At 64.3% G+C, this 54,583-nt stretch carries 58 protein-coding genes and 2 pseudogenes (1 of these 60 running past the window's edge); 24 read left to right on the top strand and 36 right to left on the bottom strand.

Annotated features, from left to right (window positions below):
* Window positions 1-23 precede the first annotated feature (23 nt).
* A complete protein-coding gene (locus tag LB536_RS17010) occupies window positions 24-776 on the top strand; it encodes a sulfite exporter TauE/SafE family protein (protein WP_224594663.1) in 753 nt (250 codons plus the stop codon).
* Here LB536_RS17010 and trmD read toward each other — a convergent pair.
* Both trmD and rimM read right to left on the bottom strand, forming a co-directional pair.
* Window positions 758-1,456, bottom strand: coding sequence for a tRNA (guanosine(37)-N1)-methyltransferase TrmD (gene trmD / locus LB536_RS17005; RefSeq protein ID WP_224594661.1), 699 nt, complete (start codon window positions 1,454-1,456; stop codon window positions 758-760). The genes LB536_RS17010 and trmD overlap by 19 nt on opposite strands.
* Window positions 1,453-2,049, bottom strand: a complete 597-nt coding sequence (gene rimM, locus LB536_RS17000) for a ribosome maturation factor RimM (RefSeq protein WP_224594658.1) — start codon at window positions 2,047-2,049, stop codon at window positions 1,453-1,455. The genes trmD and rimM overlap by 4 nt, the downstream gene beginning before the upstream one ends.
* A gap of 116 nt (window positions 2,050-2,165) precedes the next feature.
* Here rimM and LB536_RS16995 point away from each other — a divergent pair, with 116 nt between their 5' ends.
* The gene (locus LB536_RS16995; RefSeq protein WP_140811225.1) at window positions 2,166-3,104 is read left to right on the top strand and encodes a tyrosine recombinase XerC; all 939 of its coding nucleotides are present in this window, start codon (window positions 2,166-2,168) and stop codon (window positions 3,102-3,104) included.
* A gap of 62 nt (window positions 3,105-3,166) precedes the next feature.
* Window positions 3,167-4,237 (top strand): TraB/GumN family protein, encoded by a 1,071-nt coding sequence (locus tag LB536_RS16990; RefSeq protein WP_224594645.1) that lies wholly within the window; start codon window positions 3,167-3,169, stop codon window positions 4,235-4,237.
* Between the two features lie 3 nt (window positions 4,238-4,240).
* Here the strand turns inward: LB536_RS16990 and LB536_RS31345 are convergent, their stop codons facing one another.
* Window positions 4,241-4,717, bottom strand: coding sequence for a DUF2867 domain-containing protein (locus LB536_RS31345; protein WP_140763213.1), 477 nt, complete (start codon window positions 4,715-4,717; stop codon window positions 4,241-4,243).
* A gap of 73 nt (window positions 4,718-4,790) precedes the next feature.
* On the opposite strand from LB536_RS31345, the pseudogene LB536_RS31340 reads away from it, so the two are divergent.
* A pseudogene (locus LB536_RS31340) lies at window positions 4,791-4,888 on the top strand (TraB/GumN family protein); the annotation flags it as partial.
* Window positions 4,889-5,497: 609 nt separating this feature from the next.
* Here LB536_RS31340 and lpdA read toward each other — a convergent pair.
* The 13 genes from lpdA to LB536_RS16920 form a co-directional block, all read right to left on the bottom strand.
* A complete protein-coding gene (lpdA, locus tag LB536_RS16980) occupies window positions 5,498-6,904 on the bottom strand; it encodes a dihydrolipoyl dehydrogenase (protein ID WP_224594641.1) in 1,407 nt (468 codons plus the stop codon).
* Window positions 6,905-6,928: 24 nt separating this feature from the next.
* Entirely contained in the window at window positions 6,929-7,684 is a 756-nt protein-coding gene (locus tag LB536_RS16975; protein ID WP_224594638.1) for an SDR family oxidoreductase, read from the bottom strand.
* Window positions 7,681-8,172 carry a hypothetical protein gene (locus LB536_RS16970; RefSeq protein WP_224594637.1) on the bottom strand — a complete coding sequence of 164 codons (492 nt, stop codon included), beginning with the start codon at window positions 8,170-8,172 and terminating at the stop codon, window positions 7,681-7,683. Before LB536_RS16970 ends, LB536_RS16975 begins: the two co-directional genes overlap by 4 nt.
* 40 nt (window positions 8,173-8,212) lie before the next feature.
* Complete coding sequence (gene odhB, locus LB536_RS16965) at window positions 8,213-9,490, bottom strand: 2-oxoglutarate dehydrogenase complex dihydrolipoyllysine-residue succinyltransferase (protein ID WP_224594632.1); 1,278 nt, start codon at window positions 9,488-9,490, stop codon at window positions 8,213-8,215.
* 36 nt (window positions 9,491-9,526) lie between these two features.
* Complete coding sequence (locus LB536_RS16960; RefSeq protein WP_140764061.1) at window positions 9,527-12,511, bottom strand: 2-oxoglutarate dehydrogenase E1 component; 2,985 nt, start codon at window positions 12,509-12,511, stop codon at window positions 9,527-9,529.
* Between the two features lie 150 nt (window positions 12,512-12,661).
* The gene (gene sucD, locus LB536_RS16955) at window positions 12,662-13,564 is read right to left on the bottom strand and encodes a succinate--CoA ligase subunit alpha (protein ID WP_224594629.1); all 903 of its coding nucleotides are present in this window, start codon (window positions 13,562-13,564) and stop codon (window positions 12,662-12,664) included.
* 12 nt (window positions 13,565-13,576) lie between these two features.
* On the bottom strand, window positions 13,577-14,074 hold the full coding sequence (locus tag LB536_RS16950) for a DUF1579 family protein (protein ID WP_140764055.1): 498 nt from the start codon (window positions 14,072-14,074) through the stop codon (window positions 13,577-13,579).
* 3 nt (window positions 14,075-14,077) lie between these two features.
* Entirely contained in the window at window positions 14,078-14,449 is a 372-nt protein-coding gene (locus LB536_RS16945; RefSeq protein WP_140764053.1) for a cupin domain-containing protein, read from the bottom strand.
* Window positions 14,450-14,453: 4 nt separating this feature from the next.
* Entirely contained in the window at window positions 14,454-15,647 is a 1,194-nt protein-coding gene (sucC, locus tag LB536_RS16940; RefSeq protein ID WP_140764050.1) for an ADP-forming succinate--CoA ligase subunit beta, read from the bottom strand.
* Window positions 15,648-15,695: 48 nt separating this feature from the next.
* Window positions 15,696-16,664, bottom strand: a complete 969-nt coding sequence (mdh, locus tag LB536_RS16935; protein WP_224594626.1) for a malate dehydrogenase — start codon at window positions 16,662-16,664, stop codon at window positions 15,696-15,698.
* A 394-nt stretch (window positions 16,665-17,058) separates the two neighbouring features.
* Window positions 17,059-18,255, bottom strand: coding sequence for a cell division protein ZapE (gene zapE / locus LB536_RS16930; protein ID WP_224594625.1), 1,197 nt, complete (start codon window positions 18,253-18,255; stop codon window positions 17,059-17,061).
* A gap of 98 nt (window positions 18,256-18,353) precedes the next feature.
* Window positions 18,354-18,893, bottom strand: coding sequence for a protease inhibitor Inh/omp19 family protein (locus LB536_RS16925; RefSeq protein ID WP_140764041.1), 540 nt, complete (start codon window positions 18,891-18,893; stop codon window positions 18,354-18,356).
* A 137-nt stretch (window positions 18,894-19,030) separates the two neighbouring features.
* On the bottom strand, window positions 19,031-19,474 hold the full coding sequence (locus tag LB536_RS16920) for a VOC family protein (protein WP_224594624.1): 444 nt from the start codon (window positions 19,472-19,474) through the stop codon (window positions 19,031-19,033).
* A 216-nt stretch (window positions 19,475-19,690) separates the two neighbouring features.
* Here LB536_RS16920 and LB536_RS16915 point away from each other — a divergent pair, with 216 nt between their 5' ends.
* From LB536_RS16915 to LB536_RS16880, 8 genes are all read left to right on the top strand, one after another.
* Window positions 19,691-20,701, top strand: a complete 1,011-nt coding sequence (locus LB536_RS16915; RefSeq protein ID WP_224594622.1) for an MBL fold metallo-hydrolase — start codon at window positions 19,691-19,693, stop codon at window positions 20,699-20,701.
* 74 nt (window positions 20,702-20,775) lie between these two features.
* Window positions 20,776-20,937: a DUF1328 family protein gene (locus tag LB536_RS16910; RefSeq protein ID WP_140811241.1), complete on the top strand. Its 162-nt coding sequence runs from the start codon at window positions 20,776-20,778 to the stop codon at window positions 20,935-20,937.
* A 132-nt stretch (window positions 20,938-21,069) separates the two neighbouring features.
* On the top strand, window positions 21,070-21,954 hold the full coding sequence (gene dapF, locus LB536_RS16905) for a diaminopimelate epimerase (RefSeq protein WP_140811242.1): 885 nt from the start codon (window positions 21,070-21,072) through the stop codon (window positions 21,952-21,954).
* Window positions 21,954-23,279 carry a tRNA (N(6)-L-threonylcarbamoyladenosine(37)-C(2))-methylthiotransferase MtaB gene (mtaB, locus tag LB536_RS16900; protein WP_224594620.1) on the top strand — a complete coding sequence of 442 codons (1,326 nt, stop codon included), beginning with the start codon at window positions 21,954-21,956 and terminating at the stop codon, window positions 23,277-23,279. The genes dapF and mtaB overlap by 1 nt, the downstream gene beginning before the upstream one ends.
* A 405-nt stretch (window positions 23,280-23,684) precedes the next feature.
* Window positions 23,685-25,226: a signal recognition particle-docking protein FtsY gene (gene ftsY / locus LB536_RS16895; protein WP_411966554.1), complete on the top strand. Its 1,542-nt coding sequence runs from the start codon at window positions 23,685-23,687 to the stop codon at window positions 25,224-25,226.
* A 54-nt stretch (window positions 25,227-25,280) separates the two neighbouring features.
* On the top strand, window positions 25,281-25,955 hold the full coding sequence (locus tag LB536_RS16890) for a septation protein A (RefSeq protein WP_224594610.1): 675 nt from the start codon (window positions 25,281-25,283) through the stop codon (window positions 25,953-25,955).
* Between the two features lie 70 nt (window positions 25,956-26,025).
* Entirely contained in the window at window positions 26,026-26,646 is a 621-nt protein-coding gene (locus tag LB536_RS16885; RefSeq protein ID WP_224594607.1) for a pyridoxamine 5'-phosphate oxidase family protein, read from the top strand.
* Window positions 26,647-26,680: 34 nt separating this feature from the next.
* Window positions 26,681-27,211 carry an NADPH-dependent FMN reductase gene (locus tag LB536_RS16880; protein WP_140811248.1) on the top strand — a complete coding sequence of 177 codons (531 nt, stop codon included), beginning with the start codon at window positions 26,681-26,683 and terminating at the stop codon, window positions 27,209-27,211.
* A 48-nt stretch (window positions 27,212-27,259) separates the two neighbouring features.
* On the opposite strand, the gene LB536_RS16875 is transcribed toward LB536_RS16880, so the two are convergent.
* Together LB536_RS16875 and LB536_RS16870 are read right to left on the bottom strand one after the other, a co-directional pair.
* Window positions 27,260-27,469 carry a tautomerase family protein gene (locus LB536_RS16875; protein ID WP_140618294.1) on the bottom strand — a complete coding sequence of 70 codons (210 nt, stop codon included), beginning with the start codon at window positions 27,467-27,469 and terminating at the stop codon, window positions 27,260-27,262.
* A gap of 23 nt (window positions 27,470-27,492) precedes the next feature.
* Window positions 27,493-28,413: an SMP-30/gluconolactonase/LRE family protein gene (locus tag LB536_RS16870; protein ID WP_224594604.1), complete on the bottom strand. Its 921-nt coding sequence runs from the start codon at window positions 28,411-28,413 to the stop codon at window positions 27,493-27,495.
* Between the two features lie 252 nt (window positions 28,414-28,665).
* Between LB536_RS16870 and LB536_RS16865 the strand changes: the two genes are divergently transcribed.
* Window positions 28,666-28,833, top strand: a complete 168-nt coding sequence (locus LB536_RS16865) for a hypothetical protein (RefSeq protein ID WP_023774506.1) — start codon at window positions 28,666-28,668, stop codon at window positions 28,831-28,833.
* Window positions 28,834-28,993: 160 nt separating this feature from the next.
* On the opposite strand, the gene LB536_RS16860 is transcribed toward LB536_RS16865, so the two are convergent.
* The 4 genes from LB536_RS16860 to ccmB form a co-directional block, all read right to left on the bottom strand.
* Entirely contained in the window at window positions 28,994-29,572 is a 579-nt protein-coding gene (locus LB536_RS16860) for a DsbE family thiol:disulfide interchange protein (protein ID WP_224594601.1), read from the bottom strand.
* A complete protein-coding gene (gene ccmD / locus LB536_RS16855; RefSeq protein WP_127280270.1) occupies window positions 29,569-29,742 on the bottom strand; it encodes a heme exporter protein CcmD in 174 nt (57 codons plus the stop codon). The genes LB536_RS16860 and ccmD overlap by 4 nt, the downstream gene beginning before the upstream one ends.
* 78 nt (window positions 29,743-29,820) lie before the next feature.
* On the bottom strand, window positions 29,821-30,204 hold the full coding sequence (locus tag LB536_RS16850; RefSeq protein ID WP_140764004.1) for an Imm50 family immunity protein: 384 nt from the start codon (window positions 30,202-30,204) through the stop codon (window positions 29,821-29,823).
* Window positions 30,204-30,869 carry a heme exporter protein CcmB gene (gene ccmB, locus LB536_RS16845; protein WP_140764002.1) on the bottom strand — a complete coding sequence of 222 codons (666 nt, stop codon included), beginning with the start codon at window positions 30,867-30,869 and terminating at the stop codon, window positions 30,204-30,206. The genes LB536_RS16850 and ccmB overlap by 1 nt, the downstream gene beginning before the upstream one ends.
* Before the next feature lie 36 nt (window positions 30,870-30,905).
* Between ccmB and LB536_RS31335 the strand changes: the two are divergent.
* Window positions 30,906-31,144, top strand: a pseudogene (locus LB536_RS31335) (hypothetical protein); the annotation flags it as partial.
* On the opposite strand, the gene ccmA reads toward LB536_RS31335, so the two are convergent.
* A complete protein-coding gene (gene ccmA / locus LB536_RS16840) occupies window positions 31,081-31,689 on the bottom strand; it encodes a heme ABC exporter ATP-binding protein CcmA (RefSeq protein WP_224594583.1) in 609 nt (202 codons plus the stop codon). The pseudogene LB536_RS31335 and the gene ccmA sit on opposite strands and share 64 nt — an antisense overlap.
* 281 nt (window positions 31,690-31,970) lie before the next feature.
* Here ccmA and acnA point away from each other — a divergent pair, with 281 nt between their 5' ends.
* Window positions 31,971-34,661 carry an aconitate hydratase AcnA gene (gene acnA, locus LB536_RS16835; RefSeq protein ID WP_224594581.1) on the top strand — a complete coding sequence of 897 codons (2,691 nt, stop codon included), beginning with the start codon at window positions 31,971-31,973 and terminating at the stop codon, window positions 34,659-34,661.
* Window positions 34,662-35,053: 392 nt separating this feature from the next.
* Entirely contained in the window at window positions 35,054-35,863 is an 810-nt protein-coding gene (locus LB536_RS16830) for a DUF1223 domain-containing protein (protein ID WP_224594579.1), read from the top strand.
* 58 nt (window positions 35,864-35,921) lie between these two features.
* Here the strand turns inward: LB536_RS16830 and LB536_RS16825 are convergent, their stop codons facing one another.
* The 6 genes from LB536_RS16825 to LB536_RS16800 form a co-directional block, all read right to left on the bottom strand.
* Window positions 35,922-37,307: an NAD(P)/FAD-dependent oxidoreductase gene (locus LB536_RS16825; protein ID WP_224594577.1), complete on the bottom strand. Its 1,386-nt coding sequence runs from the start codon at window positions 37,305-37,307 to the stop codon at window positions 35,922-35,924.
* Window positions 37,308-37,379: 72 nt separating this feature from the next.
* On the bottom strand, window positions 37,380-38,492 hold the full coding sequence (locus tag LB536_RS16820) for an ABC transporter ATP-binding protein (protein ID WP_224594574.1): 1,113 nt from the start codon (window positions 38,490-38,492) through the stop codon (window positions 37,380-37,382).
* Window positions 38,489-39,286 carry an ABC transporter permease gene (locus LB536_RS16815; RefSeq protein WP_224594569.1) on the bottom strand — a complete coding sequence of 266 codons (798 nt, stop codon included), beginning with the start codon at window positions 39,284-39,286 and terminating at the stop codon, window positions 38,489-38,491. Before LB536_RS16815 ends, LB536_RS16820 begins: the two co-directional genes overlap by 4 nt.
* Window positions 39,286-40,149 (bottom strand): ABC transporter permease, encoded by an 864-nt coding sequence (locus LB536_RS16810; RefSeq protein WP_224594567.1) that lies wholly within the window; start codon window positions 40,147-40,149, stop codon window positions 39,286-39,288. The genes LB536_RS16815 and LB536_RS16810 overlap by 1 nt, the downstream gene beginning before the upstream one ends.
* A 22-nt stretch (window positions 40,150-40,171) precedes the next feature.
* A complete protein-coding gene (locus LB536_RS16805; RefSeq protein ID WP_181183095.1) occupies window positions 40,172-41,242 on the bottom strand; it encodes an extracellular solute-binding protein in 1,071 nt (356 codons plus the stop codon).
* A gap of 35 nt (window positions 41,243-41,277) precedes the next feature.
* Window positions 41,278-41,937, bottom strand: a complete 660-nt coding sequence (locus LB536_RS16800) for a helix-turn-helix domain-containing protein (RefSeq protein ID WP_224594565.1) — start codon at window positions 41,935-41,937, stop codon at window positions 41,278-41,280.
* A gap of 631 nt (window positions 41,938-42,568) precedes the next feature.
* Between LB536_RS16800 and LB536_RS16795 the strand changes: the two genes are divergently transcribed.
* Window positions 42,569-42,949, top strand: a complete 381-nt coding sequence (locus tag LB536_RS16795) for a DUF2794 domain-containing protein (protein WP_140763972.1) — start codon at window positions 42,569-42,571, stop codon at window positions 42,947-42,949.
* Window positions 42,950-43,042: 93 nt separating this feature from the next.
* On the opposite strand, the gene LB536_RS16790 is transcribed toward LB536_RS16795, so the two are convergent.
* The 4 genes from LB536_RS16790 to LB536_RS16775 all read right to left on the bottom strand — a co-directional run bounded on the left by LB536_RS16790 (window position 43,043) and on the right by LB536_RS16775 (window position 47,994).
* The gene (locus LB536_RS16790; RefSeq protein ID WP_224594562.1) at window positions 43,043-43,639 is read right to left on the bottom strand and encodes a GNAT family N-acetyltransferase; all 597 of its coding nucleotides are present in this window, start codon (window positions 43,637-43,639) and stop codon (window positions 43,043-43,045) included.
* A 105-nt stretch (window positions 43,640-43,744) separates the two neighbouring features.
* The gene (locus tag LB536_RS16785; protein ID WP_140763966.1) at window positions 43,745-44,518 is read right to left on the bottom strand and encodes a Bax inhibitor-1/YccA family protein; all 774 of its coding nucleotides are present in this window, start codon (window positions 44,516-44,518) and stop codon (window positions 43,745-43,747) included.
* A gap of 231 nt (window positions 44,519-44,749) precedes the next feature.
* The gene (locus LB536_RS16780; RefSeq protein ID WP_224594561.1) at window positions 44,750-47,299 is read right to left on the bottom strand and encodes an ABC transporter permease; all 2,550 of its coding nucleotides are present in this window, start codon (window positions 47,297-47,299) and stop codon (window positions 44,750-44,752) included.
* Window positions 47,299-47,994 (bottom strand): ABC transporter ATP-binding protein, encoded by a 696-nt coding sequence (locus LB536_RS16775; protein WP_224594558.1) that lies wholly within the window; start codon window positions 47,992-47,994, stop codon window positions 47,299-47,301. Before LB536_RS16775 ends, LB536_RS16780 begins: the two co-directional genes overlap by 1 nt.
* 85 nt (window positions 47,995-48,079) lie before the next feature.
* Between LB536_RS16775 and LB536_RS16770 the strand changes: the two genes are divergently transcribed.
* Together LB536_RS16770 and thpR are read left to right on the top strand one after the other, a co-directional pair.
* Entirely contained in the window at window positions 48,080-48,724 is a 645-nt protein-coding gene (locus tag LB536_RS16770) for an arylesterase (protein ID WP_140763957.1), read from the top strand.
* Window positions 48,725-48,852: 128 nt separating this feature from the next.
* Window positions 48,853-49,449 (top strand): RNA 2',3'-cyclic phosphodiesterase, encoded by a 597-nt coding sequence (gene thpR, locus LB536_RS16765; RefSeq protein ID WP_140763954.1) that lies wholly within the window; start codon window positions 48,853-48,855, stop codon window positions 49,447-49,449.
* Here thpR and LB536_RS16760 read toward each other — a convergent pair.
* Window positions 49,353-49,871, bottom strand: a complete 519-nt coding sequence (locus tag LB536_RS16760) for a low molecular weight protein-tyrosine-phosphatase (protein ID WP_224594555.1) — start codon at window positions 49,869-49,871, stop codon at window positions 49,353-49,355. The genes thpR and LB536_RS16760 overlap by 97 nt on opposite strands.
* A 47-nt stretch (window positions 49,872-49,918) precedes the next feature.
* Here LB536_RS16760 and LB536_RS16755 point away from each other — a divergent pair, with 47 nt between their 5' ends.
* The 4 genes from LB536_RS16755 (at window position 49,919) to LB536_RS16740 (ending at window position 51,727) form a co-directional block, all read left to right on the top strand.
* A complete protein-coding gene (locus LB536_RS16755; protein WP_224594552.1) occupies window positions 49,919-50,215 on the top strand; it encodes a 4a-hydroxytetrahydrobiopterin dehydratase in 297 nt (98 codons plus the stop codon).
* A 138-nt stretch (window positions 50,216-50,353) separates the two neighbouring features.
* Entirely contained in the window at window positions 50,354-50,716 is a 363-nt protein-coding gene (locus LB536_RS16750; protein ID WP_224594549.1) for a YkvA family protein, read from the top strand.
* A gap of 255 nt (window positions 50,717-50,971) precedes the next feature.
* A complete protein-coding gene (locus LB536_RS16745; protein ID WP_224594546.1) occupies window positions 50,972-51,475 on the top strand; it encodes an invasion associated locus B family protein in 504 nt (167 codons plus the stop codon).
* An 18-nt stretch (window positions 51,476-51,493) separates the two neighbouring features.
* On the top strand, window positions 51,494-51,727 hold the full coding sequence (locus tag LB536_RS16740) for a DUF3658 domain-containing protein (protein ID WP_224594543.1): 234 nt from the start codon (window positions 51,494-51,496) through the stop codon (window positions 51,725-51,727).
* Between the two features lie 227 nt (window positions 51,728-51,954).
* Here the strand turns inward: LB536_RS16740 and LB536_RS16735 are convergent, their stop codons facing one another.
* Both LB536_RS16735 and LB536_RS16730 read right to left on the bottom strand, forming a co-directional pair.
* A complete protein-coding gene (locus LB536_RS16735) occupies window positions 51,955-53,310 on the bottom strand; it encodes a chloride channel protein (protein ID WP_224594540.1) in 1,356 nt (451 codons plus the stop codon).
* A gap of 206 nt (window positions 53,311-53,516) precedes the next feature.
* Window positions 53,517-53,816: a hypothetical protein gene (locus LB536_RS16730; protein ID WP_140764780.1), complete on the bottom strand. Its 300-nt coding sequence runs from the start codon at window positions 53,814-53,816 to the stop codon at window positions 53,517-53,519.
* Window positions 53,817-54,082: 266 nt separating this feature from the next.
* Between LB536_RS16730 and rlmN the strand changes: the two genes are divergently transcribed.
* A protein-coding gene (gene rlmN / locus LB536_RS16725) for a 23S rRNA (adenine(2503)-C(2))-methyltransferase RlmN (RefSeq protein ID WP_140764783.1) crosses the window boundary here: on the top strand, window positions 54,083-54,583 show its 5' portion. The gene runs 735 nt beyond the window's last position; 501 of the gene's 1,236 nt are visible here — the first part of the coding sequence; the start codon lies at window positions 54,083-54,085; its stop codon lies beyond the right edge, outside the window.

The raw sequence follows: 54,583 nt of genomic DNA, 5'->3' as shown, positions 1-54,583 counted from the left end.
ACACTTCTTCACGGCGGCCTTCCATGTCTGTTCTCGATGCTGTCCTGCTGCTCCTGGCGGGCTTTCTGTCAGGCGCCGCCAACGCGGTCGCCGGCGGCGGCACCTTCATCACCTTCGGCGCCATGACATTGGTCGGTGTGCCGCCGATCGTGGCCAACGCCACCTCTTCGGTGACGCAATTTCCCGGCTACATCACCTCGACGCTCGCCTACTGGGCAGACATCAGGCATTTCTGGCGCGGCGCGCTGCTGCTGTGCCTGATCTCGGCGGTTGGTGCGCTGGCCGGCGCGCTGATCTTGCTGGCGCTCGACAATCCGTCCTTTCGCGCCCTGGTGCCATGGCTGCTTTTGGGCGCGACGGCGCTGTTCGCCGCCGGGCCCTGGCTGAAGCCGGCACCCAAACCCGGACATGAAGCGGCCGTGGGCTCGCTCGCCGGTTCGCTCGCGCAATTCATCACCGCCATCTATGGCGGCTTCTTCGGCGCCGGCATGGGCGTGATGATGCTGGCGACGCTCGGCCTGACCCAGGCCGGCGACTACCACCGGCTAAACGCGCTCAAGAACATGCTGGCCGTGGTCATCGCCGCAATCGCGATCGTCGTCTTCGTCTCGGGCGGCGTCGTCGCCTGGCCGCAGGCGATCATCATGATCCCGGGAGGCGCGCTGGGCGGCTATGCCGGCGTCTGGATCGCCAAGCGCGTGCCGCAGAACGTGGTGCGCGGCTTCGTCATCGCCGTCGGCCTGTTTCTGGCTTTTTATTACTTCCGCAAAGGCTGAGCGCCCAGAAGATCGGGTCGCCGCTCTTGCGTCAGTCTTTCCGACTGCTCACGCCGCCAGGCGGCGATCTTCTTGTGGTTGCCGGAGATCAGAACTTCGGGAATCTCCCGGCCTTCGAATTCCTGCGGCCGTGTGTAGTGCGGATGTTCGAGCAGGCCGTTCTCGAAACTCTCTTCCTCGCCCGACACGGCATTGCCCATCACGCCGGGCAGCAGCCGCACCACCGCGTCGAGCAGCACAAGTGCCGCGGGCTCGCCGCCGGACAGAATGAAATCGCCGATCGAGACTTCCTCCAATCCCCGCGCGTCGATCACCCGCTGGTCGACACCTTCGAAGCGGCCACACAGGATAACGGCGCCCGGCCCGGCGGCCAGTTCGCGCACGCGGGCCTGCGTCAGTGGTTTGCCGCGCGGGCTCATCAGCAGGCGTGGGCGCACATCGCCCGCTGGCGAGGCATGGTCGATCGCCCTGGCCAGCACATCGGCGCGCATCACCATGCCGGCGCCGCCGCCGGCCGGCGTGTCGTCGACGGTGCGATGCTTGTCGGCGGCGAAGTCGCGGATCTGGATCGCATCCAGCGACCATGTGCCGGCCTCCAGCGCCCGCCCGGCCAACGATAGGCCGAGCGCCCCCGGAAACATCTCGGGATAGAGCGTCAGCACCGACGCGGCAAAACTCACCGGTTGCCCCCGGCGTCACGCGGTCCGCGCGGCCTGCCCTTGGGGTCGAAATCATCCTCGCGCGGCGCTTCGCCATCCTCCTCGACCAGCCCGGCCGCGACCGGGTCGACGCGGACGAAACCCTCGGCGATCGACACCTGCGGCACGGCGGCCTGCGTGAATGGGATCAGCACACCCTTGCGCCCCTCGAGCGTCACATCGAGAATGTCGCCGCCACCGAAATTGTGCACCGCGACGACCTTGCCGATGACAGCACCGGTGTCATCCCGGATTTCCAACCCGATCAGGTCGGCATGGTAGAATTCGTCTTCCTCGCCGTCGTCCGGCAGCATCGAGCGGTCGACGAACAGTTCCGTACCGGCGAGCGCCTCGGCCGCGTTGCGGTCGCTGACGCCCCTGAACCGCACCACGACGACGGTGTTGGCCGGCCTTATGTCCGTTATCTGGAAAGCCCGGCCGTCCCTGGCGTAGAGCGGGCCGTAGTCGGCCAGCGCCATTGGATCGCCGGTGAAGGTTTTCACCCTGAGCTCGCCCTTGATGCCGTGCGCTGCACCGATCACGGCCATCTGGACGGGGTTTTGCAGCTTGCTCATGGCGAAAAATCCTTTGCCCCTGCTCTAGCGCCGCCTCGCCGTCATTTCAATGACGGGCTCTTCACCGGTTCCTAACCCGGCTGCCGGAAAATGACGGCGAACCGGAAAAGACCCCCATGCAGGAATTCCTCATCCCGGCAAAGCCCGATCTCCAGTCGGCGCGTGAAAACTGGCTGAAGATGCTGGCGCGCGAACGCCGGCTGTCACCGGAGACCGTCGAGGCGTATGAGCGGGACACGCGTCAGTTCCTGCACTTCCTCACCGGCCATATCGGCGGACCGCCCGGCATTTCAGATATCGCCGACCTGCGCCCGGCCGACCTGCGCGGCTTCCTCGCCGCCCGCCGCAATGCCGGTGCCGGCGCACGCACGCTTGGCCGCGGATTGGCCGGCATCCGTTCACTGCTGCGCTTCCTCGAACGGCGAGGCCTGGCCAATGCGGCAGGTGCGGCTGCCTTGCGCGCGCCACGCCAGCCCAAATCGCTGCCCAAGCCGCTGACGGCGAGCGATGCCAGGCACGTGGTCTCCGTCGAGGGTCAGCTGGCGGAAGAACCCTGGATCGCCGCCCGCAACGCCGCCGTGCTGACGCTGCTCTATGGTTCGGGCCTGCGCATTTCGGAAGCGCTTGGCCTCAGCGCCGCCGATCTGGCATCGGAAGCCGACACCGTGTTGCGCGTCACCGGCAAAGGCGGCAAGACGCGGCTGGTGCCGGTGCTGCCGGTGGCGCTCCGGGCGATCGCCGAGTACCGCCGGCTGTGCCCCTACCATCTCGATCCGAAGGGGCTGCTGTTTCGCGGCGCGCGCGGCGGCCCGCTCAACCCGGCCATCATCCAGCGCGACATGGCCAAACTGCGCTCGGCGCTCAACCTGCCCGACACCGCGACGCCGCATGCCTTGCGCCATTCCTTCGCCACCCATCTGCTCGGCCGAGGCGGCGATTTGCGCACCATCCAGGAATTGCTCGGCCACGCCAGCCTGTCGACAACGCAGATCTACACCGGCGTCGACACCGCAAGACTGCTGGAAATCTACGAATCCGCGCATCCGAGGGCATGAACCCTTCAATTTTGCGGTTCCGATTAACGGTTTTGCCGCTTTTCGGTCCTAGTAATGGGATCATGAAACGCGTCATTGCCATCGCCGACCGTGCAGCTTCCGTCTCGCTGAAACTGCTTGTCGCGCTCAACGTGCTGTTTTTCCTGTCCTTCCTTGCCGTGCTGCTGTTCGCCGCCGGCAGGGCGCATGCGGAAATCCCGACCTGTACCGGCGCCGACATGCTGTCGGCCTTGCAGAAGGGCAGCCCTGCCACTTACGACAAGATCGAGGCGGAGGCGGCTGCCACGCTCAACGGCAAGGGCCTGCTGTGGAAGCTGGAAAAATCAGGCGAACAGCCATCCTACCTCTTCGGCACCATGCACATGACCGATCCGCGCGTCACCACGCTGCCGTCGTATGCACAGAAGGCCTTCGATGCAGCCGGCACCCTCATCATTGAAACCACCGACGTGCTCGACAAGCAGAAGATGATGACGGCGATGCTGAAGGAGCCGGACCTGATGATGTTCACCGACTCCACGACGCTGTCGTCATTGCTGTCGCCGGACGACGCGGCGGCGATGAACGCAGCGCTTGACGCGCGCGGCATCCCGCCGGCAACGGTCGCCAAGATGAAGCCGTGGATGCTGTCGGCCATGATGGCGCTTCCGGCTTGCGAACTCGCCCGCCAGTCCAGCGGCGCGCCGGTGCTCGACGTCAAGCTGGCCGAGAGCGCCAAGGCGGCCGGCAAGCCCGTGGAAGGATTGGAAACGGCCGAGAGCCAGCTGCGCGCCATGGCCTCGCTGCCACTCGCCTTTCACATGAAGGGTCTGGTCGACACGCTGAAGCTGGGCAACAAGGTCAACGACATCAACGAAACCATGATCGTGCTCTACCAGCGTGGCGACACCGGCATGTTCTGGCCGCTGTTCCGCGCCGCCATGCCCGACGAGCAGAACGACCCCGCGGGCTATGCCGCCTTCGAGGAGACCATGATCACCAGCCGCAACAAGGTGATGGTCGATCATGCCGGGCCGATCCTGGCCAAGGGCAACGCCTTCATGGCGGTCGGCGCGCTGCATCTTCCCGGTCCAGAGGGACTGGTCGAGGATTTTCGTAAAGCCGGCTATACTGTCACGGCGGTGGGGCTTTAAGCCCTATTTGATCAAGACCTGAGCCAGCATCGCCGGAACGATGATGCGGTGAAACGGCATGATGATGGCGAGATAGGTCCGCCCAAGCAGATTGTGCGTCTTCACGATCGTCGACGCAGCCACCTCCTGCCGGCCCGCGCCGAGATCGTTCACCTCCACCAGGATGCGGAAATCGAGATGCCGGTCGTCCAGTCCAAGGACGACCCTGCCATGTGCCTGGCTGATGAGCGGAAATATGCCGATCCTGCTTTCCGGCGGTGCGTCGGGTTCCGCCCCCGTTTTCAGCCCAAATGGCCTGACCGCAAGGTTGCGCAGTTGCGTCAGCCGGCCGACCCATCCCGGTGTCCGCCCCAGCACGCGTTCGGCCGCGCCAATGGCGGTCAGGGCAAGGCCATCGGTTATCAGCACATATCGGTCGGCGAACTGAGCGCCGGCAAGAGCACCTTTGGGATCAGGAAAAGTCTGTGCAGTTGGCGTCATACCGGCAAATCCCTCGTAACCAACGATAGCATCGGCTGGTGTGGCTCGCTGCGTGGCGAAACGCCGCCTGGCCGACGTATTCATCGCGGTTGGCGCGCTGCATCTTCCCGGTCCAGAGGGACTGGTCGAGGATTTTCGTAAACTGTCTATACTGTCACCGCTGTCAATTGAGTCGGATGGCAACTGGCGGATCTGCCCGTCGTATTTTCGGCGTGTCCCTTCGCTAGCGTGAAACCTGTTCAACGATGGCGCGTTGATGTCTGTTGATTGATAATTTTCATCCACGGAGGACACTTTCATGGCGAACACACCAAACGACACTCCCAGGCCAAGCGGCGGCGGCGGCGGCAGCCCTTGGCTGATTGCGCTGGTCGTCGTTATTCTGGCGATTGTCGCGTATTACGTTTTCGGAAGAAGGGGTGAGCATCCGGCACCCGCCGAGCCGCCAGCGGCCAGCACACCGGCCCCGGCGCCGGCACCGGCTGAACCGATGAAGCCCGCCGAACCCGCGCCGGCTCCCGCGCCCGCCCCGGCGCCAGCGCCCGCTCCGGCACCAGCGCCGGCTCCCGCGCCTGCACCGGCTCCCGCGCCTGCACCAGCGCCTGCGCCGGCCCAGTAAGCTGCTCGATATCAAAGACGAACGGCCCGCTGAAAGGCGGGCCGCTTTGTTTTGGGCGACGCCATCGTCATCCTCGGGCTTGACCCGAGGATCCATGCCGCGACACCAACAGGGGAGCGCGGCGGCTGCTCCGCCCTGGATGACGAAGCGTTGGACGCCCCTTAAATGTGGATCGGCTTGAAGAAGGTGGCCAGTGCCGCTTCCTTCACCGCTTCCGACATCGTCGGATGCGCGTGGCAGGTGCGGGCGAGATCTTCCGACGAGCCGCCGAACTCCATCAGCACTGCTGCCTCGTGGATCATCTCGCCGGCGCCGAAGCCGACGATATGGACACCGAGCACGCGGTCGCTCTGCTTGTCGGCCAGGATCTTCACGAACCCGTCGGTGTGCAGCATGGCGCGTGCGCGGCCGTTGGCGGTGAAGGGAAATTTGCCGACCTTGAAGTCGATGCCGGCCTTCTTCAGCTCTTCCTCGGTCTTGCCGACCGAGGCGATCTCCGGACTGGTGTAGACGACGCTCGGAATGACGTCATAGTTCACATGCCCAGCCTGGCCGGCGATGGTCTCGGCCACCGCCACGCCCTCGTCCTCGGCCTTGTGCGCCAGCATCGGCCCGGCGATCACATCGCCGATGGCGTAGATGCCGGGAACATTGGTCCTGAGATGCCCGTCGGTCTTGACCCGGCCGCGCTCGTCGACCTCGACCCCGGCTTCCTCGAGGCCAAGACTGTCCGAAAGGGCACGGCGTCCGGTCGAGATCAACACCACGTCGGCATCGATCGTCTCGGCCGCGCCGCCCTTGACCGGCTCGAAGGTAACGGTCGCGCCCTTCTTTGCCTTGGCGACGCCGGTCACCTTGGCGCCGAGCTTGAACTCGAATCCCTGCTTCGACAAAAGACGCTGGAACTGTTTCGACACCTCGCCGTCCATGCCGCCCAAAATGGTGTCGAGGAACTCGACCACGGTGACCTTGGCGCCGAGCCGGGCCCAGACCGAGCCGAGTTCGAGCCCGATGACACCGCCGCCGACCACCACCAGACGGCTGGGCACCTTCTCCAGCGACAGCGCACCGGTCGACGACACGATGATTTTCTCGTCGAAGTCGACCTTGACGCCGGGAATGCCGGCGACGTCGGAACCGGTGGCGATGACGACGTTCTTGGTCTCGATCTCCTCGACCTTGCCGTCCTCGCCGGTCACCGACACCTTGCCGGCGGCGATCACCTTGCCGGTGCCGCGGAAGGCATCGATCTTGTTCTTCTTGAACAGGAAGGCGACGCCATTGACGTTGGACGACACCGTCGCGTCCTTGTGCGCCATCATTTTCTTCAAATTCAGCTTGGGTGCCGGGATTTCGACACCGAGCGTGTCGAAGGAATGGCCGGCCTCGGCGAACATTTCGGAGGCATGAAGCAGCGCCTTGGACGGGATGCAGCCGATGTTGAGGCAGGTGCCGCCGAAGGTCGCGTTCTTCTCGACCACCGCAACCTTCAGCCCGAGCTGCGCCGCCTTGATGGCGCAGACATAGCCGCCCGGTCCCGAGCCGATGATAACCACGTCATAAGCCATGTTTGTTTCCCTTTTGCTTGGGGCTCAGCGGCCGCCGCTGACATTCAGGATCGCGCCCGTCGTATAGGACGCGGCGTCGGACAAAAGATAGAGGACCGCACCGGCGACTTCATCCGCCGTGCCCGCTCTCTTCATCGGCAGCACGTCGCGGAACCGCTCTATCCGGTCCGGCTGGCCGCCCGAGGCATGGATGTCGGTGTCGATGATGCCCGGACGCACCGCATTGACGCGGATGCCTTCCAGCGCCACCTCGCGGGCAAGGCCGATGGTGAAGGTGTCGATGGCGCCCTTGGAGGCGGCATAGTCGACATATTCGCCCGGCGAGCCCAGCGTCGCCGCCGCCGATGAGATGTTGACGATCGATCCGCCCGACCCGCCATGCCGCGTCGACATGCGCTTGACTGCCTCGCGGGCGCACAGGAACGGGCCCACGACATTGATGCGCATCATCCGTTCCAGCCGCGACATATCCATCTCGTCGACGCGCGCCTTGACGTCGACGATGCCGGCATTGTTGACGAAGGCGTCGAGCCGGCCAAAGGCGTGGTCGACGGCGCCGAACATGGCAACGATATCGGTTTCCTTGCCGACATCGCCCCTGACGGCAACGGCCTCGCCGCCGCCAGCCTTGATTTCGGCGACCAGCGCATCGGCGGCAGCCTTGTTCGAGGCATAGTTGACCGCGACGCGGTAGCCGGCCTTGGCGCCGAGCCGGCAGATGGCGGCGCCGATGCCACGGCTGCCGCCGGTGACCAGCAGCACTTTTTTCGCAGCGCTCATTCCTGGCATCCCTTCATCGCGAACACATCCGACGGCACCTTCGAAAAACCGCTGCCGCCATAGGCCCGGGACTGCCGCAGCACCGGCCCGAGATCGGGCAGGATCAGCGTTTTCGGCGCCTCGACGCCCTCGGCCGGCAGCAGCCCGACAGTGCCCTTGTCGCCGGACGTGTAGATAACGCCGTTCCACAGTGTGCAGGCGGCAAGCTCCTCGCCGGTGACGTCACCTTCCGGGCATTTGTACATCAGCGCGCCGTTTGGTCGCGCCACGTCCTTCGTCCACATGACGATACCGTTCAGCACCACATTGTTGTCGAGGATCAGCCGGAACGTGTTGGTGACGGTGGCGGACGTGCCTGTTGGCGTGAAGTCGATCTCCGCGCCGCTCTGGGCATCACCATAGACTGCGAGTTCGATCGGACAGGCGGCGGAAGCCGCAACCGGGAAGCTGAGAGCCAAGCATGGCAGGAGAACCGCTAGCGGGCGCATTCCAGGCTTTCCCCTGAACGCCACACGTTCATACGGACCCTCAGAGATCGAGCACCAGCCGCTCGGGATCCTCCAGGCTTTCCTTGACCCGCACGAGGAAGGTCACGGCTTCCTTGCCGTCGACGATGCGGTGATCGTAGCTGAGCGCCAGGTACATCATCGGCCGGATGACGATCTGGCCGCCGACCACGACCGGCCGGTCCTGGATCTTGTGCATGCCGAGAATACCCGACTGCGGCGCGTTGAGGATCGGCGTCGACATCAGCGACCCGTAGACGCCGCCATTGGAGATGGTGAACGTGCCGCCCTGCATGTCGGCGACCGACAGCTTGCCATCACGCGCGGCGATGCCCAGCCGGCCGATATCCTTCTCGATCTCGGCGATCGACATCTGGTCGGCATCGCGCACGACCGGAACCACGAGACCCTTCTCGGTGCCGACGGCGACACCGATGTGAGCATAGTTCTTGAAGATGATGTCGGTGCCGTCGATCTCGGCGTTGACCGACGGGATTTCCTTCAGCGCGTGCGTGACGGCCTTGGTGAAGAAGCCCATGAAGCCGAGTTTCACGCCATGCTTCTTCTCGAACACGTCCTTGTATTTGGTCCTCAGCGCCATCACCGCCGACATGTCGACCTCGTTGAAGGTGGTCAGCATGGCGGCTGTCGACTGCGCCTCCTTCAGCCGGCGCGCGATGGTCTGGCGCAGCTTGGTCATGCGCACGCGCTCCTCGCGCGATGCGTCATCGCCCGACGACGGCGCACGAGCGGCAACCGGGGCCGGCGCCGCTTTTGGCGTTTCGGCCGGCTGCGACGGCGCGCCCTTGGCGATGGCGTCGAGCACGTCGCCCTTCAGCACCTGGCCGCGCTTGCCCGAGCCGGAAAGCTGGTCGACCGACAGATTGTGTTCGGCGATCAGTTTGGCCGCCGCTGGCGCTGGCGGCATGGTGCGCGGTTCGACCGGGCTGGCGTCGCCGGCAACCTTGGCGGTCTCGGCCGCGGCCTGCTTGGTGGTGGATGCCGCGTCGGGGCTGGACGCCTGCGCCACCGCTTGCGGCTTGGTCGCGGGGGCTGCAGCCCCTCCTGCCGAAATCGACCCGAGCAGGGCGCCGACGCCGACCGTCTCGCCTTCCCCGACGGTGATTTCGCCGAGCGTGCCGGCGGCGGCGGCGGGCACCTCCACCGTCACCTTGTCGGTCTCGAGCTCGAGCAGCGGCTCGTCGGCGGCAATGGCATCGCCGACCTTCTTGAACCATTTGCCGACGGTCGCTTCGGTGACGGATTCGCCAAGGGTGGGGACGCGGATTTCGGTAGCCATTGTGCCTGTCCGTTCTTTCTTCAGTTCTATTCTGCTTTATTCGCCGAGCGCGTCTTCGAGCAACGCGGCGAGCTGGGCAAGGTGCTTCGACATCAGTCCGGTCGCCGGCGACGCGGCCGCCGGCCGGCCGGTGTAGCGCACCCGCTGATGCTTGGCGTCGATATGCGCCAGCACCCATTCCAGATACGGATCGATGAACGACCAGGCGCCCATGTTCTTGGGCTCCTCCTGGCACCACACCATCTCCGCGTTGCGGAAGCGTGACAGCTCGGTGATCAGCGCCTTGGCCGGGAACGGATAGAGCTGTTCGACGCGCAGCAGATAGATGTCGTTGATGCCGCGCTTCTCGCGCTCTTCATAGAGGTCGTAATAGACCTTGCCCGAGCACAGCACGACGCGGCGGATCTTGGAATCCTTGGTCAGCTTGATCGCCTGGTTCGGCAACAGCTGGGCGTCGTCCCACAGCAGCCGGTGGAACGAGCTTTCGCCCGAGATTTCCGGCAGGGTCGACACCGCCCGCTTGTGGCGCAGCAGCGATTTCGGCGTCATCAGGATCAGCGGCTTGCGGAAGTCGCGCTTCAGCTGCCGGCGCAAGATGTGGAAGTAGTTGGCCGGCGTCGTGCAGTTCGCCACCTGCATATTGTCTTCGGCGCAAAGCTGCAGGAAGCGCTCCAGCCGGGCGGAAGAATGTTCCGGGCCCTGGCCTTCATAGCCATGCGGCAGCAGGCAGACGAGGCCCGACATTCTGAGCCATTTGCGCTCGCCCGACGAGATGAACTGGTCGAACACCACCTGGGCGCCGTTGGCGAAGTCGCCGAACTGCGCTTCCCACAGGGTCAGCGCCTTCGGCTCGGCCAGGCTGTAGCCATATTCGAAGCCCAGCACAGCTTCTTCCGACAGCATCGAGTTGATGACTTCGTAGCCGGCCTGCGCCGCCGACAGATTGTTGAGCGGGATGTAGCGGGTCTCGTCGCGCTGGTCGTAAAGCACGGAGTGACGCTGCGAGAAGGTGCCGCGCTCGGAATCCTGGCCCGAAAGCCGGATCGGATTGCCGTCGAGCAGGATCGCGCCGAAGGCCAGCGCCTCCGCCGTCGACCAGTCGATGCCTTCGCCGGACTCGATCGCCTGGCGCCGGTTCTCGAGGAAGCGGATAATCGTCTTGTGCGCTTCGAAACCCTTCGGCACCTCGGTCAGCTTCTTGCCGATTTCCTTCAGCGTCTTGACCGGCACGGCGGTCTTGCCGCGCCTTGTCTCGTCCTGGTTGTCGGCCGTGCGCAGGCCCGACCAGGCGCCGTCCAGCCAGTCGGCCTTGTTGGGCTTGTAGGCCTGGCCGACTTCCCATTCGGCTTCCAGATGCGCACGCCAGTCGGCCTTGAGCTGGTCGAGCTCGGCCTGGGTGATGTGGCCTTCGGCGATCAGCCGGTCGCCATAGATCTGCACCGTCGTCTTGTGGGTGCGGATGTTGCGGTACATGAGCGGCTGCGTGAAGGCCGGTTCGTCGCCCTCATTGTGACCGAAGCGACGGTAGCAGAACATGTCCACGACCACCGGCTTGTGGAACTTCATGCGGAACTCGATCGCCACCTTGGTGGCGTGCACCACGGCTTCCGGGTCGTCGCCATTGACGTGGAAGATCGGCGCCTCGATCATCTTGGCGACGTCGGACGGATAGGGCGACGAGCGCGAGAAGCGCGGATTGGTGGTGAAGCCGATCTGGTTGTTGATGATGAAATGCAGCGTGCCGGCGACGCGATGGCCACGCAGGCCCGACAGGCCGAGGATTTCGGCGATCACGCCCTGGCCGGCGAAGGCGGCGTCGCCGTGCAGCAACAGCGGCAACACCTTGGCCCGTTCTTCCAGCGGCACGATCTCCTCGCGGCCGCGGCCGAACAGGGAATCCTGCTTGGCCCGCGCCTTGCCCATCACCACGGGATCGACGATCTCCAGATGCGAGGGGTTGGCGGTCAGCGACAGGTGCACCTTGTTGCCGTCGAACTCGCGGTCCGACGAGGCGCCGAGATGGTACTTCACGTCGCCCGAGCCCTCGACCTCGTCGGGGGCGGCCGAGCCGCCCTTGAACTCGTGGAAGATGGCGCGGTGCGGCTTGGCCATCACCTGGGAGAGCACGTTCAGCCGGCCGCGATGCGCCATGCCGAGCACGATCTCCTTCATGCCGAGCTGGCCGCCGCGCTTGACGATCTGCTCCAGCGCCGGGATCAGCGATTCGCCGCCATCGAGGCCGAAGCGCTTGGTGCCCTTGTACTTGACGTCGATGAACTGCTCGAAGCCTTCCGCCTCGACCAGCTTCTGCAGGATGGCCTTCTTGCCGGTGGCGGTGAAGGAAATCTCCTTGTCGGCACCCTCGATACGCGCCTGGATCCAGGCCTTCTCCTCAGGATCGGAAATATGCATGAACTCGACGCCGAGCGTCGAGCAATAGGTGCGGGCCAGGATCTCCAGCATCTGCCGGATGCTGCCGAATTCGAGCCCGAGCACATTGTCGAGGAAGATTGGCCGGTCGTAGTCGGCTTCGGTGAAGCCGTAATTCTCCGGCGACAGCTCGTTATAATCTTCGAGCTTGGCGATGCCGAGCGGGTCGAGATTGGCGTGCAGATGGCCGCGCATGCGGAAGGCGCGGATCATCATGATGGCGCGCACCGAATCGCGCGTCGCCTGGTGCACATCGGCGTCGGACAGCACGACACCGTTGGTGACGGCCTTGTCCTTGACCTTCTTTTCCAGGTGCTTTTCGACGATGCCCCAATTGCCGTCGAGCGCCGACACCAGTTCGCCATTGGCCTGCAGCGGCCAAGAGGGTTTGGCCCATGAGGCGCCCTTGGCGTTCCTGCGCACATCGCCGGCATCGTCCTTCAGCCCGGCGAAGAACTCCTGCCACTCGGGATTGACCGAGGCGGGATCGTCCTCATAGGCGGCGTAGAGCGCGTCGATGTAATCGGCATTGCCGCCATAAAGGAAAGAGGTGAGCGAAAATTGGTCGTTGGCCTGATCTTGTCGTGCCATTTTTGTCCGCGGAGCCTGGCTCCGTCTCCTTTCGAGGGAATAGTGAGTAGTCAGTAGTGAGTAGAAAGATGGAAATCCCACTCAGCTGCTACTCGCGCGTTCTTCCCTTTTTCACTACTGACTACTGCCTACTCACTATTCACTACTGCCTTAGCCCTTGATCGCCTCGACCAGGGTCGTGCCCAGCCGCGCCGGGGAGGGCGAAACCTTGATGCCGGCCGATTCCATCGCCGCGATCTTGTCTTCGGCGCCGCCCTTGCCGCCGGAGATGACCGCGCCCGCATGGCCCATGGTGCGGCCGGCGGGCGCGGTGCGCCCGGCGATGAAGCCCGCCATCGGTTTCCTGCGGCCGCGCTTGGCCTCGTCCTTGAGGAACTGCGCGGCGTCTTCCTCGGCCGAACCGCCGATCTCGCCGATCATGATGATCGACTTGGTCTCGTCGTCGGCGAGGAACATTTCGAGCATGTCGATGAACTCGGTGCCCTTGACGGGGTCGCCGCCGATGCCGACGGCGGTGGTCTGGCCGAGACCGACATTGGTGGTCTGGAACACAGCCTCATAGGTAAGTGTTCCCGAGCGCGAGACAACGCCGACCGAACCCTTGCGGAAGATGTTTCCGGGCATGATGCCGATCTTGCATTCGTCGGGGGTGAGCACGCCCGGGCAGTTCGGACCGATCAGCCGCGAGGCCGCGCGGTCGAGCCGCGCCTTGACCTTGACCATATCCATCACCGGAATGCCTTCGGTGATGCAGACGATCAGCGGTATCTCCGCCTCGATCGCCTCGATGATGGCTTCGCCCGCGCCCGCCGGCGGCACGTAGATGACGGAAGCGTTGGCGCCCGTCCTTTCCTTGCCTTCCGCGACCGTGGCGAAGATCGGCAGGCTCTCGCCCTTCGCGCCGGTCCAGGTCTCGCCGCCCTTCTTCGGGTGGATGCCGCCGACCATTTTTGTCCCGTGATAGGCCAGCGCCTGTTCGGTATGGAACGTACCGGTCTTGCCGGTCAGGCCCTGCACCAGCACCTTGGTGTTCTTGTCGACGAGAATGGACATCGGAGCCCTTTTCTAAAAACCGTTGATCGAGGAAGGCGAGACGCGCCGGTAGACGCCGCTCACCATGTCTTGCCAGCCATCGCTGCCAGCGGGTTTGAAATGCAATCGCATGCGGTAGGTGTCGGTATCGTCGAAAGCATACGTCACACGCGCAAAGCCGCGCGGCGACGACCGCTCAAGAGTGAGTTCACTGCCGTTCCACATGCCGGTGGCAGGCGACACCGGCACGAAGCCCATCGAATCGAACTGGTGCATGGTCACGACGCCATTCTGATGGTCGACGCCGAACACGTTATGCGAACCGAACGAAATCGTGCCGTCGCGGCGCTGACGATAACGCTGCACCACGAACTGGCCGCCGAACTCCGCTTCCGCCAGCACTTCGCTGGTCGCCGCGCCGCCATCGGCCCATTGCGTGTCCGCCACCTCTTCCTCGCCGCGCCACGCGCCGACCAGCGCCTGCAGGCGCTGATGGTCGGCCGAGAGCGAGGAGAAGGACGCCGCGTTCATGGGTCAGAGCCGCTTCAGATCGGTGACGGTGAGATCGCTCTTGGCATTGCCGGTGTTGAGCGTCGTCGCCGGCTCGAACATCAGCACCACCGGCTCTTGGGTGAGCGAGCGTGGTCGGTGCTCGGTGCCCCTCGGTACGACGATGAAGTCGCCCTCGCCGAGTTCGACCGGACCGTCGCGGAAATCGATGGCGATCCTGCCGCGCAGCACGAGGAAGGCTTCGTCCTCATTGTCATGCGCATGCCAATCGAAGGCCTCGCCGAACTTGGCGACCTTGGCCTGGCTGTCATTGACGTCGCCGGCAATGTGCGGATCGAACACCTCGGTGATCGTCCGATCCGCCGCCTCGACCAGATTTATCTTGCGTGGAGGCACCGGCTCAGCCCTGCACCGCCGCCACGATCTTCTTGGCCGCGTCGTCGAGATCGTCGGCCGAGACGACGTTCAGGCCGCTGTCGTTGATGATCTTCTTGCCGAGCTCGGCATTGGTGCCTTCCAGGCGCACGACCAGCGGCACCTTCAGGCCGACTTCCTTGACCGCGGCGATCACGCCCTCAGCGATGATGTCGCACTTCATGATGCCGCCGAAGATGTTGATCAGGATGCCTTTGACCGCCGGGTCCCTGGTGATGATCTTGAACGCCGCCGTCACTTTTTCCTTCGACGCACCACCGCCGACATCAAGGAAGTTGGCGGGTTCCGCGCCATAGAGCTTGATGATGTCCATCGTCGCCATGGCAAGGCCGGCGCCGTTGACCATGCAGCCGATATTGCCGTCGAGCGCGACATAGGCGAGGTCGTATTTCGACGCCTCGATCTCCTTCTCGTCCTCTTCGGTGGTGTCGCGCAACTCCATCAGATCGGGGTGGCGGAACAGCGCGTTGTTGTCGAACGACACTTTCGCGTCGAGCACGCGCAGCCGGCCGTTCTTCATCACGATCAGCGGGTTGACTTCTAGCAGGCTCATGTCCTTCTCGACGAAGGCCTTGTAGAGGATCGGGAACAGCGTGCCGCCGTCCTTGGCCGCGTCGCCGTCGAGCTTCAGCGCGCCATTGAGCGCCTTGACGTCGTCGGCCGTGACACCCTTTTCCGGGTCGATGGCGACGGTGATGATCTTTTCCGGCGTGTCGTGTGCGACCGCCTCGATGTCCATGCCGCCCTCGGTCGAGACGACGAAGGCGATGCGGCCGACCGAGCGGTCGACCAGGATGGAGAGATAGAGCTCTCGCTCGATGTCGGCGCCGTCCTCGATATAGAGGCGGTTGACCTGCTTGCCGGCCGGGCCGGTCTGCTTGGTGACCAGCGTGTGGCCGAGCATCTCGTTGGCGTTGGCCACCACCTCGGCGACCGACTTCGCCAGCCGCACACCGCCCTTGGCGTCGGGGCCGAGCTCCTTGAATTTGCCCTTGCCGCGGCCGCCGGCATGGATCTGGCTCTTCACCACATAGAGCGGGCCGGGCAGCGCTTGTGCCGCGGCTTCCGCCTCGCTTGCCTTGAACACCGGCACGCCTTCGGCCACCGGCGCGCCAAAGCTCTTCAGCAGCGCCTTGCCTTGATATTCATGGATGTTCATCGGGAACTATCTCCAGGTCGTTTGCCGGGGGGTGACGTTTGGGCGGGGTTACTTCGAGGCGAGCTGCGGCGCGATCTTGACGCAGGCCTCGGTCAGGCCCTGCACGGTCGCCACCGAAGCCTCGAACATCTTCTGCTCGGCCTTGTTGAGGTCGATCTCGATGACGCGCTCGACACCGCCGGCGCCGATCACCACGGGCACGCCGACATAGGTGCCCTTGACGCCATACTGGCCGGAGAGATGCGCCGCGCAAGGCAGCACGCGCTTCTTGTCCTTGATGTAGGATTCGGCCATCTGGATCGCCGAAGCCGCCGGCGCGTAATAGGCCGAGCCGGTCTTCAAGAGACCGACGATCTCGGCGCCGCCGTCGCGAGTGCGCTGCACGATCTGGTCGAGCTTTTCCTTGGAAGTCCAGCCCATCTTGATCAGGTCGGGAAGCGGAATGCCCGACACCGTCGAATAGCGGATCATCGGCACCATGGAATCGCCGTGGCCGCCGAGCACGAAGGCAGTGACGTCCTCGACCGAGACCTTGAATTCCTCGGCCAGGAAGTAGCGGAAACGCGCGCTGTCGAGCACGCCGGCCATGCCGACGACATGGGTCTTGGGCAGGCCCGAAAACTTCTGCAGCGCCCACACCATGGCGTCGAGCGGATTGGTGATGCAGATGACGAAGGCCTTCGGGGCGTATTTCTTCAGGCCGGCGCCGACCTGTTCCATGACCTTCAAATTGATGCCCAGCAGGTCATCGCGGCTCATGCCCGGCTTGCGCGGCACGCCGGCGGTGACGATGCAGACGTCGGCGCCCTCGATGCCGGCATAGTCGTTGACGCCGGTCAGCCGGGAGTCGAAACCATCCACCGGCGAAGACTGCGCAATATCGAGCCCCTTGCCTTGCGGGATACCCTCGGCGATATCGAACAGGACCACGTCGCCGAGATCCTTGAGGCCGATCATGTGGGCGAGCGTGCCGCCGATCATGCCAGAGCCGATAAGCGCTATCTTGTTGCGTGCCATGTGAGGATGATTTCCCTTTGTCTGTGACGCGCCAACACGGCGTCGAGGAAGAGGCCGGAATGCTGCGGGGAACCGCGAATTTCGCCGCACCCAATAGCTCCGGTGCGGAATAAATTCAAACGATTATTTCGACCCCTGCATTTTCAATCGGTTAGAGCGTTTGGGATTTACGTAAACGTCAAAATTTGTAAGCCGACTTGAGAGAATTTACACAATGGCGATCGAAATCAGAAGGCTCAATCCCTGATATGACGCCCTTGTGATGCGGGTTGCCGACGATGCGTTCGACGAGCCGGTGCGGCCCGATCGCCTTGCCAGCTATCTCGCTTAATCGGGCCATTTCATGATCGTGGCAATCGCCGATCGCAGGGTCGGAATGCGGCTTCCGGCTATTTCAGGCCTGTACCTGCTGCTGCACTTCCGCCTTCGCCTTCCGCCGCTCCGCCCAATCCTCCAGCCAGTCGCGGCTCTGCATTTCGATCAGTCGGGAGGCTGTGCGCTCGAATTCGAACACCTCGACGCCGCGCTTGGCCACATAAAGCTCGTGCGGCGGCGCCTCGGCGCTCATCACCAGGCGCATGTGATGGTCGTAGAGCGTGTCGATCAACAGGATGAAGCGCTTGGCCTCGTTGCGCTTGCCTTCGCCCAACACCGGCACATGGTCGATGAAGACGGTCGAAAACCGGCCGGCGATCGCCAGGTAATCGCGCGCGCCGAGCGGCTTTTCGCAGAGGTCGGCGAAGGAGAAACGCGCGGCATCGCCGGCGGCGGCAGGCACCACCACCTTGCGGCCCTTCAGCGTCAGCGACGTCTCGGCCGTCGGCGCCCCGCGCGTCATCGCCTGCCAGGCCTCGTCGAGCGCCTGGTCGGCCGCCGCCCCGGCCGGCGTGACATAGACCGGCGTGCGGGCGAGCTTTTCCAGCCGGTAGTCCTTGTCGCTGTCCAGCGAGAGCACCTGCGTGTGGCGCTCCAATATGGCGATGAACGGCAGGAAAAGCTGGCGGTTCAACCCGTCACGGTAAAGGTTTTGCGGCGCCACGTTCGAAGTGGCGACCAGTACGACCCCATTGGCGAACAGCGCCGAGAACAGCCTGGACAGGATCATGGCGTCGGCGATGTCGGTGACCGAGAACTCGTCGAAGCACAGCACCCAGGCCTGCTCGGCGAGCGCCTTGGCCACCGGCGGGATCGGATCGTCTTCCCTGACCGCGCCTTCCTTGCGCGCCTGCCGGTGCTTCTGGATGCGGTCCTGCACGTCGGCCATGAAGTCGTTGAAATGGACGCGGCGCTTGCGCCTGACCGGCAAGAGCTCGAAGAACATGTCCATCAGCATGGTCTTGCCGCGCCCGACGCTGCCATGGATGTAGAGGCCCTTGACCGCCTCATGCGTCTCGCGCTTGCGGGCAAACAGCCAGCCCAGCGCACTGGACTTCTGCGCCAGCCGCTTGGCTGAAATCTCGTCGATCAGCCGGTCGAGCGCGGCGGCGATCTCTTCCTGCGCGGCATCGCGTCCGATCGCGCCGGTTTCCACCAGATGATCGTAGCGCTGCCTGACGGTCACATGGGTCTGGAGGCCGTCACGCAGATGCATCGGTCACGTCGTTGTTCAGAGCAGGATGCCCAAGAGAGAGGGTGTGTCGAGATTCAGGTCAGGCCGCCGGCATCACCTGAATGTCAGCACATCTAGGCTTACCTCGTAAGCGAAATTGGCTGTCCGTTGGAAGTCTGGCCGTCGAATTTCGAGCCGCCCGACGAATAGAGCCGCGCCAGCGAGCCGCCATTCTCGTCATAGAGCGTCAGCTGCTTGCCGGCGACGTTCCAGGACTTGATGCCGTCGATCGGCGGCGGGCAATGCAGCGGGCCGGCGCGGAAGCCGGCGCCGAACTTGGTCTGCGGCGTCGCCACCTTGCAGCTCTGGCCGGAGACGCTGACGTTCCAGACACCGGCGACGCTTCCCGCGTTGAGATCCGCGGCGCCTGCCGGCGCCGCGCCGTCCGGCGGCAGGGAGGCAACCTGCGTGTTTGCCGGCGCGGTCGGGAATTGCGACGGGTCGGTGGTGCCGGGGGAGGCCGGCGGCGGCAGCTGGTTGGAGCTCACCTGGCCGGCAGGCGCCGCCTGCAGCGGCGCCGGTTGCTGGTCGTCCATCGACGAGAACCGTGAGGTTGAGCAGCCGCTCGCAACGAGTGCCGCCAGGGATACGGCCACCAGGCCGCCTTTCGAAAAATTCATTACAACCTCCGTCGGATTCGGCTGGGGGGACGCCGTCCGCGCAATCTCACTTCCACCAAGATGGAGAAGGTGGCGAAATTTCAACCCGATATGGTTAAAATAGAGTTTGCGGCAAGATTGTTGCAAATTTATCGCAATCATCCGGCGAGCGGCGCGCTCGGCACGAACACATATCCGTCCGGTCCAACGATATAGCACTCGCGCAGACCATGCGGTTTGTCGATCGCGCCGGCCAGCACGATGTGGCCATGGTCCAGCGCCGCCGCCTCGACCGCGTCGGGATCGGCACCATAGAGGCGCAGCTCGATGCCGGCGCCGCGCGTCTCCGCGCCCGCGATGGAGCCCGTCATCGGATTGTCGAGATAGGAATGGTCGGCATGCAACATGAACACCGATCCCAGAAGCTCGATCGCCGCGAAATCCTCGTCGGCATAGATCACCCGGGCGCCAAGCACGTCGCGGCAGAAGGCTTCCATCGCCACAATGTCCGATATCAGCAGGTTGACGCCGATGCCGGGCGGCAGCGAGCGGCCGAAATCCTCGGCCTTCATCCAGGGGGTCTTGGTACGCTTCATCGCCATGGCATCGTCCTCTCGACCCCGCGATCCTAGCCGAGGCCGTTTCTCCGCCCTTGGCCTTCGGCCGGCAAACGCTTGCGCCAGCCGCGGCAGGGCTTATGTCTAGGACGTCTCCAGGAAAAGTGCGCAGCGGTTTTCCCGGGCAAAACGGGCAGCGCTTTCCCTAGGGAAATGCGCGAAAACACAAAGAGTTGACCGAAACCCGCCGGAGCGCAGACCTTGGCCGCAAGGAAGAAAGCCGTCAACCGCTACTACAGCGGCCCGCCCAGCGATCATTTCGACGGCACCCTGTTCTTCAATCCCGGCGGCCGGATGCCCGGCTCCTTTACGGACCTGCTGAAATGGCGGTTCAGCGGCCAACGCTCGAAATGGCCGCCTGCCAGCCGAAGCCCCTTCGCGCCGGCAAAGCCGGCCGCGACGGTCGAAGGCGCCGATCTGACCGTGACCATGGTCGGCCATTCCACCTTGCTGATCCAGACCGCCGGGCTGAACATCCTCACCGATCCGGTCTGGTCGCGACGCACCTCGCCGTTCTCCTTTGCCGGACCCAGCCGCGTCAATCCACCAGGTATCGCCTTTGGCGATCTGCCGGCGATCGACCTCGTGCTGGTCAGCCACAACCATTATGACCATCTCGACCTTGCCACGCTGAGGTGGCTGAAGGAGAAGCACGATCCGCTGGTGGTGACGCCGCTCGGCAACGATGCCATCATCGCCGCCGCCGTGCCTGGCATGCGGCTTTCCGCGCATGACTGGAGCGACAGGTTCGATGTCTCGGGCGGCGCCGCCATCCATATCGAGCCCGCGCATCATTGGTCGGCGCGCGGGGCGCGCGACCGGCGCATGGCGCTGTGGGCCGGCTTCGTCATCGAGACGCCGGGCGGAAATATCTACTTCGCCGGCGATACCGGCTTCCACGATGGCATCAACTACCGGCTGATGGCGAAAAAACATGGCGGTTTCCGCTTCGCCATCCTGCCGATCGGCGCCTACGAGCCACGCTGGTTCATGGCGCCGCAGCACCAGAACCCCGAGGAAGCGGTCCAGGGCATGTTGTTGTGCAACGCCGCCTTCGCCGCCGGCTGCCATTGGGGCACCTTCCAGCTCACCGACGAGCCATTCGACGAGCCGGTGCGGAAGCTGGTCGAAGCGCTGGACGCCGAAGGCGTGCCGCGAGAGCATTTCCGCGCCTTGCGGCCCGGCGAGATCTGGGACGTGCCTCGGATCTGATGGCCTCGGGAACCCAAGCACGACAGCCGCGTTTTTCAACCGGTTTCAATGCGTTCGGCTTGTGAGGCGTTCCCATGCTCAAATGGATCATCATTCTCCTGATCATCGCCGCCGCGGCGAGTCTGCTCGGCATGCCGGCGCTGGCCGGCGCCGCTGCCACCGGCGCGCGCATTCTCATCGGCATCGTGCTCATCATCTTCCTGTTGATCTTGTTCGGGGTTTTCGCGGTGACGTAAGTCCGGCTTGGCCGTGACTTCGGTCCGGCACCTTGCCGTGACTTCGGTCCGGCGCCTGAAAGCGGCTGCGCACTGGTAATTCCTGCCCGTTTCCGCCATATAGCGCCGAACGGACATGGAATTTTCGGAGCAATGGCAGGCACGGCCCCTTTCGCCAAGATGAACGGCATCGGCAACGAGATCATCGTTGCCGACATGCGTGGCCGCGCGGATCGGGTGACGCCCGCCGCTGCCATCGCGCTGAATGCCGACGCGGCGACGCGGTTCGACCAGATCATGGCGATCCACGACGCCAGGACGCCGGGCACCGCCTATTTCGTCGACATCCTGAACTCCGACGGGTCGGGCGCTCAGGCTTGCGGCAATGGCATGCGCTGCGTCGTCCAAGCGCTGGCCGCCGAGACCGGCGAGAAGACCTTCACGTTCGAGACCGTGGCCGGCATTCTCAATGCCCGAGAACACGCCGACGGCTCGATCTCGGTCGACATGGGCACCCCGCGCTTCGGCTGGCGCGACATTCCGCTGGCCGAGGAGTTCCGCGATACCCGCATGATCGAATTGCAGGTCGGCCCGATCGACGCGCCGGTGCTGCATTCGCCCTCCGCCGTCTCGATGGGCAACCCGCACGCCATCTTCTGGGTCGATGACGACGTCTGGACTTATGAACTCGACCGTTTCGGTCCGCTGCTCGAAAACCATCCGATCTTTCCCGAGCGCGCCAACATAACCATCGCGCAGGTCACCTCGCCCGACAGCATGATCATCCGCACCTGGGAGCGCGGCGCCGGCCTGACCAAGGCCTGCGGCACCGCCTCCTGCGCGGCTGTCGTTGCCGCGGCGCGCACCAGGCGCACGAGCCGCAGCGTCAACCTTTTGACCCCCGGCGGCGGCACGCTGCACGTCGAGTGGCGCGATGACGACCACGTCATCCTGACCGGCGCGGCCGAATGGGAATTTTCCGGCAGCTTCGATCCGTCGACCGGGAAATGGACCCGCGACACCGAAAGCGCGGCCTGATGTCCGCTCTTGCCAAAGGCGTCGACGTGGCAAAGCAGCCCGGCCGCATCGACGTGGTGACCTTCGGCTGCCGCCTCAACACCTATGAGTCCGAAGTGATGCGGCGCGAGGCCGAAAGTGCGGGCCTCGCCGCGCTGGCAGGTGGCGCCGTGATCTTCAACACCTGTGCCGTCACCGGCGAAGCGGTGCGCCAGGCCAGGCAGGCGATCCGCAAGGCGCGCCGCGACAACCCGGCCGCGCGCATCATCGTCACCGGCTGCGCCGCGCAGACCGAGCCCGAAAAATTCGCCGCCATGGACGAGGTCGATCTGGTCCTTGGCAATGAGGAGAAGCTCAAGGCCAATTCCTATCGCGCGCTGCCTGATTTCGGTGTCAACGACACCGAGAAGGCGCGTGTCAACGACATCTTCTCGGTGCGCGAGACCGCCGGCCACATGGTCGACGCCATCGAGGGCCGGGCACGCGCCTTCGTGCAGGTGCAGAACGGCTGCGACCATCGCTGCACCTTCTGCATAATCCCCTATGGCCGCGGCAATTCGCGCTCGGTGCCGATGGGCGCCGTGGTCGAGCAGGTCAAGCGGCTGGCGGGCAACGGCTATGCCGAGATCGTGCTGACCGGCGTCGACATGACGTCTTTCGGCGCCGACCTGCCGGGTGCGCCGAAGCTCGGCAAGCTGGTGAAGACCATTCTGAAACAGGTGCCCGACGTGAAGCGCCTGCGGCTGTCTTCCATCGATTCCATCGAGGCCGACGAGGACTTGCTCGACGCCATCGCCACCGAGCCGCGGCTGATGCCGCATCTGCATCTGTCGCTGCAGTCGGGCGACGACATGATCCTGAAGCGCATGAAGCGCCGGCATCTGCGCGACCAGTCGATCCGCTTTTGCGAGGATGTGCGCAAGCTGCGTCCCGGCATTGTTTTCGGCGCCGACATCATTGCCGGCTTCCCGACCGAGACCGACGCCATGTTCGAGAATTCGCTGGAAATCGTCGAGGAATGCGGCCTGACCCATCTCCACGTCTTCCCGTTTTCACCGCGCGAAGGCACACCCGCCGCGCGCATGCCGCAGGTTCGCCGCGAGTTGGTCAAGCAGCGCGCCGCCTGGCTGCGCGCCGCTGGCGAAGCGGCCTATGTCAGGCATCTGTCTTCGCTCGCCGGCAGCCGCCAGTCGATCCTGATCGAGCGCGACGGCCTCGGTCGCACCGAAGGGTTCACGCTTGCCGCACTCGGCACCGGCGCGCCGGGAGAGATCGTCGAAGCTGATATAACCGGCCACGATGGCGTCAGGCTGATAGCCTCCCCCCTTGCCGCCCGCGCCGCCTGAGAACGCAAGAGCATGGCTGGTTTTTTCAAGAAGATATTTTCGTTCGGCAAGAAGGAGGTCGTCGAGGAGCGCGTCGACGAGACCGCCCCGCTGCCGCCGATCAAATGGGACCAGCTCGACGCGCTGAAGCCGGCGGCCGAGCAGGCGGTGCCGGAGTTTTTGAAGCGCGAGGAGCCGACGGCGGAAGCCCCGCCAGCGGCCGAACCCGCTCCGGTCCAGGCCGCGCCTAGACCGGAGCGCGAGGAGCCCAAGCCCGAACCTGTCCCCACCATTCCGCCAGCGCCGGAGCCGACCGTTCCGTCAGAACCGGAGCCGCAGCCGAAGCCTGCGCCGGAAGAGAAGCCGGCACCCCCGCCCGAGACGCCTGAAGCGCCTGCGCCCGAAGAGGTTCCGACGACGCCGGTCGTGCCGGAGCCCACGCCCGAGCCACAGCCGCAAGAAGTGCCACCACCCGCGCCATCCGAGCCGGAGATCGTTCCCTCGCGTCCGGAGAGGCAACCGGAACCCGCGCCCGTCGAAGTGCCGACGCCGCCGGTCGAAGTGCCGGCCGGGGTGCCTGCACCGGTCGAAGTGCCTACGCCATCGCCGGTTGAAGTGCCTCCATCGGCTGCCTCCGAGCAGCCGACTTCAGAGGCCGGCGCTGCCCCTCATCCGCCTACCGGCACCTTCTCCCCGTATAGGGACGGGGAGAAGGAGGCTGATCGCGATGCCGGCGCCGCTCTTAGCGACGTCAAAGAAAAAAGCTCACCGCTGACGCCCCCCTCTCCCCGTCCTTCACGGGGAGAGGATGAGGGGCTGCGCCGGCCTGCGGAAATTATCCCATCGCCGATCGAAACCGCTCCACCAGCGGAAATCGCCCCTCCCATTCGCCAGCCTGCACCGGTCGAAACACAACCGATCATTGCCGAGGTTGCGCCCGAGCCTCAATCGGTCCCGCAACCCGAACCAAAACCCGCGCCCGGCAAGGTGACCGTCGCCAAGAAGGTCGAGCAGAAGGCCGAGCCGCAGAAGGCGCCCGAGCCGGCGCAGAGGCGATCCTGGTTCCAGCGCATGCGGGACGGGCTTGCCCGGTCCTCGCGCGAACTGACCGGCAACATTGCCGGCGTCTTCACCAAGCGCAAGCTGGACGAGGAGACGCTGCAGGACCTGGAGGACGTGCTGATCCGCGCCGATCTCGGCGTGGAAACGGCGCTGCGCGTCACCGATTCGCTGGCCTCGAGCCGCTACGGCAAGGACGTCTCCGATACGGAGGTGCGCGCCGTCATGGCGGCCGAGGTGGAGAAGGTGCTCGCCCCGGTCGCAAAATCGCTCGAGCTCGACCTTTCGCACAAACCGCATGTCATCCTGGTGGTCGGCGTCAACGGCACCGGCAAGACCACGACGATCGGCAAGCTCGCCGCCAAGCTGACCGATGGCGGCCTGTCGGTGATGCTGGCCGCCGGCGACACCTTTCGCGCCGCCGCGATCGAACAACTGAAGATCTGGGGCGAGCGCACGAAATCACCGGTCATTGCCTCCAAGCTCGGCGCCGATGCCGCCGGTCTCGCCTACGACGCCTTTGAACGGGCAAAAGAAGCGGGCTCCGACGTGCTGATCATCGACACCGCCGGCCGTCTGCAGAACAAGACCGAATTGATGGCCGAGCTGGAAAAGATCGTCCGCGTGCTGGGCAAGCTCGATCCCGAAGCGCCGCACACGGTGCTGCAGACGGTCGACGCCACCACCGGACAGAACGCGCTCAACCAGGTCGAGATCTTCCGCAATGTCGCCGGCGTCAATGGCCTGGTGATGACCAAGCTGGACGGCACGGCGCGCGGCGGTATTCTGGTGGCGATCGCGGCAAAGCACAGATTGCCGGTCTATTTCATCGGCGTCGGCGAACAGGTCGACGACCTCGAACCTTTCTCGGCAAGCGAATTCGCCAGGGCGATCGCTGGCGTGGCTTGAAGAAGCACGATGCCGGAAGTGCTTCCGGATTGGATCGTGCGTAAGAAGGAAACCATGAACCCACCCATTCTCGAACGCGATCCGTCCGACCCGCAGAAAGAGAAGAAGGAAGGCGTCAATCCCGTGCTCAAGCTGGCGCTGGAGCTTGGACCGTTGATGGTCTTCTTCTTCGCCAATGCGCGCGGCGAGTGGCTGACGCAGAAATTACCCATGCTGGCCGAGTTTGGCGGCCCGATCTTCGTCGCCACCGGCCTGTTCATGGCCGCGACCGCGATCGCGTTGATCGCCTCATGGCTGCTCACCCGCACCTTGCCGATCATGCCGATGGTGTCGGGCGTCGTCGTCTTCATCTTCGGCGCGTTGACGCTCTATCTGCAGGACGACATCTTCATCAAGATGAAGCCGACCATCGTCAACACGCTGTTCGGCGGCGTGCTGCTCGGTGGCCTGTTCTTCGGTCGGTCGTTGCTCGGCTATGTCTTCGAGTCCGCCTTCAAGCTCGATGCCGAAGGCTGGCGCAAGCTCACCTTCCGCTGGGGCCTGTTCTTCCTGTTCCTGGCCGTCGTCAACGAAGTTGTCTGGCGCAATTTTTCCACCGACACCTGGGTTACCTTCAAGGTCTGGGGCATCATGCCGATCACGCTTCTGTTCACCTTCAGCCAGATGCCGCTGATCCTGCGCCATTCGCTCGACGACAAGGCCGGCGAAGAAGAGAACGCCGGCAAATAGAGCAATTCCAGGAAAAGTGTGTAGCGGTTTTCCGTCCGGAATTGCGTCGAGACGAACAAAGGGGAGAGCCATGGAATTCGTCACCACCCAGGAAGAGCTGCGGACGATCTACAAGACCCCACGTCCGACCGATGGCTCGATCCGCAAGGAACTGAAGGCGCTCGACGGCCATTGCCGGTCCTTCATCGGCAAGAGCCCGTTCGTGCTGATCGGCTCGTCCGATGGCGAAGGCAATGCCGACGTCACCCCGAAAGGCGACAAGCCCGGCTTCGCCGCCATTCTCGACGAGAAGACGATCGCCATCCCCGACCGGCCCGGCAACAACCGGCTGGATACGCTGGAGAACATCCTGCGCAATCCCTCGGTCGGGCTGCTCTTTCTCATCCCGGGCATGAACGAAACGCTGCGCGTCAACGGCGACGCCCGCATCACCGTGGATGCCGCCTTGCGCGAGCGCCTCGCGATCGACGGCAAGGCGCCGCAAAGCATCATCGTGGTCGCCGTCAAGGCCGCCTACTTGCATTGCGCAAAGGCCTTCATGCGCTCCGATCTGTGGAAGCCCGACAGCTGGTACGACCGCGCGACGCTGCCGACGCTCGGCCAGATCCTGCGCGACCAGCTGGCATTGGCCGATTCGGCCGAGGCGACCGACCGCTGGCTGGACGACGAGTACAAGCAGACGATGTGGTAGGTTTCGACCCACGAATCGCCCGGACCTGCCCGCCTTGCTCAATCTTCTTGCCATCTCGGGCAGCCTGCGGGCGGCCTCCACCAATTCGGCCCTGGTCGCGGCATTGGCATTGAACGCGCCCGAGGGCTGCCTCGTCACCGTCTATGACGGGCTTGGCCGACTACCGATCTTCAACCCCGACGACGAGGGCGAGCGCACGCCGCGCGAAGCCTCCGACCTGATCGACGCCGTCACCGGCGCCGACGGCATCATCGTCTCCTGCCCCGAATATGCCCATGGCGTGCCGGGCGGGCTGAAGAACGCGCTCGACTGGCTGGTCTCGCGCGACGCTGCCGTGGGCAAACCGGCCATGCTGGCGCACGCCTCGCCACGCTCGCTCCATGCCCGCGCGGCGCTGGCGGAGATCATGCGCACCATGTCGTTCGCGCTGTTCGAAGGCGGACCGGAGATTGCCCTGCTCGGCAAGAAGCCACCGGAGGTGGCGAGCATTCTGGCTGAGCCGGCAAACGTGCTGGCGATGCGCGAGACGCTCACGGCCTTCGCGGATTTCATCCGCACGCGATGAGCGGCGGCCTCTCTTCCTTCTCCCACAACGGGAGAAGGAAGAGGCACCTTACTTCTTCCCCCGCAATGTCTCGACATCGGTCTTGCCGACATACCAGTCGCGGGCATTGACTTCCTCGAAGACCACCCAGACATCGTCATTGCCAAGCCCGGTGGCGTCCATGATGGCCGCCGTGACTTTCCTGGCGATGTCAGCCTTCTTGCCGGCCGGATCGGCGGCGATCACTTCCTTGACGATGCGGATGTTGACGAATGGCATGACGTCCTCCCGTTCATTCCTGATCAGTACGTCTTGGCCCCATTCACCATCAGCCGCACCGCATAGAGCGAGGTGGTGCCGGCGATGTAGAGGCAGTTCAGCTTGGCGCCGCCAAACACGCAATTGGCGGTCACCTCCGGCACCTTGACCTTGCCGATCAGCGTGCCGTCCGGATCGTAGCAATGGATGCCGTCGGCCGCGCTGGTCCAGATACGCCCGTCGGCATCGAGCCGGAAGCCGTCGAACAGGCCTGATGTGCAGTCGGCGAACACCTTGCCCCCCGAAACCTTCTTGCCGTGCTTGCCGACATTGAACACCCGCATATGCGCCGGATTCTGCGCGCCATGGGTGCGGCCGGTGTCGACGACGTAGAGCAGGCTTTCATCGAGCGAAAAGGCAAGCCCGTTCGGCCTGACCATATCGGTGATCACCGCTTCGACCTCACCGCTGTCGGGGTCGACCCGGTAGACATGGCAGGCGCCGATCTCGCTCTCGGCCTTGTCGCCTTCATAGTCGGTGTCGATGCCATAGGTCGGGTCGGTGAACCAGATCGAGCCGTCGGACTTCACCACCACGTCGTTGGGCGAGTTCAGCGGCTTGCCCTTCCATTTGGCGGCGACGGTGGTGACCGAGCCGTCATGCTCGGTGCGGCTGACGCGGCGGCCCGAATGCTCGCAGGTGACCAGCCGGCCCTGCCGGTCGACGGTGTTGCCGTTGGAATTGCCCGACGGCTGACGGAACACGCTGACGCTGCCGTCGGTCTCGTCAAAGCGCAGCATGCGGTTGTTCGGAATGTCGGACCACACGACATAGCGGCCGGCGGCGAACCAGGCCGGCCCTTCCGCCCAGCGGCAACCGGTGAACAGTTTCTCCACTTGCGCGTTGCCGTTGAACAGGCGCGCGAAACGCGGATCGAGAATTTCGTAATAGTCTGCGGCCGCCATGCATTTCCTCCCGGCATCACGTGACGCCAGGATCAAGCCAGCCCGCGACCGATCTGGCAAGACGGGGTATCAGCAATTTGTAAGACAAAACGGACAGGGCGTCCCTTAGGACGCCATTAACCGGCTATGCACGCAGCGCAATGGTGCATTGCAACATCTTCTTTTTGCAATGCACCATTACTATGTCATGTTCCGTATCGATCAAGGGAGGAAGAACCAGCCGCGAGAATGCGGCACAGAAGGAACCTTGCTATGATCTTCAACGATCTCATGACCCGCGCTCGCAGCAGCATCGCAAAGCGCAAGCACTACAACCGCCTCGTCGCCGAAATCGACAGCTTCTCCAGCCGCGATCTAGCTGACATGCGCGCCGACCGCTCGGAAATGCTCTACCAGATCCACAAGCAGATCTACGGCTGATTTCTTCAGTCGAGTGTCTCGGCGCCGCCCAGGCGCTTTGAGATTCAGGTCAGGCCGAGCCGAAAATGGTGGTTTCCGAGAACCGGAGCGGAGCGTACTTAAGTACGTGAGCGCCGGAAGCGCGGGAAGCCTCCATTTGCAGGCCGGCATCACCTGAATATCAATACGCCGCGAGCGCCTTGTCGATCTGCGGCAGCAGAAGCTCCTTGGCAGACTCGGCCGTCAGCGGGCCGACATGCTTGTAGGCTATCTTGCCATCCTTGCCGATGACGAAGGTTTCCGGCACGCCATAGACACCCCAGTCGATCGCCGTGCGGCCGGCTTCGTCGACGCCGATCGCCTGGAACGGGTTGCCGAGGTCGCCGAGGAAGCGGCGGGCGTTTTCCGGCCGGTCCTTGTAATTCAGCGCCGCCATCACGAACCGCTTGTCCTGCGCCAGCGCCAGGAGCACCGGGTGTTCTTCCCGGCATGGCGCGCACCACGACGCAAAGACGTTGACCAGCGTGACCTTGCCGGCGAAGGCTTTCGAATCGAGCCCGGGCAGATTGCTGCCCTCCAGGGCTGGCAGGTTGGTTTGCGGTGCCGGCAGACCGATCAAGGCCGACGGCACTTCCGAGACATCGCGCCCCGACAGGAGCTGCGACAGGAACAGTCCGGCCAGGCCGAGAAAGACCAGCAGCGGCAGAAACACGAACAGGCGGCGACGGGTCGGCGGCGGCGTTTCGGTTTCGCTGCTCACGGCTTTCCCGCCCCGGTCTTGTCGGAGCGCCGCCGCACCCCGGCCGCCTCGAGTTCGGCGAGTTCGCGCTTGCGTGCCCGCTGGTCGAGCAGGATCCAGCCGATCAGTCCGGCCAGCACGATCGCCGTGATGGCGTAGGCGGCGGTGACGTAAAGGGCGTGCGGGCTCATCTCTCGATCCAAGGCTTGCCAGTTCATAACTGGGGCGGCCGTCCGCCGCAATGAATGGCGTCTGCGGCAGATTTGCGGTTATGGCGCCTTCGACAGCAAAAAACCCCAAATACTGGAAATACGCATAGCTTGGCATGTCAGCGAAAGCCGTACGGTGCCTTCACAGGTGAGCAGAATTTTGCCTGCGTCATCCCACATCCTAATGGCGCTCAAGCCGTTGCTCTGGAATTTGCGCAGGCTGATCGTCTCGATCCCGATGAATTCGAGCCCGAAAGACACTGCGTTGAACTCACCCCATTTGGCCGGCGGACGATAGGGAAGCACTGTCGACATAAACGAGAGGTGCATGCTGGGGCCGTCGCGGTTCATCGCTGCTGATGTGATCTCGACGGACGACAGATCGGGATAGTTGCCGTAGATGTTCTGCAGGAAGATCGGGTTTTCAATGCGTAGCGGCCACATCAATCCGTACCATGGCGTAGCGCCAGCGCCGCGGCCACGGGGCCCAGCACCGCAAGAAACAAGGTCAGCGCGGCAAGAATGAGGAAAGGCTGCAGGAACGGATCGGGATTGGCCGTCGCGCCATAGCTTGCCGAAACGCCGAAGATCAGCACCGGGATGGTCAGCGGCAGCACCAGCACCGAGATCAAGAGCCCGCCACGCGGCAGCGCCACCGCCACCGCGGCGCCCACGGCGCCGATGAAGGTGATGGCCGGCGTGCCGACCAGAAGCGTCAGCGCCGTGGCGCCGATCGCCAACGGCTCCATGTTCATGAACAGGCCGAGCAGCGGCGCGGCGACCACCAGCGGCAAGACGCTGCCCGCCCAATGCGCCACGCATTTCACCAGCACCGTCAGCGCCAGCATGTGCCGGTCGTTGCCGAGCACCAGCAGATCGAGTGAGCCGTCCTCGCGGTCGGCCTGGAACAGCCGGTCGAGCCCGAGCAGGCAGGCGAGCAGCGCCCCGATCCACAGGATCGCCGGGCCGATGCGGGCCAAGAGCTTGAGGTCCGGCCCAACGCCGAAGGGGATGGTGGCGATGACAGCGAGGAAGAAGATGACGCCAGTCAACGCGCCGCCGCCGGCGCGGATCGAAAGGCGGATGTCGCGGAGGAGGAGAGACCACATTACGATATGGTGCCCTGTTGAGGCTGGCGTTCTGTCGCGCCCCCCTCTGTCCTGCCGGACATCTCCCCCACGAGGGGGGAGATCGGCAGCTTCGACCATCGCGCCTCTTTTGAGACGTAGGAGATTGGCGAAAGCCGAGACAACATCCAATCTCCCCCCTCGCGGGGGAGATGCCCGGCAGGGCAGAGGGGGGCGCCGTAGAGTGCCGACATCAAAGGGCCTCCCCCATTGCCAACGCCTTCGCCCCCTCCAATCCCAGCGGCAGATGCGTCGCCGCCACGATCATCCCGCCATCCGCGCAATGCCCGCGCATCAGCCCCGCGAACCGCGCCTCCGAAGCCTTGTCCAGTCCCGCCGTCGGCTCATCCAGCAGCCACAACGGCCGGTGGCTGACCAGAAGTTTCGCGATCGCCGCGCGGCGCCTTTGTCCGGTCGAGAGATAGCCGAACGGCAAATGACCGATGCCGCTGAGCCCGACCGTTTCCAGCGCCTCCTCCACATCGAGCCGGCCTTCGCCATGAAACTCCCGCCAGAAGCGCAAATTCTCGGTCACGCTCAGCGCCGTCTTCATCGCGTTCTGGTGGCCGAGATAGTGGCAGGCCGAGGCGATCGAGGGGAATTCGTCGCCGCCGCCTTCGAGCAGCAGGCGGCCTTCGGCTTTCGGCAGCAGGCCGGCGACCACCCTGAGCAAGGTCGATTTGCCCGAACCGTTCGGCCCGGTGACGATCAGCGCCTGTCCGGCCTCCAGCACAAACCCGATGCCGGAGAACACCGTCGCGCCGCCGCGCTCGCCGCCCAGATTTTCGGCGATCAGCCGCATCCCGTACCTGTCCCTGGAACGATGCGGCACCGTCGCTGCCGCATCGCACAAATTTGCTTTGCAACTGTCTAGAACTATTCCAGAAAATTCTCTATATCCGGGTCATCCGTGCCAGCGGTCGGCTCGGGAACAGAATTAGCGCCGGACCAGCGCACGCGCCGCCTTGAACGGCTCGGGTTGCTTGGGAGCGGACAGCGGAAATGGCCGTACCCGCACCTTTGCGCGTGATTGCATGCCATCGGCGTCCGTTCCCTTTCAGGCTGAACAGACAAGGATCGCACGTGTCAAAATCCCTCGACAGTTTCAATTGCCGCCGCACGCTGAAAGCGGGCGACGCCGAGTATGTCTATTTCGACCTCGTCGAGGCCGAGAAGAACGGCCTCACCGGCATTGCCCAGCTGCCCTATTCGATGAAGGTGCTGCTGGAAAACCTCCTGCGCAACGAGGACGGCCGCTCCGTCACCAAGGACTCGATCCAGGCGGTGGCCGGCTGGCTGACCGACAAGGGCACCGCCGGCGTCGAGATCGCCTATCGCCCGGCCCGCGTGCTGATGCAGGATTTCACCGGCGTTCCCGCCGTGGTCGATCTCGCCGCCATGCGCGATGCCATGGCTTCGCTCGGCGGTGATCCGCAGAAGATCAACCCGCTGGTGCCGGTCGACCTCGTCATCGACCACTCCGTGATCGTCGACGAGTTCGGCACGCCGATGGCCTTCGCCCGCAATGTCGAGCTCGAATATGAGCGCAACGAGGAGCGCTACAAGTTCCTGAAATGGGGCCAGCAGGCGTTCCGCAACTTCCGCGTCGTGCCGCCCGGCACCGGCATCTGCCACCAGGTCAACCTCGAATATCTCGGCCAGGTCGTCTGGACCAACACCGAGGACGGCGAAACCACCGCCTATCCCGATACCTGCGTCGGCACCGATTCGCACACCACCATGATCAACGGCCTTGGCGTGCTCGGCTGGGGCGTCGGCGGCATCGAGGCAGAGGCGGCCATGCTCGGCCAGCCGGTCTCCATGCTGCTGCCCGAGGTGATCGGCTTTCGCCTCACCGGCAAGCTCAAGGAGGGCGTCACCGCCACCGACCTCGTGCTCACCGTCACCCAGATGCTGCGCAAGAAGGGCGTCGTCGGCAAGTTCGTTGAGTTCTTCGGCCCTGGCCTCTCCAACATGACGCTGGCAGACCGCGCCACCATCGGCAACATGGCGCCCGAATATGGCGCCACCTGCGGCTTCTTCCCCGTGGACTCCGAAACCATCCGCTACCTCACGATGTCCGGCCGCAGCGAGGACCGCATCGCCCTGGTCGAGGCCTATTCCAAGGCGCAAGGCATGTGGCGCGAGGCCGGCTCCGCCGACCCGGTCTTCACCGACTTGCTCGAACTGGAGCTGGACAGCGTCGTACCGTCCATGGCCGGTCCCAAGCGTCCGGAAGGCCGTGTCGCGCTCGAAGGCATTCCGGCCGGCTTCGCCAAGGCGATGGAGACCGAATACAAGAAATCCGCCGAAATCTCCAAGCGCTACGCCGTCGAAAGCACCGACCATGACCTTGGCCATGGCGACGTCGTCATCGCCGCCATCACCTCGTGCACCAACACCTCGAACCCATCAGTGCTGATTGCCGCCGGCTTGCTTGCCCGCAACGCCAACCGCCTCGGCCTCAAGCAGAAGCCGTGGGTGAAGACTTCGCTGGCCCCCGGCAGCCAGGTGGTGGCGGAATATCTGGAGAAGTCGGGCCTGCAGAAGGAGCTCGACCAGATCGGCTTCAACCTGGTCGGCTTCGGCTGCACCACCTGCATCGGCAATTCCGGCCCGCTGCCGGCGCCGATCTCGAAAACCATCAACGACAAGGGCCTGATCGCTGCCGCGGTCTTGTCCGGCAACCGCAACTTCGAAGGCCGCGTCTCGCCCGACGTGCAGGCGAATTACCTGGCGTCGCCGCCTCTGGTCGTGGCGCATGCGCTCGCCGGCACCGTCAGCAAGGACCTGACCACCGAGCCGCTCGGCGAGGACAAGAACGGCAATCCGGTCTATCTCAAGGACATCTGGCCGAGCTCGGCCGAAATCCAGGAGTTCATCGAGAAGAACGTCACGCGCGAGCTGTTCGCCCGCAAATATGCCGACGTTTTCAAGGGCGACGAGTACTGGCAGAACGTCAAGGCGCCGGAAGGCCAGACCTATGCCTGGGACAACAATTCGACCTATGTGCAGAACCCGCCCTACTTCGCCGGCATGACATCAGGTTTCGGCAAGATCGGCGACATCAAGGGCGCCCGCGTACTCGGCCTATTCGGCGACAAGATCACCACCGACCACATCTCGCCGGCGGGTTCGATCAAGGCGGCCTCGCCGGCCGGCAAATACCTCACCGACCATGGCGTCGGCGTTGCCGACTTCAACCAGTACGGCACGCGGCGCGGCAACCATGAGGTGATGATGCGCGGCACCTTCGCCAACATCCGCATCCGCAACCACATGCTGGGCGAGAACGGCCGCGAGGGCGGCTACACCATCCACTATCCCACGAAGGAAGAGGAATCGATCTACGACGCGGCGATGGAATACAAGAAGGAAGGCGTGCCGCTGGTCATCTTCGCAGGCGTCGAATACGGCAACGGCTCGTCGCGCGACTGGGCGGCCAAGGGCACGAACCTCTTGGGTGTCCGCGCCGTCATCGCCCAGTCCTTCGAGCGCATCCATCGTTCGAACCTGGTCGGCATGGGCGTCATCCCCTTCGTGTTCGAGGACGGCACCTCATGGGCTTCCCTCAACCTGAAGGGCGACGAACTGGTCGAGATCGACGGATTGAGCGCCATCAAGCCGCGCAAGACGATGACCGCCAAGATCACCTATGGCGACGGCACGGTGAAGAACGTGCCGATCATCTGCCGCATCGATACGCTGGACGAGCTCGACTACTTCAAGAACGGCGGCATCCTGCAATACGTGCTGCGCGATCTGGCAGCCTAGAAAACAGGGACTAGGGGAGTAGGAAAAAGGAAACTAGGCCGGGAACGGGTAACCTACTCCCCTACTCCCCTACTCCCCTACTCCCCTACTCCCCTCCCACAGTTCCGCTGCGATAAAGGCAAGGTTCGTCCAAGCATTGACCGGCTCGGACCAAAGTCCAGGCCGGTTCGCTCGCAATAGAGATCGACAGGGGTCAGGAGAACCTGCCTCATGGGGATGATGCCGCCGCCGAATCGAACCACGCCTTGAAATGCAGTGGCTTCTCCTATTGCGGCCTTACCTCACGATTGCCGCGGTAAAATTTCACCGCAACGTGACTTCCCGTTGACTTCCCGTTCTGCCACATATTTGGGCAAAGCAGAACAAAGCCGGCACCACCGGCGGGAATTGGAATGGTCATGGCCTCGCGACGATCATTGTGGCTGGCAGCCTTCACGCTGGCCTTCTCGGCTTTTGCCGGTGCTGGCCATGCCAGCGAGCCCGAAAGGGCCCAGGCCGAAAAGCCCGACCGGCCGCTCGGCGTGGTCGAACTGTTCACCAGCCAAGGCTGCAGTTCCTGCCCGCCGGCGGACGCGTTCTTCGCCGAACTCGCCACCAGGCAAGACCTTGTCGCGCTCGCCTATCACGTCGATTACTGGGACTATCTCGGCTGGAAGGACACGCTGAGCCGCAAGGAAAACACCGAGCGGCAATATGACTATATGCGCTATTTCAGCAGCCGTTCCGTCTATACGCCGCAAGCCGTCCTGAACGGCCGGATGCATGTCAACGGCGCCAATCGCGGCGAGGTCGACGGCGCGCTTGCCCGCATGGCTCGTGCCGGCGAAGGCATGCGTGTGCCCATCAAGATCAGCCGCACCGGCGACCGCGTGATCATCGACACCGGCGATGCCGGCACCGGCCCGAACGACGCCCATGTCGTCATCGTCTATTTCGACGCGCCGCAGACGGTCAAGATCGGCCAGGGCGAGAATTCCGGCCGCAAGATGACCTATTGGAACGCGGTCACCGGGATCCAGACCGCCGGCATGTGGCACGGCAAGGCGCAGCGCTACGAATTGCCGCTGAGCGAGATCACCAAGAAGGCCGGCTGCGCCGTGCTTTTGCAGTCGGTCGGCAAGGATGGCCTCCCGGGCCCGATCCTGGGCGCGGCTTTCATCCACAGGCCCGGATCCGAGACCTCCCTGGAGCGCCAGCTGTAACGTCACGCGGTTCGGCGCGATCCAGACGGAAACCGTTACACATCTCCCTCGAATGCTTTCAGTGTCCGGTCAGGCGATCGGCAAAGGCGGCAAGACGTGAGGTCCGGCCCAAGCCGTTTGCTTCACGCCGGTCGGCGATGCGATAGAGCTGGTACATGGTGTGGACGCCGAGCCAACGCAGCGGTTCAGGCTCCCATTTCTTGACCGTGCGGTTGACCCAGGGCAGCCGGGTCAGTTCGGTATCGTGGCCGAGCACCAGGTCGCGCAAGGTGCGGCCCGACAGGTTGGAACTGGAAACCCCGAGCCCGACATAGCCGCCGGCCCAGCCGATGCCGCTCTCACGGTCGAAGCCCGAAGTCGTGCACCAGTCGCGCGGCACGCCGAGCGTGCCGCACCAGGCATGGTCGAGGCGCATGCCTTTGGTCTGCGGCAACAGCCTGGTCAGCACCTCATGCAACTGATCGATGGTCGCCTGCTGGGTCTGGCCGCGCACATCGGTGCGCGAGCCGAAGCGGTAGGGCACGCCGCGCCCGCCCATGGCGATGCGGCCTTCGCGCGTGCGCTGTGCATAGCAATAGGTGTGGGCGGCATCGCCCAGCACCTCGTAACCGTTCCAGCCGATCGCGTCCCAGAGCTTTTGCGGCAGCTTCTCGGTCACCACGATGGCGCTGTTCAGCGGCAGCCAGAGACGCCCGTAGCCGGGAATGCCAGCCGTGAACCCTTCGGTGGCGCGAACGATCTTTTGTGCCCGCACGATGCCTCTGGTGGTGGTGACCTTGCCCTTCTCGATCGCCAGCACCTGCGTCTGCTCGTAGATCGGCACGCCGAGCCGCGCGACTGCGGCCGCCAGGCCCTGGACCAGCTTGGCCGGCTGTACACGCGCGACGTTGCGCACGACGAAGGCGCCCAGCACCTTGTCGATGGCGATGCGCTGGCGCGCCTCCCGCGCGTCGAGGAAGGCCAGCCGCTCCGGCGGCATCTCCCAGCCCAGCAGCTCCTCGTATTCGGCTCTGGCGCGCTGCAACTGCGCGGCATTGGTGGCGACGGTGATGTTGTCGACGCGGCGGATATCGGCATCGATGCCCTCGGCCTCCGTCACCGCGATCACCTCGTCGACCGTACCGAACATGGCGCGCTGCATGTCGATCACGGCGCCGCGCGACGAGGTTTTTGCGTATTTCTCGCGCGACCAGCTGAAACCGCCCGACAGCCAGCCGCCATTGCGGCCCGAGGCGCCGAAGCCGGCGAACTCCTTCTCGACGATGACGATGCGCAGCGCAGGTTGCGCCTTCTTCAAATAATAGGCGGTCCACAGGCCGGTGTAGCCGGCGCCGACGATGCAGACATCGGCCTCGATGTCGCCGGGCAAGGGCGGCCGATAAGCGGGGGTGCCGCCGATATCGGCATACCAGAACGACACGTCGCCATTGTGCTTGGCTTGCATTGCGGACTGCTTTCGAAAGGCAATTCCGGGAAAGGCGGTTTTCCGTCCGGAGTTGCGTTAAAACAAAGGGTTTCAGCTAAGCGTCAGATCGGCCTTGTCGTCGTCGGCGAGCAGCTTGACGTCGGCGCCGGCGAACAGCACCTCGACCTCGTCTCCGATGGCAAAATTGTCTGCTTCCAGCGTCGAGCGCACGATGGCTTTCGAGCCGTCGGCCAGATCGACCTCGTATTTGGAGCCGGAGCCGAGGTAAATGGCTTCGCCGATACGCCCGGTGAGCCGGTTGCGGCCATCGCCGTCGGCACCACGGCGGGCGAGTACCAGCTTTTCGGGCCGCAGCAGCATGACCGGCCTGCCGCCATTGGCGAGACGCTTGGCTGTCGCTACCTTCTGGCCCGCTATGTCGATCGCCGTCTCTCCGCCGGAGGTGGCGGCCGCCCCGCGCAGCACGGTGGAATCGCCGATGAACTTGCCGACGAACAGCGTCGCCGGCTCGTCATACAGCTCGCGCCCGGTGCCGATCTGTTCGATGCGGCCCCGGTTGAACACGGCGATGCGGTCCGACAGCACCAGCGCCTCTTCCTGGTCGTGCGTCACATAGACGAAGGTGGTGCCGAGTTCGCGGTGGATGCGCTTGATTTCGAGCTGCAGCCATTCGCGCAGCTTCTTGTCGAGCGCGCCGAGCGGCTCGTCCATCAATAGCAGAGGCGGATCGAAGACGATGGCGCGCGCCAGCGCCACGCGCTGCTGCTGGCCGCCCGAAAGCTCGCTGGGAAAGCGGTGGCCGAAATCCGCCATCTTGACCATGTCGAGCGCCTGGCGGACGCGGCGTTCGCGCTCGGTGCCGGCCACACCGCGCAGGGCGAGCGGATAGGCGACGTTGCGGCTCACCGTCATGTGCGGAAACAGCGCGTAATGCTGGAACACCACGCCGATGTTGCGCTTGTGCGCCGGCACGCCGACGACGCTCTTGCCGCCCACTTCCAGCGCGCCGGAACTGGCCTCGGTGAAGCCGGCGACGACGTTGAGCGTCGTCGTCTTGCCGGAGCCGCTCGGCCCGAGCAGCGTCATGAACTCGCCGGCCTTGATGTGCAGCGACACGCCGTCCAGCGCCTTGAAGTTGCCATAGGCCTTGCTGATCGAGTCGAGGTCGATCGCCGCGCCCCTGCTCTCTTGTCCCCGATTCATTGGCGTCCTTTCCGCTCGCGGCCAAGAAGAAGCATGCCGCCGCCGATCAGGATCGTGGTGGCAAACAACAGGATCGTGCCGACGGCCGCTACCGTCGGGTCGGCGTCGCGCGTGATGGAAGCGTAGATCTGCACCGGCAATGTCTTGAGGTAGGGATTGGTGATGAACAGCGACACGACAATCTCGTCGAAGGAGGTGGCGAAGGCGAACAACAGGCCCGACAGCACGCCGGGCGCTATCAGCGGCAGCGTCACCGTACGGAACGTGGTGAGCGCGCTCGCGCCCAGGCTCGCCGCGGCTGCTTCGAGGCGCCTGTCGAACACTTCGAGATTGGCCGAGACGGCAATCAGCACGAAGGGCAGCGCAAGGATCGTGTGGGCGAGCACGAAGCCGAGCAGCGTGCCAACAAGACGCGTGTCGAGATAGACCGCGTAGATGCCGATCGCCAATACCACGCCCGGCACCACCATCGGCGTCAGCATCAGCATGCGCAGCAGGTTTGCCGGCCGCGCTTTCATGCGGTCGAGGCCGAAGGCGGCGAGCGTGCCGAGCACCGTCGCCAGCACCGCGACGATCGAGGCGACCTTCAGCGAATTGAGGAAGCTGTTCGACCAATCCGGGTTGGTGACGAAATTCTGGTACCACTGCCAGGAGAAGCCCTGCGGCGGAAACGCCAGCGACTTGTTCTCGTTGAACGACATCGGCACCACGACCAGCGTCGGCGCCACCAGCCATATGGCCACCAGCAGGCAGACCAGGCCCAGGATGACGCGGGTGAGAGGCTTCATCTCCATCACTGCCGCCCCGCGTCCCGGTACCTGGATCGCATCACCGGCGCGGCGAGCGCCAAGAGCACGAAGGTCGTGACCAGCAGCACCACGCCCATCGCGCCGCCCCTGCCCCATTGCAGCAGGCTGAGCACCTGTGTCTGCACCAGGGTGGACAGCATGGTCGAGCGCGGTCCGCCGAGCAAAGCCGGTGTGATGTAGAAGCCGAGCGCCAGGATGAAGACGATGATCGCCCCGGCATAGACGCCCGGCAGCGACAGCGGCAGGTAGATGGTGAAGAAGGCGCGGGATGGTCGCGCGCCAAGACTTTGCGCCGCACGCATCAGTCTGAGATCGATGCCTTTCATGACCGAATAGAGCGGCAGGATCATGAAGGGCAAAAGAACCTGCGCCATGCCGATGACCACGCCCGTCTGGGTACGGATCAGCCTGACGCCACTGAGCCCGAGCGATCGCAGGATCGAGTTGATGACCCCTGAATCCTGCAACAGGATCACCCACGACAGGGTGCGCACCACGCCGCTCACCCAAAACGGGATCAGCACACATAGCATCAGCACCAGCCGCACACGCGGCCCGACCGCGGTCATCAGATAGGCGTAAGGGTAGGCTGAGATCACGCACACCAGCGTGACCCACGCCGAGATGACGTAGGTCCGCTGGAGCACGGTGAGGTTGATGGGCGCGCTGAAGAACCAGATATAGTTCTGCAGGCCCCAGTCCGGCTCCGACAGGCTGCGCAGGACGATGGTGAGCAGCGGATAGCCGATCACCGCCAGGAGCAGGACCAGCGCCGGCAGCGCGAGCGCGTACGGCCGCCATGCCCAGCGCCTTTCGACAGCGGTAATGGTTGGATCGGACGCGCTCACGGGTCTGTGTCCCGTCAGCCGGTCAGTTGCCGGCCATCAGCGCCGACCATTTCTCTTGCGCCACCGCGAAGTTCGGGACCCAGAACTTGAAGTTCTGTTTGTAGCCCTGCTTCTGGCGCTCAGGCGTATTGGTCAGGTAGGCGGCGACGGAAGCGTCGACCTTGGGCCGCGCGTCGTTGTTGATCGGCGTGTAGGAGGTCTTCTCCGCCAATATCTCCTGGGCATGCTTGCCGAGATAGGCATTGAGCAGCGCGTAGGATGCATCCGTATCCTTGACGCCGACGGGAATCGTCATCTGGTCCATCACCACGAGCCAGTCCTGCCAGGCTGGCGCGTATTTGGCGCCGTTCTTGACCGCCGTCATCGCGCGGCCCGTCCACATCATCAGCATGTCGGCCTCGCCGGATTCGGCGAGTTGCTGCGATTCGGCGCCGGTCTTCCAGAAGATCGTGTCGGGGCCGAGCTTGCGGACCACATCGATGGCCTTGTCGATATCGGCCACCGTCATCGTCTTCGGGTCGCCGCCGGCAACCTTGAAAGCCTGTTCCAGCAGGCCGCCGGTCGGGCTGCCGGAGCCGTCGATCCCGCGCACGCCTGGGAATTTTTGGGTATCGAAGAAGTCGGCCCAGCTCTTTGGCGGATTATCCCCGTACTTCTCCTTGTTGTACATCAGCACGACACCGTAGTTCATCGCCGGCACCGAGCATTCGCCGACTTGACCTTCCGGGATTTTCGAGACGTCGAGCTTGGTCAGATCGAGCTTCTGGAACAGCTTGCCGCAATAGACATAGGGCGGCAGATCGTCGGTATCGACGACGTCCCAGGTGACATTGCCGGACTCGACCTGCGCCTGCAGTTTGGCGATCTCCGTCGGGCCGTCATTGAGCAGCTTGACGCCGGACTTGTCGACGAACTCCTTGAGCGCGGCCGCCTGGCCGTCCTGGTAGATTCCGCCATAGGACACGAAGGTCAGCGTCTTGCCCTTCAGCGAGCCTTCAGCCACCTCTCCCGCCACCGGCTTGGATTGCGCGAGCGCGGCGGTGGCCGCCAGAAGCACGGCGACGCACGCCGCATGTCCAAATCTCAGTCTCATGATCAACTCTCCCATTGCAGCACTCGCATTTGTTTTCATTCACCCGGATGCGAGCGGTTTCCGGGCCTGTATTGATCGAGTTCGAACGCGCCGGCGGTTGGCGGGGCGATGATCCACAGCACCTCCGCCGGCGTGTCGCCGACATTGACCGTGCGGTGCGGCACCGAGGTCGCGTATTCGACGCTGTCGCCTTCGCGCATTACATGGCGCTCGTCGGCGAGTGTCAGTTCGACGGTGCCCTTGAGCACCATGAACATTTCATGCTCGCCGCTGTGGACGTAGGCCTCGTCGCCGGTCGAGCCGCCCACCTCGAAATGGCCGGCATAGACCTCGAACTGGTGGATCGGCCGCCGCGACAGGAGCATCTTGCGGCCTTGCACGCCGACCGGCAGGACCGGCCGTTCCTCGCGCCTCAGCACCTTGTGCAGGGGGCGGGCATTGTCCTCGAACAGATCGTTGATGCCGAGGTCGAGAGCGGCGGCGATCTTGAGCAGCGTGCCTGTGTTGGCGCCGCACAGATTGCGCTCGAGCTGGCTGATGAAGCTCGCCGTCGTACCGGTCATGTCCGCGAGCTGGCGCAGCGAGACGCGCCGCGCCGTCCGCAACGCCTTGATGCGAGGGCCGACGCCGACGCCATCTGGCGCGGCCGCCCCACCAGTCAATTGTTTTGCCGTGGAGTCCGATGCGCGTGGCATTGCCGTCTCCGTTTCACTTAACACCCTATTAAGTGAAACGGCAAATGGCAAGCACGGTCGACGGAATTGAATAGCGGATGTCGGGGCTGGCTGCTTCGGTCTCTACGCCGAGTTCCAGCGGTCGCCTTGATGCATGCCGCCCTGAAGTATCCTCGGTTCCGGGACACGACATGCATAAAATTGGAAGCTTACAGCAGGTCGGGCGAATCCTATTCGCCGGGACATGCTGTAATCCGGGCAAAAGGGTCCAAAAACGAAAAAACCGACGTCAGCTTGCTTCTGACGTCGGTCATTTAGGTTTTGGGATCGTCGCACACCTGGCTTTTCCGAGGAAAAGGCCGAGGTTGGTTCGATCCGACGCAGACCCGTGGGCGGGGGGCTTGGGGTTTACGAGCCGGTGCCGGACCGAACCGTCTCAGGCAACGCCGGTAAATTCGTCGGACATTGGGGCAGGAGCGCGGATAAAAAAAGGCAGAAATGTGGCGAAGCATCACCAATTCCAACATGCGTTTCACAAACGTGACTGGACGCTACGGAAAACGGCCCGCCGGCTTCGCTTCGCCGGCTCTTGCAATTGCGGTGCGAAGAGGCCAACTTTGGTTGGCAAAGATTCATTTTGAGGGATCGAGGCATGACTGATGACGGCGGCGGGATGGGGGATGGTGACGCATCCGCAATATTGATCCCGCTACACGAGGCACGACGCCTCGACCAGCCGGTCCGCTTCGACCGGCGTGAACTGGACCAGATCCTGAGGCTCTACGGACGCATGGTCGCCGCCAATGAATGGCGCGACTACGCCATCGACCATCTCACCGACCGCGCTGTCTTTTCCGTCTTTCGCCGCGCCAGCGAAGTGCCGCTGTTCCAGATCGTCAAGGATCCGAAACTGGCGCGCAAACAGGGCGCCTTCGCCGTCATCGCCGCGGGCGGGCGCATCCTCAAACGCGGCCAGGAGCTTGGCCGCGTGCTTGGCGTCTTCGACAGCAAGCTGATGCTGGTTCAGGTTTGAGCCGGGGATTGGGGAATTGAGGAATTGAGGAATTGAGGAAAAAGACACTCGGCGCCTGGCGTAAGCGCCCTTTTTCTTTCGTTCTTCAGTTCCTCAATTCTTCAATTCCCTCTTCACTTCTTCAATTCCCTTCCGGAATTTCCGCTCGGGCAACGAGTCCGGATCGGGTAGGACCGATGCCCCGCCGTTCAGCGATAGCTGCATGAACACCGTGTCCAGCCAGCGGCCGTGCTTGTAGCCGGAGCCTTCGAGGCGGCCGGAATGGCGGAAGCCGAGCTTCTCATGCAGCCTGACCGAGGCGCTGTCGGCGTGGCCGTCGCCGATCACCGCGACGATCTGGCGAAAGCCCGCCACCTCGACCGCCGCGACCAGGCTCCGCATCAGCTCGAGGCCGACGCCCTGGCCCTTGGCATCGGGCGCGACATAGACCGAATCCTCGACGATGAAGCGATAGGCCGGGCGCGGCCGGAAGGGGCCGGCATAGGCATAGCCGAGCACGGCGCCGTCCTTCTCGGCCACCAGATAGGGAAAGCCGCCGGCCGCGAGCGTGGCGAATCGCGTACCCATCTCGGTGCGGCTGGGCGGCTCCAGCTCATAGCTCGCCGTGCCGTTGGTGACCGCGTCGGCGTAGATTTCCGTGATGATGTCGAGGTCGGCCGGGGTTGCCGACCTGATCACGATATTGCTCATTCTCTATGCAAACCTCTCATGTGCCCTCAACAACAGCAGAGGCCCGCGCAAAAGAAAAGGGCGGCCATTGGGCCGCCCTTCCGAGAGTTGATGGTCCAATACCGCTTAGCGGCGGTCGCCCATGAACTGCAGCAGGAACATGAACAGGTTGATGAAGTCGAGATAGAGCCTCAGCGCCCCCATGATCGCCTTGCGGCCGGCGACGTCGGAGGCGTCGCCATCGAAATACATCTCCTTGATCTTCTGCGTGTCATAGGCGGTGAGGCCGGCGAAGACCAGCACGCCGATCGCCGAGATGGCGAAGGAGAGCGCCGACGAATGCAGGAAGATGTTGATCACCATGGCGATGATGATGCCGAACACGCCCATGATCAGGAACGAGCCCATCGCCGTCAGGTCGCGCTTGGTCGTGTAGCCGAACAGCGACAACGCGCCGAAGGCGGCGGCGGTGGCGAAGAAGGTCTGCGAGACGCTGGCGGTGGTGTAGACCAGGAAGATCGACGACAGCGACAGGCCGACAAGACCGGCATAGACCCAGAAGGTCGTCTGCGCGGCGGCAACGCTCATCGACTGGATCCTGAACGACAGGAAGAACACTGCGGCCAGCGGCGCCAGTATGACAACCCAGCGCAGCGGCGAACCGAAGATCGCGTAGCCGAACGAGGTCAGCATCTCGCCGCTCGGCAGCGTCGCGACGGCCGAGGCCGGGTCGGTGGTGGTGGCCAGCATGATCGTGCCCACGGCGGCAAGGCCGGTGATGAGCAGGCCAAGCCCCATCAGATTGTAGACCTTGATCATGTACGCGCGCAGACCCTGGTCGATGTCGGCGCGGACGCCGGGCACCGCCGACGTCTGGTAATTGCGAATGGGATCAGCCATTGGAAATCCTCTGTTGCTTCTGCCCCGTCCGGTGTCGGGCCTCTTGCGGACCCAGGCGCCGCTGGCGGGACTCCAGCATGCCTGTGCTGAAATATGATGGTTATTCGCGTCGAGAACAAGACCGTAACCGGGTGTAACGGTTCGTGACAGGCCAAAATGCCGCTTCGCCGGCTGTTTTGGATGGCATTCTTACCAAGATTTAACCTGGAGCAGGCGGCGCCGGCCGGCGAATCAGAGGTTTCGCAGCACGGGTGCCGCCTTGTGGCCGAGCACCCGCCAGGTGCCGGCAAGGCCGATGCCGACCGTGATCACCAGCGAAAAGGCAATCGTGGCGACCGCCACCTCCGGCATGAAATGCGACGGCAAGGCCATGATGCGCGCGACGACGAACCAGGCGGCGGCGCTGCCGGCGGCGAGCGCGAAGATCGCGGTGGCGAGCCCGATCAGCATGTATTCCAGCGAGAAGGCCGATATCAGCGTCGTGCGCGTCGCGCCCAGCGTCTTCAGCACCACCGCGTCATGGATGCGCGCCCGATTGCCGGCGGCAAGCGCGCCGGCAAGCACCAGAACCGAGGCGATCAGCGCCACGCCGGCCGCCGCCCGGATCGCCGTGCCGAGCTGACCGACCAGCCGGTTGACAATGTCGAGCGCATCCTTGACCCGCACCGTCGTCACGGCTGGAAAAGCGCGGGTGACGGCATTGAGGACGCGCGCATCGTCGGCCGTCGAGGCGTTCTTTTCGGTGAGCGTCGCTATCCAGCCATGCGGGGCCCCCGCGAACGTGTTGGGCGAGAACACCATGACGAAATTGATGCCCATCGTCTCCCATTCGACCTGGCGGAAATTGGCGATCCGGGCCGTGACATTGCGGCCGAGCACGTTGACAGTGATGGTGTCGCCGAGCTTCAGCCCGATTTCCTTGCCTTCCTTGTCGGAAAACGAAACCAGCGGCTCGCCGCCATAATTGTCCGGCCACCAGTTGCCCTCGGTCAGCGTCGCGTTTTCCGGCTGCCTGGCGTCATAGGTCAGACCGCGATCTCCCTTCAGCACCCAGGCGCCCTCGGCCGGCACATTGACCTTGTCGACATCGACGCCGTTGAGCGCCATCACCCGGCCCCGCAGCATCGGCACCTTGGCCAACGTTCCCCGCGGCGCCTCCTTTGCGATCAGCGAGGAGAAGGCATCGACTTCGCTGCCCTGGATGTCGACGAAGAAGAAGTTCGGCGCCCGCTCCGGCAGGTTGCCGGAGATCTGGCGCCTGAGATTCCCGTCGATCAGCGCCAGTGTCACCAGGAGAGTCAGTCCAAGCCCCAGCGACAGCACCACCGACGGCGTCAGCGCACCGGGCCGGTGGATGTTGCCGATGGCGAGCCTCAGCGCGACAAAGCGCACGCGCGGGCTCTTCCTGGCTGCCCATTGCACCAGTCCACCGACGAGACGCAGCACCAGGAAAGCAAAAATCGTGGCGCCGACGAAGATCGAGGCGATGCGCTGGTCGCCCGAAAACAGGATCGCCAGCGCCGCCAGGAAAAGCGCGATGCCGAGCGCGCAAACGACATAGACGGGGCGCGGCAGGCCGCGGCCTTCCAGCCCCATCTCGCGGAACAGCGCGGTTGCCGGCACGTCACGGGCGCGGCCGAGCGGCAGCAGCGCGAAGGCGAGCGTCACCAGCAGGCCGAACAGTGCCGCCATGGCCAGCGCGCCGGGATAGAAGCCACCTTGCGCCGGCACCGGAATGACGGATTGCAGGGCGGCACTTGCGACAAAGGGCATCAGCGCGCCCAGCACCAGGCCAGCGCCTATGCCGAGCAGGGCGATGATCAGGATCTGCACGAGGTAGACGGCAAAGACGAAGCCGCCGGACGCGCCCAGGCTCTTGAAGGTGGCGATGACGCCGCGTTTGCCGTCGAGATAGGCACGCACCGCATTGGCGACGCCGACGCCGCCGACCACCAGCGCGGTGAGCCCGACCAGCGTCAGGAACTGCGAGAAGCGTTCGATGTTGGAAGACAGTGCCGGCGCGGCATTGCTGCGCGTGCGGACCGACCAGCCGGCCTCCGGAAAATCCTTGGCCGCCTGGTCCTGGATGGCCTTGAGCCTCGCCTCGTCGGCACCGGCGGGCAGCCGGACCTTGTAGGCGTTCTCGACCAGGCTGCCCGGCTGGACCAGCCCGGTGGCGGCCAGGGCCTCGGTCGAGATCATCAGCCTTGGCGCGAAGCCGAACCCGTCGGAGACCGCGTCGGGCTCGGTCACCAGCCTGGCGCGCAGTTCGAAGATGGCGGTGCCGAGCTTCAGCCGGTCGCCGATCTTGAGATGCAGCCGTTCGAACAAGAGGTCGGGTGCCGCGGCGCCGAAAACGCCGAACTGCCCGCCGAACAGTTCCTGCTTCGACAGCGCCGGTTCGGTTTCCAGCGCGCCATAGAGCGGATAGGCATCGTCGACCGCCTTGGCCTCGACCAGCGCCTGGTCGGATCCGTCGGCCAGACGCGCCATCGAGCGCATGCCGGCGGTATGCGAAACGATGCCCAGCCCATCGAGAAAGCCACGTTCGGCCTGGCTGGCGGCGCGCTGGTTGATCTGGAAGCGAAGATCGCCGCCGAGCAGCGTCTGGCCCTGATCGGCGACACCGGCGGTGATGGAGCGGGCCACCGAATTGACGCCGCCGATGGCCGCCACACCGAGCGCGATGCAGGCGAGGAAGATGAGGAACCCGGACAGACCGCCACGCATCTCGCGCAGCGAGAAGCGGATGGCAAGCTTCAAGGTCCGCGCCAGCGGCATCAGGCGGTGACCTTGGTCGGCGCCGGCGCTTCGATCCGCCCGGAGCGCATCGAAACCTGGCGCGAGCAGCGCGCCGCGAGCGCCGGATCATGAGTGACCAGCACCAGCGTCATGCCGCGCTCGGCGGCCTTGGCGAACAGGAGGTCGGCGACCTGCCGCCCCGTCGCCTGGTCGAGATTGCCGGTCGGCTCGTCGGCGATAAGGATGCGCGGCGACGGTGCCAGCGCACGGGCGATCGCCACGCGCTGCTGCTCGCCACCCGAGAGTTCCCCGGGATAATGGGTGACGCGGTCGCTGAGGCCCACGGCCGCCAGTTCCCGCTCCGCCACCGAAAACGGATCGGCGTTGCCGGCCAGTTCCAGCGGCACCGCGACGTTCTCGAGCGCTGTCATGTTGGGGATGAGGTGGAAGGACTGGAACACGATGCCAATGTTTCGGCCACGAAACGAAGCAATCTGATCCTCGCTTTTATCGTTGAGCAGCTCGCCAGCGATTCGTACCGTGCCCGAATCGACTCTTTCCAGCCCTGCCAGCACCATCAGCAATGTCGACTTGCCGGACCCGGACGGACCGACGATGCCCGTCGCCTCGCCACGCGCGACTTCGAGGCTGACGCCCTTCAGCACATGGACCGACGAAGCCCCTTCGCCAAGCGTCAGGGATACGTCTTTCAGCGCAATGACGGCTTCTGTCAAAATGAAAGCGTCCTATATGGGAAGGGAGGCTCTGCCTGTCGGAAGCCACCGCCGGAAGAATTCTCTGTCATATGGGGCCTGCCGCATGTCTTTCAAACGCCTGATAGCCGCAGGCCTGATCGTTTTCCTCGCCATTTGCGGCGCCATTTCGTCGGCGCGCGCCGAGCCATTCAAGATCGTCGGCTTCGGTGACAGCCTGATGGCGGGGTTCGGCCTTGGCCCGGGCGAGGGCTTTACCGACAAATTGCAGGCCGCCCTTCGCGCCAGGGGCCATGACGTCACCGTCGCCAATGCCGGCGTCTCCGGCGACACCTCCAGCGGCGGCCTGGCGCGGCTCGACTGGTCGGTGCCGGACGGCACGCGGCTTGTGATCCTCGAACTCGGCGCCAACGACATGCTGCGTGGCGTCTCGCCCGACATCACCCGGAAGAACCTTGACGCCATGCTGGGCAAGCTCGAGGAGCGCAAGATCGCCGTGCTCCTGGCCGGCATGCGCGCCGCGCCCAACCTCGGCGCCGACTACCAGAACGCCTTCGACGCCGTCTTTCCGGAACTCGCCGCGAAATACGGCGTTACGTTTTACCCGTTCTTTCTCGACGGCGTCGCCGGCCAGCCCAGTTTGCAGCTCGAGGACGGCTTGCATCCGAACGCCAAAGGGGTCGATCAGATGGTCGAGCGCATCCTGCCGACGGTCGAAAAGGCCATCGCCGCGGTGCCGGGAGGTTCGTGAGATCCGATAAAGCCGCTTTCCCTTGGGGAAACGTTTAGCAAAGCCTGTGACCAACAAACCACTTGCTCCATTTGATCATCGATGATTCGCTAGGGATGACAGTTCGATTCGAGGAAGGGAGGCTCTTCATGCCGCGTCTTTTCATCGCCCTCGAAATTCCGCGTGATGCCGCCCTTTCGCTGTCCCTGCTCCGCGGCGGCCTGCCCGGGGCCCGCTGGATCGACGTCGAAAACTACCATCTGACGCTGCGCTTCATCGGTGATGTCGAAGGCCATGTCGCCGACGAGATCGCCAACGCGCTCGACCGGGTGCACCGTCCTTCCTTCTCGCTGGCGCTGTCGGGTGTCGGCGCTTTCGGCCAGAAGAAGCCGCATGCGGTGTGGGCCGGCGCTTCCCCCTCGCCCGACCTGGCGGCCCTTCAGGCCGAGATCGAGCGCATTTGCCAACGGCTCGGCATTCCCGCCGATCCGCGCAAGTTCATGCCGCATGTGACGCTGGCGCGCCTGCGCAACTCGAGCCCGCTCGACGTCGCCCAATATCTGTCGGCGCGCGGCAATTTCTCGACGCTGCCATTCCGCGTCAGCCGCTTCGTCTTGATGTCGTCGCGCGATTCGGTCGGTGGCGGCCCCTATGTCGTGGAGGAAGCCTGGCCGCTGTCCGGCGTCGATACGCGCGCCGCCAGCCGTGTCGCCAGCGCCTCCGATGCCTCGCGGATCATGCGGTAGACCGAAGCGAACGCTTCCCGGTCCTCGTAATAGGGATCGGCCACATCGAGCGGCTTTCCCTCGGCGAATTCCAGGAACAGGTGGATGCGATCGCGCACCGCCGTCGGCGCCAGCGCCTTCAGGTCGGCGACGTTGGACCGGTCCATGCCGAGGATCAGGTCGAAGCGGTGAAAATCCTCCGGCATGATCTTGCGCGCCCGCTGCCGCGAGATGTCGATGCCGTGGCGCGACGCGATGGCAATCGAGCGCGAATCGGGAGCGGAGCCGACCTCCCAGCCGCTGGTTGCGGCCGAATCGAGCACGACATCGCCACCGCATCCGCGCTCCGAAAGCACGGCGCGAAGCACGCCTTCCGCCAGCGGCGACCGGCAGATGTTGCCGAGGCAGACTAAAAGAATGGAATTTATAGGCTTCGCGATCATGGATCCGGCGCTATGTTGATTTCAGCGCAATAGCACGGGAGGCGGACATGACGAGAGAGAAACTGGGCAGGGAAGCCGCCGAAGCAGCGCTGACGGCGCTTGACGGCTGGGCGCTGGCAAAGGACGGCGCCTCGATCGGCCGCACCTTCACCTTCAACAATTTCTCCGAAGCCTTCGCCTTCATGACCCGAGTCGCGCTGGCCTCCGAGAAGATGGACCATCATCCCGACTGGTCGAATGTCTACAAGACGGTCGACGTGACCTTGAACACGCATGACGCCGGCGGCGTCACGGCGCTCGATATCGAACTGGCCAAGAAGATGAACCGCTATTTCGGCGGCTGAACACCGGCCAGGCCATGCTCGCGGCGGGCGCCGACCCGCCAAATCGGCGCCCGCATCTTGCAGCCGGGTTCGGCTTTCACCACATTTTGATCGGCGGGAATGCGCCAGCATGCGCATGGGACCCGCAAGGAGAGATTGATGGCGCAGGAATCCGGTTTTGACTTCTTTGGCTTTGGCGACAGGCTGGGCGGCGAGGGCGAAGTGCGCGAAAAGTTCTGGCGCACGGCCAAGAAGGCAGCACGGCAGATTCCGTTCATGGAAGACGTCGTCGCCGCCTATTACTGCGCCATGGACAAGAACACGCCGCTGCACGCCAAGGGCATATTGGTGGCCGCGCTCGGCTATTTCGTCCTGCCGGTCGACCTCATCCCCGACTTCATCTTCGGGTTGGGCTTCACCGATGACATCGCCGTGCTGACCGCCGCGATCACCGCCGTCAGCGCCCATATCACGCCGGCGCACCGGCAGGCCGCCAAGGACGCCATCGCGGACAAGGGCTGAATCCCGCCGCGTCGGCCGGCGCTCAGCGACGGTCAACAGTCAAATTCTTGCCTTTTTCGTGGCCTCCAAGTCCCCAGAGGGACGCCGTGCCAGCCGCTGATAAGGCGGCGGTGCGGAGATGGCGGCGGTTTCCTGGGGTGAAGGTCCCTTTCTCTTGGGAAATTCATCGTTTGGTAACCCAGATTAAATCAAAATGAAGCGACGGCAGGACGCCATGCGGCCCGCCTCCGCACCATTTGGAATACGGGAAAAGCGATGCGCGGATTGATTGCACTAGTTTCGAGCCTGATCCTGGCGGCCACGGCAGCACCGGCGCTGGCGCAGCAGGCGACCAAGATCGGCCAGCACAATGCCTGGGGCACCTACAGCTACCAGGCGTCGGGCGGCAAGGTCTGCTACGTGCTGACCGTGCCGACCGACAAGCAGCCGTCGACGCTAGACCATGGCGACATGTTCTTCTTCGTCAGCCAGCGGCCCGGCCAGCAGGTATCCTATGAGCCGCAGTTCATCGCCGGCTACAATTTCCAGGAAGGCTCCAAGGCCACCGTCACCATCGACAAGAAGACCTTCTCGATGTTCACGCGTGGAAAATCGGCCTGGGTCGAGAACGCCGCCGAGGAACCGGTGCTGATCGCGGCGATGAAGACCGGCACCGACATGAAGGTTTCGGCGAAGTCGGGCCGCGGCAATCCCACGAGCTATGTATTCTCGCTGAAGGGCATTTCGGCGGCGCTGTCCTCGATCGCCAAATGCAAATAGGCGGGAGGAGCAAATCCCTTGTCTGTTGAAGAAGTCGACAAGGCCATTCTCGGCGCTGTCCTGGAGCGCTGGCAGAAGACGGCAATGATCATCGCTCGCGCCGAAGCGACGCTTCGTTCTTCGAACGCGGAACCATCCCTGGACGAGATTGCGGATCGAATTGCTGTTCTTGCCGCGCAGGGCAGGCTCGAGAACCAAGGCGATCTCTCACTGTGGCGACACAGCGAAGTTCGCCTGCCGCAAACGCTCTAAGCCGCTCCTGCATGACTCTCACCGCAACCTGTTCTATGCGCCGCGCTTCATTTCGGCACGATGGATGAAATCGGCCGCAATTCGCTTATCTGGGCGCGGCAACACCACATCTTACGCCTTCTCGCTGAAGGGCATTTCGGCGGCGCTGTCCTCGATCGCCAAGTGCAAATAGGCTATCTTCGGTTTTGAACCAAAGGCCGGGCCGCGACGCCCGGCCTTTTTGCTTTTCAGCCCTGGCCCGGGTCCGGTGCGGCCTCCGCCCGCCGCCGCCTGATCGCCTCGGCGATGAAGATCCGCGACAGGGCGTGGTAGAGCGGCTCGTGCGAGATCAGGCGCGCCGTGCCGTAGCCCAGCATCGAGGCCAGCATCAGGCCGATGACATTGTCGTGATTGCCGGTCATTTCGAGGATGATGACGAAGGCCGTCATCGGCGCCTGCACGACGCCGGCGAAATAGCCGGCCATGCCGAGCAGCGCCGCGACGCCGGCGCTGCTGCCGAACACCAGGCCGAGCGAACTGCCGATGCCGGCGCCGACCGCTAGCGAGGGCGCGAAGATGCCGCCGGGAATTCCTGAAATCATCGACAGCAGCCCGGCCGCGAATTTCTCGGCAAAGAAGAACCAGGGCAGCGGCGTGCCTTCGACCGCGCTGCGCGCCTGGGCGTAGCCGGTACCGAAGGTCAGCCCGCCCGAGACGATGCCGATCACCGCCACCGCCAGTCCGCAGACCGCCGCCACCAGCAGGGCGCGCCACAGCGGCTGCAGCGCGTGCCAGCGCCGAATCCTGCGTGTCGCCTTGAGCGCCAGCAACGAGAACAAGGCGCCAAAGCCGCCGCCGATGACGCCACAGGCAATCACCAGCGGCCAGTCGACGGCAAACGAGATCGTGTCCTTGGACACGCCGAAATAGGTGTAGTTGCCGAGCACGCCGAGCGAGGCCAGGCCGGCCAGGATGACCGCCGTCAGCACCAGCCCGTTGGTGCGCGCCTCATAGGTGCGGCCCATCTCCTCGATGGCGAAGACGATACCGGCGAGCGGCGTGTTGAAGGCGGCGGCGATGCCGGCGGCCGATCCCGCCAGGATCAGGCCGCGCGCCTGCGCCATGCCGCCCCAACGCGCCGCCTGCAGCATCAGCGAAGCGCCAACCTGCACGGTCGGCCCCTCGCGGCCGATGGAAGCGCCGCAGAACAGCCCGACGATGGTGAGCACGATCTTACCCGCCACCAGCCTGAGCGACAGGATATGGCTGCGGTCGTCGTCGTCACGCAGGTGCCGGGCGGCGATCGCCTGCGGAATGCCGCTGCCTTGCGACCCCGGAAAGAAGGCGTGCGCCAGCCACGCGCACAGGACGAAGCCGAGCGGTGTGATCGCCAGCGGCAGATAGAAGCGCCAGCCGCCATCATCACCGATCAGCACATGGAACAGCGCCTGTGCCTTGTCGGCCAGCACGGCAAACAACACGCTGATCAGGCCGATCGAGATCGCACCGGCCCAGAACACCAGACGCGGCTGCCAGACACGGCGCGTGGCCCACATCGCCTGCGAACGCCGCAGCATGGGATGTCTTCGCGATTGGCCGGCCATGTGTGTCCTCGTGGGGAAAACCCAGCCCTAACACAGGCATGATGCCGATCAAGTAAGAGTCTGACGATCGGAGGGACAAAAGGGCCGCCGCGTTGGGGCGGCCGCTCGCGAACATGCTCCAAAAAGGGCATAAGTCGCCTTCAGTCGAAATGGACGCTGCCCGTCCCGCCGGCCTCCGAGCCGGCGGGCAAGCGCTGGCGAGATCGTCACATGGCCATTTTTTCACATTCGGCCTGGGCCTTCTTGGTCGACGTGTCGACCATGTAGGCTTTGCCCTTGGCGTCGGTCATTATCATCATGCAATGCTTGATCGGCTTGGCCATCTTCATCATATCGGCGCCCATCTTCGCGTCCGGCATCATAGTGCCCATGTGCCCGTCCGGCATGATCGCCGTCACTTGTCCACCTTTCATCATGGTCATGGTGCCCATCGTGTCCTCGGCGAATGCCTGCGAGGCGCAAAGAGCGGCGAGGCCGGCGATGACGGCGAGCTTGATCGATTTCATTCCGCATACTCCCATTGTGCAGGGGCACAGTCGCCCCATTCAGGGTTCGCGGACGGCGCGCCAGCCGTTACGCCGACACGAATATGTGATCGATCGCGCGCCGGGGAACGGCACAAGGCAGTCGCAGCTTGTCCCCCGCGGCCCGACGGCGGGACAAGCTGCCCGATAGCCGCAGCATGACTCCGCCGCCAAGCTGTGCTATGCGCCGCGCTTGACATGGGGCCGATGGATGAAATCGGCCGCAAACCGTTTATATCAGTAGAGCCATGACCCTTTCACTCGACCTTACTGCAGAAGGCGCCCGCGACGCGTTGCGCGGCCGTGCCGTGACGGCCGAAAAACCGTCGCTGATCGGCCTGACGCGGGCCGAACTCGGCGAGGCCCTCGTCGCTTCAGGCATCGTGCCGGAGCGTCAGGCGAAAATGCGCGCCCAGCAGCTCTGGCACTGGATGTATGTGCGCGGCGTTTCCGACTTCGCCGGCATGTTCAACATCTCCAAGGATCTGCGCGCCGAACTCGACAAGCATTTCACCGTCGCCCGGCCCGAGATCGTCGAGGAGCAGATTTCCGCCGACGGCACGCGAAAGTGGCTGTTCCGCTTTCCGCCGCGCGGCGCCGGCCGGCCGGTGGAGATCGAAACCGTCTATATCCCCGAGGAAGGCCGCGGCACGCTCTGCATCTCCTCGCAGGTCGGCTGCACGCTAACCTGCTCGTTTTGCCATACCGGCACGCAGAAGCTGGTGCGCAATTTGACGGCCGAGGAAATC

Origin of the sequence: Mesorhizobium sp. ES1-3, from assembly GCF_020164795.1 — a bacterium.
Taxonomy (GTDB): domain Bacteria; phylum Pseudomonadota; class Alphaproteobacteria; order Rhizobiales; family Rhizobiaceae; genus Mesorhizobium.
Note: the sequence above shows the minus strand (reverse complement) of the source record. Positions and strands in the feature narration are given on the sequence as shown.

Bases quoted from the DNA above. Each gene is read 5' to 3' on its own strand.
- LB536_RS17010 (WP_224594663.1), top strand. From the start codon at position 24: ATGTCTGTTCTCGATGCTGTCCTGCTGCTCCTGGCGGGCTTTCTGTCA.
- rimM (WP_224594658.1), bottom strand. From the start codon at position 2,049: ATGAGCAAGCTGCAAAACCCCGTCCAGATGGCCGTGATCGGTGCAGCG.
- LB536_RS16995 (WP_140811225.1), top strand. From the start codon at position 2,166: ATGCAGGAATTCCTCATCCCGGCAAAGCCCGATCTCCAGTCGGCGCGT.
- LB536_RS16990 (WP_224594645.1), top strand. From the start codon at position 3,167: ATGAAACGCGTCATTGCCATCGCCGACCGTGCAGCTTCCGTCTCGCTG.
- LB536_RS31345 (WP_140763213.1), bottom strand. From the start codon at position 4,717: ATGACGCCAACTGCACAGACTTTTCCTGATCCCAAAGGTGCTCTTGCC.
- lpdA (WP_224594641.1), bottom strand. From the start codon at position 6,904: ATGGCTTATGACGTGGTTATCATCGGCTCGGGACCGGGCGGCTATGTC.
- LB536_RS16975 (WP_224594638.1), bottom strand. From the start codon at position 7,684: ATGAGCGCTGCGAAAAAAGTGCTGCTGGTCACCGGCGGCAGCCGTGGC.
- LB536_RS16970 (WP_224594637.1), bottom strand. From the start codon at position 8,172: ATGCGCCCGCTAGCGGTTCTCCTGCCATGCTTGGCTCTCAGCTTCCCG.
- odhB (WP_224594632.1), bottom strand. From the start codon at position 9,490: ATGGCTACCGAAATCCGCGTCCCCACCCTTGGCGAATCCGTCACCGAA.
- LB536_RS16960 (WP_140764061.1), bottom strand. From the start codon at position 12,511: ATGGCACGACAAGATCAGGCCAACGACCAATTTTCGCTCACCTCTTTC.
- sucD (WP_224594629.1), bottom strand. From the start codon at position 13,564: ATGTCCATTCTCGTCGACAAGAACACCAAGGTGCTGGTGCAGGGCCTG.
- LB536_RS16950 (WP_140764055.1), bottom strand. From the start codon at position 14,074: ATGAACGCGGCGTCCTTCTCCTCGCTCTCGGCCGACCATCAGCGCCTG.
- sucC (WP_140764050.1), bottom strand. From the start codon at position 15,647: ATGAACATCCATGAATATCAAGGCAAGGCGCTGCTGAAGAGCTTTGGC.
- mdh (WP_224594626.1), bottom strand. From the start codon at position 16,664: ATGGCACGCAACAAGATAGCGCTTATCGGCTCTGGCATGATCGGCGGC.
- zapE (WP_224594625.1), bottom strand. From the start codon at position 18,255: ATGCATCTGCGTGACGGCCTCCAGACCCATGTGACCGTCAGGCAGCGC.
- LB536_RS16925 (WP_140764041.1), bottom strand. From the start codon at position 18,893: ATGAATTTTTCGAAAGGCGGCCTGGTGGCCGTATCCCTGGCGGCACTC.
- LB536_RS16920 (WP_224594624.1), bottom strand. From the start codon at position 19,474: ATGGCGATGAAGCGTACCAAGACCCCCTGGATGAAGGCCGAGGATTTC.
- LB536_RS16910 (WP_140811241.1), top strand. From the start codon at position 20,776: ATGCTCAAATGGATCATCATTCTCCTGATCATCGCCGCCGCGGCGAGT.
- dapF (WP_140811242.1), top strand. From the start codon at position 21,070: ATGGCAGGCACGGCCCCTTTCGCCAAGATGAACGGCATCGGCAACGAG.
- mtaB (WP_224594620.1), top strand. From the start codon at position 21,954: ATGTCCGCTCTTGCCAAAGGCGTCGACGTGGCAAAGCAGCCCGGCCGC.
- LB536_RS16890 (WP_224594610.1), top strand. From the start codon at position 25,281: ATGAACCCACCCATTCTCGAACGCGATCCGTCCGACCCGCAGAAAGAG.
- LB536_RS16885 (WP_224594607.1), top strand. From the start codon at position 26,026: ATGGAATTCGTCACCACCCAGGAAGAGCTGCGGACGATCTACAAGACC.
- LB536_RS16875 (WP_140618294.1), bottom strand. From the start codon at position 27,469: ATGCCATTCGTCAACATCCGCATCGTCAAGGAAGTGATCGCCGCCGAT.
- LB536_RS16870 (WP_224594604.1), bottom strand. From the start codon at position 28,413: ATGGCGGCCGCAGACTATTACGAAATTCTCGATCCGCGTTTCGCGCGC.
- LB536_RS16865 (WP_023774506.1), top strand. From the start codon at position 28,666: ATGATCTTCAACGATCTCATGACCCGCGCTCGCAGCAGCATCGCAAAG.
- ccmD (WP_127280270.1), bottom strand. From the start codon at position 29,742: ATGAGCCCGCACGCCCTTTACGTCACCGCCGCCTACGCCATCACGGCG.
- LB536_RS16850 (WP_140764004.1), bottom strand. From the start codon at position 30,204: ATGTGGCCGCTACGCATTGAAAACCCGATCTTCCTGCAGAACATCTAC.
- ccmB (WP_140764002.1), bottom strand. From the start codon at position 30,869: ATGTGGTCTCTCCTCCTCCGCGACATCCGCCTTTCGATCCGCGCCGGC.
- ccmA (WP_224594583.1), bottom strand. From the start codon at position 31,689: ATGCGGCTGATCGCCGAAAATCTGGGCGGCGAGCGCGGCGGCGCGACG.
- LB536_RS16830 (WP_224594579.1), top strand. From the start codon at position 35,054: ATGGTCATGGCCTCGCGACGATCATTGTGGCTGGCAGCCTTCACGCTG.
- LB536_RS16825 (WP_224594577.1), bottom strand. From the start codon at position 37,307: ATGCAAGCCAAGCACAATGGCGACGTGTCGTTCTGGTATGCCGATATC.
- LB536_RS16820 (WP_224594574.1), bottom strand. From the start codon at position 38,492: ATGAATCGGGGACAAGAGAGCAGGGGCGCGGCGATCGACCTCGACTCG.
- LB536_RS16815 (WP_224594569.1), bottom strand. From the start codon at position 39,286: ATGGAGATGAAGCCTCTCACCCGCGTCATCCTGGGCCTGGTCTGCCTG.
- LB536_RS16805 (WP_181183095.1), bottom strand. From the start codon at position 41,242: ATGAGACTGAGATTTGGACATGCGGCGTGCGTCGCCGTGCTTCTGGCG.
- LB536_RS16800 (WP_224594565.1), bottom strand. From the start codon at position 41,937: ATGCCACGCGCATCGGACTCCACGGCAAAACAATTGACTGGTGGGGCG.
- LB536_RS16795 (WP_140763972.1), top strand. From the start codon at position 42,569: ATGACTGATGACGGCGGCGGGATGGGGGATGGTGACGCATCCGCAATA.
- LB536_RS16790 (WP_224594562.1), bottom strand. From the start codon at position 43,639: ATGAGCAATATCGTGATCAGGTCGGCAACCCCGGCCGACCTCGACATC.
- LB536_RS16785 (WP_140763966.1), bottom strand. From the start codon at position 44,518: ATGGCTGATCCCATTCGCAATTACCAGACGTCGGCGGTGCCCGGCGTC.
- LB536_RS16780 (WP_224594561.1), bottom strand. From the start codon at position 47,299: ATGCCGCTGGCGCGGACCTTGAAGCTTGCCATCCGCTTCTCGCTGCGC.
- LB536_RS16770 (WP_140763957.1), top strand. From the start codon at position 48,080: ATGTCTTTCAAACGCCTGATAGCCGCAGGCCTGATCGTTTTCCTCGCC.
- thpR (WP_140763954.1), top strand. From the start codon at position 48,853: ATGCCGCGTCTTTTCATCGCCCTCGAAATTCCGCGTGATGCCGCCCTT.
- LB536_RS16760 (WP_224594555.1), bottom strand. From the start codon at position 49,871: ATGATCGCGAAGCCTATAAATTCCATTCTTTTAGTCTGCCTCGGCAAC.
- LB536_RS16755 (WP_224594552.1), top strand. From the start codon at position 49,919: ATGACGAGAGAGAAACTGGGCAGGGAAGCCGCCGAAGCAGCGCTGACG.
- LB536_RS16750 (WP_224594549.1), top strand. From the start codon at position 50,354: ATGGCGCAGGAATCCGGTTTTGACTTCTTTGGCTTTGGCGACAGGCTG.
- LB536_RS16745 (WP_224594546.1), top strand. From the start codon at position 50,972: ATGCGCGGATTGATTGCACTAGTTTCGAGCCTGATCCTGGCGGCCACG.
- LB536_RS16735 (WP_224594540.1), bottom strand. From the start codon at position 53,310: ATGGCCGGCCAATCGCGAAGACATCCCATGCTGCGGCGTTCGCAGGCG.
- LB536_RS16730 (WP_140764780.1), bottom strand. From the start codon at position 53,816: ATGAAATCGATCAAGCTCGCCGTCATCGCCGGCCTCGCCGCTCTTTGC.